This is a genomic window from Natronomonas gomsonensis (genome assembly GCF_013391635.1).
GTDB lineage: Archaea > Halobacteriota > Halobacteria > Halobacteriales > Haloarculaceae > Natronomonas > Natronomonas gomsonensis_A.
The window spans coordinates 1-53,801 of the sequence record NZ_JACAWU010000001.1 but is presented as its reverse complement, the minus strand read 5'-3'; the positions used below and the strand labels follow the sequence as shown (position 1 = coordinate 53,801).

Here is a 53,801-nt window from a genome sequence, read left to right as displayed (position 1 = left end):
GTGTCGTTTCGAGCGAGGTAGGCGTCGCCGTGTGATTCGAAGGTGACTTCGTCGGCATCGAGCCCCAGTTGTTCGGCGAGTTCGGCTCGCAGGGCATCGTCGTCGGCTATCGCGTCGATGTGGCGTTGCCACGCCCGCTCGAAGTCGTCCGTCAAACAGAGGTCGTCGCCCTCGCAGGGCTCGACGACGCCCGATTCGAGCAGCACCGTCTCGGGGTCGAAATCCTCGGCCGAAATCGGCTCGCGGTCGGCCGCCGGCGCCTTGTCGAACTTCGCCAGCAGCCACTCCGGGAAGTACCGCTTGGTCAGTTCGGGCGTTCCCGGGACGAGATATCCGCGGAGCCAGATGCTCCCGACGGCGACGACGGCGAAGACGAGGGCTGCGGGCGGCACCAGCACCGCAAGCGCCGCCGTCACCGCCGCAGCGATGAGGAGGTTCGTCGCCGTACACGGTACACAGCGATTCTCGCCGGTGTACTCCGGACGACGGACCCGTTCGAGTACTCCCTGAGACATGGGCGGAGATTCGTCCCGGGCGGCAAAAGGGTGCCGCACGGAATCGACGATTCTATATCGCGAATAGCAGTTTATTATTCGATTCCGGGCGTCACTCCTCGTCAGGGACGCCTTCCCCGCTGCGGCCCGCTCCGTCGGCAAACCGGTCGGCTCCGGCCTCGGCCACGTCGAGCGCACGCGACCCGTGCCAGCCTTCGGCCGCCAGCCCCTGTTCCAGCGTCGACCCGAGGCCGTCGTAGACGGCTTCCCGGTCCGTCCGGAGCGTCTCTTGTGGGAAGTCGGCGACGGTCTCGCCCAACCGGACCGCGGCGTCAAGTGCTTCTCCCTCGCCGACGAGCCGGTTGACCAGTCCCCACTCCGTGGCAGTCTCGGGGTCGATTTCCCGCCCGGTGAGTATCATGTCCAGGGCCCGGCCCAGTCCGACGACGTGTGGGAGCCGTTGTGTACCGCCGTCGACTAACGGGACGCCGAAGCGGCGCTCGAAACAGCCGAAAACGGCGGATGCACTCGCGATACGGAGGTCACACCAGAGAGCCATTTCCAGTCCGCCGGCGACGCAGTGGCCCTCGATGGCCGCGATGGTCGGCTTCGAGACGCGCGTCCGCGTGAACCCGAGCCACCCCTCCGGTCGGTCCTCTAAGTCCATCGCTTTGAGGTCTGCACCCGCGGAGAACGTCCCTTCGCTGCCGGTCAACACGCCGACGAGGGCGTCGTCGTCCTCCTCGAAGCGCGCCCACGCGTCGCCGAGGGATTCAGCGGTTTCGTTGTCGATGGCGTTGCGCCGTCCGGGGCGGTCGACCGTGACGACGGCGACCGGTCCCTCGCGTTCGTAATGGACTGCCATAGCCCACGAACCGACCGATGGTAGTATAAAAAGAGTGGCGCCAGCCGAACGCGATAAACTGTATATCGTAATATAGAATCACCACTCGTCGGTCCGACCCACGCATCTATACGCCTCCCGTTCGAACGAATTGCCGTGTCATCAGTTCGTCCGCTCGCAGTCGTTTTCCTCGTCTGTGCGGTCGTCCTCGCCGGCTGTTCGGCCGCGCCCGTCTCCATCGAGGACGATTCGACACCGACGCCAGAGTCCGGTAGCATCTCGACCAACGGAACTGTCGCCGTCCACAACATCAACGTCGGCCAGTCGGTGAGTACGCTCGTCGTCGGCCCGACGGGTGAGACGATGCTCATCGACACCGGCCACTACAACGACGACGGCGAGTACGTCATCGACTACCTCCAGCGACAGGACATCGACCGCATCGACTACCTCGTCACGTCCCACAACGATGCCGACCACATCGGCGGCAACGCGGCCGTCATCGAGTACTTCGAGACCGAAGCCGACGGTATCGGCGCGGTGTACGACCCCGGTATCGCCGCGAGTACCGCCACCTACGGGGAGTACCTCGACGCCATCGAGCGCCACGACGTGACGCTATACGAGACGCGAGCCGGCGATTCGATTCCGTTCGACGGCGTCGAAACCGAGGTGCTCGGGCCGCCCGAACCCTACGTCGACGGCGAGGACCGAAACGAGAACAGCATCGTCCTCCGACTCTCCTACGGTTCGACGAGTTTCCTCTACACTGGCGACGCCGAGGAGGACGCCGAGCGACGACTCGTCGAGGAGTACGGCTCGGGGCTGGGCTCGACGGTGTACAAGGCCGGCCACCACGGGAGCAGCAGTTCCAGCAGCGAGACGCTGCTCGATGCCGTCGACCCGAAGGCCGCCGTCGTTTCGAGCGCGTACGACTCCCAGTACGGCCACCCACACGACGAGGTGCTTGAGGCGTTCTCCGAGCGGTCGATTCCGACCTTCTGGACGGCGACCCACGGTAACGTCGTCTTCGTCACCAACGGCGAGGGCGTCTCCGTCCGAACACAGGCTGACGCCCCGACGGACCCGCTGTCGATTCGCGACGCGGCGCGGGTCGACCCGGGAACGACGACGGCGCTGGAAGAGCGCGCCCGAATCGGCGCTGCGCCGTCGACAACGTCGACCCCGACCGAGACGGCGCGGGCCGACGGCGGCACCGAAACCGAGGGTGAACTGGTCGTCGAGACGATTCACGCCGACGCTGACGGCGACGACCGCGAGAACCTCAACGACGAGTACGTGACCTTCCGCAACGCCGGGGACGGTCCGCTCGATTTGCGCGGCTGGACGCTCCGGGACGAAGCCGACAAAACGTACACCTTCCCCGAATTGACGCTTTCGGCCGGCGAGACAGTCACCGTCTACACCGGGAGCGGCACCGACACCGATACGGAACTGTACTGGGGGGCCGACAGCCCGGTCTGGAACAACGCTGGCGACACCGTAATCGTGACGAACGCGGCGGGCGAACGTGTCCTCACGGAGGAGTACTCATGATTCCAGACGGGCGCTACGTCGCGGTGGTCGACCGCATCGAAGACGGAATCGCGGCGGTGATTCCGGAAGCCGACGGCGTCGGCGAGGAACTCCTCGTCGACCCCGAGGCGTTACCGGAACCGGCCCGTCACGCCGACGCAGTCCTCGATATCGTGGTCGCCGACGGGGAACTCCGCGAAGCGACGTACGACGCCGAGGAAACGGAACGGCGAAAAGAGGGTGCCCAGAGCCGATTCGATAGGCTCTCGAAACGCCCACCGAAAGATGAGGAAGACGCCGAAGAGTAGTGACGCTCGGCCATCAATCGGGCGAAAACGCTATCGGTGGGCTTCGTCCAGCGGGTCCTCGAGTTCGCCCATGACGGCTTCGAGGGCGTCGGTGGCGGTCATCAGCCCCACGACTTCGCCGTCGCGTAACACCAAGGCGAGTTCCTGCCCTTCGGCCTGAAACTGGTCGAAGGCGTCGCTGATGCTCGTATCGGCGGCGAGGGTCATCGGCGGTGCGGCGATGTCCTCGAAGGTGACCTCCTCGGCCTGTAGGCGCTCGATGTTGTTCAGAATCGAGGGTGCATAGACGATGCCGCGGAAGTCGGTGGGTTCCTCGCCAAGGAGCGGGAATCGGGTGTGGGGCGTCTCCCGGATGCGTTCGAGGTTCGCCTCGACGGAATCCGTCGTCGACAGGGCGATGATGTCCGCCGGGTCGACCATGATGTCGCTAACCGGGAGTTCGTCCACCGCCAGGGCGTTGAGAACCTCCTCGCGACGCTCGTCGTTGAGGTCACCCTCGTCCAGCAGAGTGTCGATACGGTTCCGGAGGTCCGCGCGGCTCTCCAAGATGTCCTCCTCGGTCTCCAACCACGCGCCGGTCATCTCGATGCCGAACAGTTTCAGCGTCGCCTTCGCCACCCAGTCTCCGAGGGTGATTATCGGCGAAATCAACGCGTTGAACCAATACAGTGGCGTCGCGCCGTATCGGCACACCAGTCGCGAGCGCTCGACGCCGAGATACGTCGGCGTCTGTTCGCCGTGGGTGAGATGGACGAGATTGATGATACCGAAAGCGATGATGGCGCCAGCGCCGACGGAGGCCAGCGCCGTGTTCGCGAAGTACGGTTCGAACAGCGCCGCCAGCGCCGGCTCGGCGACGATACCCACCGCGATGCTGGAGGCGGTGATGCCGACCTGACAGGTCGTCAGATAGATTTCGAGATTCTGTGTCATCTCCCAGGCGCGCTCGAGTGCGGCCGTTTCGCCGATGAACTCACCTCTGGTGAACTGCCGTGCTCGCGTCAGTGCGAACTCGATGGCGACGAAGAAGCCGTTGGCGAGAATGAGCAACACGCCAGCGACTAATCGGAACGATATCTCCAGGGGGGGTCATTCAGGGGCGGCTATTCCCAGTAAATTGAAATATCCTCTGACTCTCGGCGAGTCGGTCACCCCAACTGCTCGCCGACGATGCGGTCGGCGTGTTCGATGAAGATCTCCTCGGTGCCGGCTGGAATCGTCGCCCCGGCGGCCACGTCGTGGCCCCCGCCGTCGCCGCCCGCGTTCTGACTGGCCTCTTTCATCACGACCGAGAGGTCAAGCCCCTCGCTTACGAGCGCCCCGGTTCCACGGCCGGAGACCTTCGTCTCCTCGTCGTTCTTGCGGGCGAAGGCGACGATGGGTCGGTTCCGAGAGACGCCGTCGGCGCCCATCGACATCCCAGCGATGATACCGACGATGGTCTCGCGAATCTCGTCGCCGGCGTCGAACCACTGGAGGTGGTCTTCCTGCTCGACGCCCCGCTGTTCGACCCACTCGATGCCCTCCGAGAGGTTCCGGCGGTGGTTTCGCAGGAGCTCTCGAGCACGTTCGAGGGCCTCGCCGCGGTCGCCGAGACACACCGCCAACCCTACGTCGGCGCGTTCGTACCGCGCGGTGGCGTTGAGCAGCGTCGAGAACTCACTTGCGTCCCGGAGTTCCGTCCCGACGGCCTCCTCCCGAAGGATGTAGGTCGTTCCGACGAGGCGGTCGATTTTGAAGGCGGGAACGCCGCGCTTGACGGCGTGTTGGACGAGTGCGCTGGCGACCGACTGGCGTTCGTCGTCGGTGAGGTCGACCCACCGCTTCCAGTTGCCTTCCTCGCGGCACGTCACGTCGAGGTCGGAGAGAAACGAGACGGTGCCGCGTTCGTCGTTCGTGATGCCCGGAATTCGAACGTCGGAGGCGTATTCGAGCAGTTTCGGCAGCGGACGGGTCTGTTTCCCGTAGACGGCGAGGTCCTTCGTCTCCTCGAGAACGCCCGCCTCGACGCCGTCGGCGACGATGGCGGCGTTGGCGCCGTGGAGTGCACCGCTTTTGGCCTGCATGTCCCCGACGGCGCCGACGACCGCCAGTGCCGCGAGGTCGCGATTATCACCGGCGCCGTCGCACTCGGCTGCGAGTGCGCGCGCGAGGACGTACGCCGCGCCGGCCCCGGACATCTCCGAAGCGCCATTGATACCCTCCAACAGCGGGTTGAGGTGGTACTCAGTGTCGACGTCGGCGGGCTGGTGGTGGTCGGCGATGACCGGTGTAAAATCGCCCGCGGACTCGTGTTCGGCGATGACGTCGAGTTGGCCGCTGCCGAAGTCGGTGAACAACACGGTGTCGTACTCGCGTTCGGCGATGCCGGCTATCGACTCGGCGTCGAGTTGCTTTTCGAACACCGTCTCGAAGGGAATCGACGCGCGTTCGAGCGCCGTCGACGCGACGCCGGCGCTGGTCAGTCCGTCGGCGTCGATGTGGGAGGCCAACAGCACGCGGTCGGCGGCGAGCAGGCGCTCTGCACACGCCGTGGCGGTGGTCGCTAACTCCGGGACGGGGGCGGCAGCCATCTACGGGTTCGTACTGCGCTCTCGGGTTTAAACCTCCGGACCGACCCGTGTGAGGACCGCCTCCGCCAGCGCCTCGAATTCGGCGACACTCGGGACGACATCGACGGAAATCCCCGCGTTCTCGGCCGTTTCGCGGGTCGGCTCGCCGATGGCGCCGACGACGGCGTCGTTCAGTCCCTCGATAGCCTCGTCTCGAAGTCCTCGCTCGTCTGCAGATTCAAGGAAGTGCTCCACCGTGAGCGAGGAGGTGAAACAGGCGCCGTCGAGTCGGCCCTCGGCGGCGGCGACCGCCGAGGCGCCGGCTTCCGGTGGCCGACGGAGACGGTACAACACCGTCTCGTGGACGTACGCGCCCGCGGCTTCGAGGCCGTCGGTGAGTACCGGGGACCCGTGGTCCGAGCGGGCGACCTCGATTCGGGCGCCGGGGGCGTCGGCGCGCAACTCCTCGACGAGGCCCGACGAGGAGTACTCCTCGGGAATACGGTCGACGTTGTATCCGGCCCGCTCCAGCGCTTCAGCGGTACCAGAGCCGATGGCGACGATTTCGCCGCCCGGTTCCCAGCCAGCGTCGGCGGCTAGCTCGACGCCGGTCTTGCTCGTCAGCACGGTAAGTGCTGCGTCCTCCCGCGGCGTCTCGCCGGTCGGTTCGACGGTCAACATCGGGTCCGAAAGCGGCTCTCCGCCGAGCGAACGGACGATTTCGGCCGCCTCGGCCGCTCGTTCGTCGTCTGGTCGGAAGAACGCGACCGTCTCAGACATGGCTCACTCGGCCTCCAGCAGTTCCGTCAGCTCGCATTTGATATCGTGGCATGTGGTTTATTTAGTCTCGTCTCCCGAGTCGGGTTCGTTCTCTAGAAACGCCAGTACGCGCTCTCTCGTCGCCGCGACGCCGCCGATGACGGTAATCGCCGGCGGTTCGATGCCGGCATCGTCGCGAACGTCGACGATGGTCTCCAGTGTGCCGACGGCGACTCGCTGGTCGGGCCACGTCGCCCGCTCGACCAGCGCGACCGGCGTCTCCGGGTCCATACCGGCCGCCAGCAGTTCGTCGGTGTACAGCGGGAGTTTCCCGACGCCCATCAGGACGACGAGCGTCCCGCCGGTCTCTGCCAGCGCGGTCCAGTCGATTGCGGACTCGTCTTTCGTCGGGTCTTCGTGGCCGGTGACGAACGACACCGAGGACGTGTGTTCGCGGTGGGTCACGGGGATGCCGGCGACGCCGGCCCCGGCGATGGCGCTCGTCACCCCGGGGACGTACTCGAATGGAATCTCGTTTTTGGCCAGATGTTCGGCTTCCTCGCCGCCGCGGCCGAAGACGAAGGGGTCACCGCCCTTGAGGCGGACGACGGTCTTTCCCTCCTCGGCGAGTTCGACCAATCGCTTGTTCGTGTACTCCTGTGGCGTCCACTCGCCGCCTGCGCGTTTGCCCACGTCCTCGCGTTTCTCCGCCGGAATCGAGGACAGAATCTCGGGGCCGGGGAGTTTGTCGTGAAGCACCACGTCCGCCTCGTCGATGAGCCGTCGAGCTTTCACCGTCAGGAGTTCGGGGTCGCCGGGACCGCTCCCGACGAGGTACACTTTCCCGGTCACGTCTCCCTCCGGGCGCGTTCGATGAGGTCGGACGCGCCCTCCTCGGCCAACGCCTCGGCGAACGCCCGGGCGGCCTCCGGGTGGGTCTCGACCGGCAAATCGCGCGTAGCCGATATCTCCTCGGTGCCGTCCTGTGAGAGCACCCGTACCTTCGCGTGGACGTACTCCCCTTGGATGACGGCGTGAATCCCAACCGGAGCGACACAACCGCCGCCCAGCGTTCCCAGAATCGTCCGCTCGACGGTGGTCTCGACGCGCGTCCGTGGGTGGTCGAGTTCGTGGTTAATCGTCTGCGCAATCTCGCCGTCGCGGGCGGTGACCGCTAGCGCGCCCTGTCCCGGCGCCGGAACGAACGACGCTCCGAGGCGTTCGTGGTCGACGGAATCGAGCAAGTCGCTGCGTTCGAGGCCGGCCTCCGCGAGAACGATGGCGTCGAATCGCGTCTCGACCTCCCGGCCGAGCGCCTGCCGTTCGAACTCCGTGAGGTCGTCGAACCACTCCTCTGCGGTGCGGTCGTAGGAGGTGTCCGACTCCTCGGTTTCGGCGTCCATCCGGCGTTCGTGTTCGGCCTGTAGCTCCGGTGCGAGCAATTTCTGAACTCGGGTGTCGACGTTACCGCGAAGCGGCTGTACGTCGAGGTCCGGACGTTCGGCCAACAGCTGGGCCTTTCGCCGCAAACTCGAGGTGCCGACCGTCGCGCCGCTCGGCAGGTCCTCGAGGGTCGCCCCGTCGGACGTCAACAGGAGGTCGACGGGCGAGGCCCGGTCGGGAACGCCCGCGACGACCAACTCCTCGGGGAACTCCGTCGGCATATCCTTCATCGAGTGTACGGCGGCGTCCACCTCACCGTCGATGACCTTCTCGTCGAGGCTGCGGACGAACGCCCCAGTCTTGCCGAGCCGGTGAATCAACTCGTCGCGCAGTTCGTCACCCGTCGTCGATACCTCGACCAACTCCACGTCGCGTTTGCGGTTCTGCAGGCGCTGGGCCACCGCCTGGGCCTGTCGCAACGCGAGGTCCGACCCCCGTGTCGCCAGCCGAATCGTCTCAGTCATACCCGAACCTCCGTCGCGGCGGTTGAAACGCCCTTCGGCTTCTCCGGACGCGATTTCGTGCGCTGGGTCGACATCGTGGTTCTCCGCCAATAAACTGCTATTCGATATACGAAATCGGATTCGGTTGCGAGTCGCTGGACACATCACTCACCGGTCGACAGTCGACTCGGCCCGCTCAACGAGCAGTGACCGACGGCGCAGCGGCTGTGGCGGGGCTACGACGATAAAAAGGACCGTTCAGGCCGGTTCTTCGAGGCCGGCGCGCTCGCGGATGATGTCCTCCAGTTCCTCGGGGTCGTCGATGCGCTCGATTTCCTCGCGTTCGATGAGGGCGGTCCCGTCGACGGACTCTTGGCGGGCGCGGTCGACGACGTACACCGACCGGGTCCGGGTCACTTCACCGACCGACGACATGATGCGGGCACGCTTCTCGGCGGTCCGGTTGAAGTCGGAGTGACCGGTGAGCATCTTCCGCTCGCGGGCCTCGTCTTCGCTGACGGCCTTGAACGGCGCCCGCATAGTCGGGTGGACATCGAACCCGACGCGGGTGAGGACGGTGATGAGGTGTGCGTCGTCGGGGTCGGCCTCGGGTTCGCCGGGGTCGTCCATCTCGTCGCGGACCTCCTCGGCGCCCTCGAGCACCTCGACGGGGTTCGCGAGCGGGCGGTCGAATATCTCCTCCAGTTCCGCCGCGACTTCGACGCTCGCGCTCATGCCGTCCTCGTACTTCGAGACGGTGCGCCGGGAGACGCCGAGTTCGTTGGCGAGTTTACCGAGCGACATCTCCTCCTCGGAGCGGACCTCCGAGAGCAACTCGCCGTCGATGTTGACGTACAGGCCGCCGGGTGCGGCGTAGATGAGCGGCGGCACCTCCTCGATGAACAGATCCATCGCGGTGTCCGGCGAGAACACGGGCACGCCGTGGCGGAAGTAGATGACGCCGGGTTTGAGCTCCTCGTTTCGGGTTCGCAACCCGATGACCAGCGGCGTCGCATCGAGGTACTCGCCGAGGCGGCGCATCTCCGCGCCGGTGTAGCCATCGAAGGCGTCGATGTTGGCGAGCAGTTTCAACAGCAACACGTCGTCGCCGCGCCGTGCGGCGATGTCGAAACTCTTGGGACGGATTGCACACCGGTCGCTCACCGTGAAGCCTGCGTCCTCGAGCATCGCGGTGATGTTACCAACCAGTGCGGACCGTGACATAGTGGTACATAAGCCATTCGCCAGTTAAATCGTTTTCCCCAGCGATACTGCCGCTATCTGGCGGTTGGGACAGCAAGTGACACGGCATCGGAACGCCGACCGAAACCCCGTTAGGCGGTGGTGTCCTACCCCGGGGCGTGACAGTCATCGGGTTGGACGACACCGACTCCCGCGAGCGGGGGATGTGTACGACCTACGCCGCCGACACCGTCGCTCGACGGTTGACCGACGTCGGGGCGGCCGTCGAGCGAGTCTTACTCGTTCGGTGTAACCCGGCGGTCGAACACAAAACGCGCGGGAACGCGGCGCTCGCCGTCCACACCGACGCGTCGGTCGACACCGCCTTCGAGGTGGCGGCGAGCGTCGTCGACGGCGCGGCCGAAACCGACGACGACCGAACCAACCCCGGAATCGTCGTTGCTGCGGGTGCCCCCGAAGCCGTTCCCGAGTCGGTCGCGGCCTTCGCTCGGGAGGCCGTTTGCGACCACCACGACCGCGCGGACGCAGTAAAACTCGCCGAGGAGGCGGGCTTTCGGGTTCGCCGCTGGAAGAACGGCCGCGGCGTCATCGGCGCGCTCGCGGCCGTCGGCGCCTGGCGCGCCTTCGATGAGTGGACCTACGAACACATCACCTACCGCGAGCGCCGGCGGTGGGGGACCGACCGCGATGTCGACGCCGAGTCGGTGTTCGAGGCCGCCGACGAGTACTATCCGACAGTGTGGGACACCGTCGACCGGGAAAGCGGCGAGGTCGTCTGTGTGCCCCGGACGCCGGGGCCGGTCCTGTACGGCATCCGCGGCGACGATGCGGTGGCCTGCCGTGCAGTCGCCGACCGTATCCGAAGCGAACCTATCGACCGCGAACGGACGTTCGTGACGAATCAGGGGACCGACGGCCACCTCCGGGAGGGGACCGTTTCGACTGCACGCGAGGGCCGGTCGTACCGACTCGACGCGACGGTCCGGACGGCCCCGGAGACGCGGCAAGGCGGCCACGTCTTCTTCCGGGTCGGCGACGCCGAGGCGGAACTACGCTGTGCGGCCTTCGAACCGACCAAGCGGTTCCGCGACCACATCCGGGCACTCCGCCCCGGCGACGAACTCACCGTCTGTGGGGAACTGAAAGACGGGACCCTGAAACTGGAGAAGTTCGCGGTTCGGGACCTCGACCGTACGGAACTCGTGACACCGACGTGTTCGGCGTGCGGCCGGTCGATGGAGTCGGCGGGCCGGGGACAAGGGTACCGCTGTCGGGACTGCGGGACGGCTGCCGACGGGAAGGTCGAGCGCCGACTCGACCGCGAACTATCGGTCGGGTGGTACGAGGTCCCACCGCGAGCGCGTCGGCACATCGCCAAACCCCTCGTGAGAGGTGGGTTCGACGCGCCGACGCATCCGGAATCGTAGTGTGGCTCGTGTGAACGTTCCTCACTCTTTATTAGCGCGTATCGACACGTCTCGGTATGGCGAGTCATTCAGCGGGCCGCCGTCGCACCGTCTGTGAAACGTGTAACCTCCCGTTCTACGCCGATTCAGGGGCCTGTCCGTACTGTGACACCGATGGGTCGACCGCCGATGCAGACGCCGACGCCGGCGGCTTCGTCTTCGAGGCTCCGGAGACGACCGAGCGAACACGGACGACCTGTCAGGCGTGCGGCCTCCCTCACTACGACGACCTCGAGGCGTGTCCGTACTGCGAACGCGCTGGCGGGACGGCCGTCGAGGCCGACAGTCCCGACAGCCCCGACGGACCGACCGAGTCGGCACCGAGTGCCGACGAACGAAGCGGCCTCTTCGGCCGCATCAAACGCACGCTCGGTTTCTGAGCTACCCCTTCAGCCCGCTACCCGAGAGCGGGACGACGACGTCGTCGTCCGGCCCGATGACGCCCCGATTCCGGTACACCTCTGCTGCGGCGGGTGCGACTGCACACGTCGGCTCGGTGTAGAATCCGGCACGATGGAGGCGCTTCAGTTCCGAGGCGACGGCGTCCTTCGACAGTGCAATCGCGTCGCCGTCGGTCGCCTCGATGGCGTCGAGGATGGACGCTTTCTGCACCGGCTGTCGAATCTGAATCCCGTCGGCGACGGTGTTGTCTCCAACCACAGCGTCCTCCCCGTGGAGTTCGGCGGCGATGGGGGCGTAGCCGGCGGCCTGTGCGCCGAGGAGTTTCGGCACTTGGTCGGTCCACCCGGCGTCCCGTAGCGCCCGGAAGCCGCGATAGGCACCGAGGAACATCGTGCCGTGACCGAGCGGCATCACGACGGCGTCGGGGACCGACCAATCGCGCTGGTGTGCGATTTCGTAGGCCATCGTCGCCGTGCCGGCGAAGAAAGCCGGATTCCACGCGTGGCTGGCGTACCACGCCTCGCCGTCGGTCACGGCGTCGATGCAGGCGTCGGTCACGTCCTCTCGTGTCCCCTCGACGCGCACCACGTCGGCGCCGGCGCGGCGAATCGCTTTCACCTTCGACTCCTTGACGCCCGCGGGCACGTAGATTTCGGCGTCGATGCCGGCGCGGGCGGCGTAGGTCGCGATGGCCGCACCGGCGTTGCCCGAGGAGTCCTCGACGATGCGGTCGGCGCCGATCTCCTTCGCGCGCGTGAGCGTCGCCGTCGCCCCGCGGTCCTTGAACGACCCGGTGGGGAAGACGTACTCCAGTTTGAACGTCGCGTCCCACTCCGGAGCGTCGACCATCGGGGTGTACCCCTCCCCCAACGTCACGCGGTCGGACGGGTCGGCGCCCACTGGCAGGAACGATTCGAATGTCCACAGTCCATCCCGTGGGTCGATAGCGGCGTCTTCGGGCGTTTCGGTCGGCGGCAGCGGCTGGTCGGTGAACTCAAGCGGCGTCCCACAGCGACAGCGCCAGCGGTCGGCGTAGTTCTCGCCACAGGCCGGACAACGAAGGCTCATATCGGACGGTCGGCCGCAGTCGCCGTGTCGGTTTCGGTGGGTGCGAACGGGTCGGACCGGAACAGGACCGTTCGTGGCGTTAGAACCGGTCGATGTCGGTGCCGACCGAGCAGACGTACTCGCCGGTGGCGACCTGCGGGAGGCGCCGTCGCCGCCAGAAGATGCCCTCCGAGTCGGCGGTCACTTCGGCTTTGACGGTTCCGAAGGGGTCAGTCACCTCGAACAGCGTGTCGCCGCGGGATACTTCGTCGCCGAGGTCGACGGCGAACTTCGTGAGGCCGCCGGCGGGGGAGCCGTATTGTTCGAAGCCGGTGGCTCGCGTTTGCGGCCGGGATTCGACGCTTCCCGCGAGGAAACCGTAGTGATGCAGGACGTTGAACACGCCCTTGACGCCCTTCTGGATGGACTCGTCGTCCCAGCCGACCGCGCCGCCGAGTTCGGGGTCTATCGTGGGAATGCCCTCGTCCGGTGCGGCACGGGCCAACTGTCCGTCGGGACCCTTCTGGTCTAAGATGTAGCCGCAGTCGAACACCTTCGCGAGTTCGAGACAGTCCCGGTGCAAGCGGTGGCGGGAGCCACAGCGGACGCGCGTCTCGTTCAACATCCGGGAGGTCGACCCCTGATGGAGGTCGAGGATGAGGTCGGCGTCGCTCGCGGCCTCGAAGGTCGCTGCAGCGATGCGCTCCGAGGAGGTGCCGGTGGCGTCGCCGGGGTAGGTGCGGTTGAGTTTCGTGTCGTCGATGGGGTTGCGGTGTTCGGCGACCTGGAAGCCGTAGTGGTTGACGATGCCGACGATGCGTATCTCGCCGGCGATGTCCGCCGGTTCGAGTTGTGGAACGAGTCGCTGTAGGACGCCCAGTCCGTTGAGTTCGTCGCCGTCGGAGACGGCCTGTATGTAGAGCGTCTTCCCGTCGCGAGCGCCGTTTAGGACCGCGACCGGGAGGCCGACCTCGGAGCCGTCACGCGCCTCGCCGACCGACAGCCGCCCCGTGTCCATCTCGCCGGGGGCGGCGTTCGCCGTACCGAGGGTAGTCATTATTATCACTGCTCACCCGTTCGTTCTTAGGCTTACTGATACCCGCCGGGTTTTCCGTCTATCCGAGGAGACGCTCGCGTCAGTCGGAATCTGTACGGCTTATGTGGCTCCCGCCGCTAGTTCGGGTGTGTCCGCCGACTCCGCCGACCGACCCGACCGTCCCGGCGTCGCCGCCCTCGTCGCCGAACTGGAGGTCCGCCGTCACGTCCGCACTGCCGCCGTCGCTGGCATCGGCTTTGCCGCCGTGGTGTTCCTCCTGTTCGCCTACCTGCCGGGTACCGACGAGTCGCTGCTGTACTGGGCGTCGCTGTCGTTCGTCCTCGCCTTCGCGGTCGTCTGTCTCGTCGCCGTCGTCCTCGTCGGCCGGGCGGCCTACCGCCGGACGCTGTCGGTCAACGGCATCGAACCCGGTGGTCGGTCGCCGACGACGGTCGCGGCCCTCCTCGGGTTGCTCGGGTGGGTCGTCGTCCCCGTCGTCGCGACGCTAGCCGTCGACGTTCCGAGCGCTGGGTTCCGACTCACTGTCGCACTGTTGACCGGTGGGTTCGTCGTCCTGTTCGTCGGCGGTCTCGGGATAAAACTCGTCGCGGCGCTGTCGCTGGAACACGCGTGGCGGCCGCTCGATGCGGCGGTCGGTGCGGTGGCCTACACCGCCGCCGTCGCCGCACCGGCGGTTGGCTGTCCCGCCGGTGGGCCGTGTCTCGGAACGCCCGACCGACTCGTCGCGGCGACGGTCGCTTTCGATTCGAGTCTCGTCGCGCCGGCGTACGCGGGTGCGGTCGTGGTCGGCGGCCTGCTGGTCGGGTTCGGCCTCGGGCTTCGGGGCGCCGCGCCGTCACACGGGTTCTTCGCCGGCGTCGCCGCAGCGATGAGTACGCTCGTCGTCGTCGCTGCCGCGACCGGCGACCCGGCGGCGGTGCGGTCGACGGCGCTGTACCTGCCCGTCCTGCTCGGAGCGGTCGGCGCAGTCGGCGGTGCCGTCGCCACCGTCGTGCGTGAGAAGACGCCCGAAGAAAGCGGCGGGTTTCCGGACGAATAAGTACTCACACGCCTGCCGTGAACGGTAACCCTTTTCTCCCGGGCATGGAAACCGGTAGCGTATGACCGAGGAGCTCAAGAAAGGGCTGGAGGGTGTCCTGGTCGCCGAATCGTCGTTGAGTTACATCGACGGCGACGAGGGCAAACTCGTCTACCGTGGCTACACAATCGACGACCTCGCCGAGAACGCGAGCTTCGAGGAGGTCGTCTACATGCTGTGGCACGGCGAACTGCCGAACCGCGATGAACTCTCGGAGTTCAAGGCGGCGATGGCCGAGGAGCGCCACATCGACGACGGCGTCCAGCGGCTCGTCCGCGACCTCGCCGAAGCCGACGAGGAGCCGATGGCCGCACTCCGCACTATCGTCTCGGAGTTGTCGGCGTACGACCCCGACGCCGACGCCGACCCGACCGACGAGGCCGCAAACCTCCGGAAGGGTCGCCGCATCACGGCGAAGATTCCGACCGCGCTGGCGGCGTTCGCCCGCATCCGCGACGGCAACGACCCCGTCGACCCACGGGAGGACTTAGACCACGCGGCGAACTTCCTCTACATGCTCAACGGCGAGGAACCGGACGACGTACTCGCCGACACCTTCGATATGGCGCTGGTGCTGCACGCCGACCACGGCCTGAACGCCTCGACGTTCTCGGCGACGGTGACGGCATCGACGCTCGCCGACCTCCACTCGGCGATTACCTCCGCGGTCGGCACCCTCTCGGGGAGCCTCCACGGCGGCGCCAATCAGGACGTCATGGAGATGCTCAAGGAGGTCGATGCCTCCGACAAGGACCCCCTCCAGTGGGTTCAGGACGCAATCGAGGAAGGTCGACGCGTCCCCGGCTTCGGCCACCGCGTCTACAACGTCAAGGACCCCCGCGCGAAGATTCTCTCGAAGAAGTCCAAAGCGCTCGGCGAGGCCGGCGACATGAAGTGGTACGACTACTCCGTCGCCGTCGAGGACTTCCTCACCGACGAGAAGGGCCTGGCCCCCAACGTCGACTTCTATTCGGCGTCGACGTACTACCAGATGGGTATCCCGGTCGACATCTACACGCCCATCTTCGCGATGAGCCGCGTGGGCGGCTGGATTGCCCACGTCCTCGAACAGTACGAGGACAACCGCCTCATCCGACCGCGCGCCCGCTACGTCGGCCCCGACGACCGCTCGGTGCCGTCGCTCGAGGAGCGATAGCGGCCGAACCCACCCCGTTCTCGACGCCCTTTCAGCCTCGCGCCCGCGTCTCTACTTTCGACACGAGCCTCACAGCACGCCGAGTCGAACCCCGAGAAGCAGGAACAGCCCGGCCAGCCACGATTGGAACAGCAACGTCCCGAGTGCCGACAGCGCGATGAAATGGCGGTCACTCATATCCGCGACGCCGGCCGGCACCGTCAACATCCCTCGCGTGAACAACAGTGCGTTAGAAATCGGGACTGCGAGCGGCCCCCAGCGGTCGAACCAGCCATCGAAGCGGGCGAGCGAGTCCTCGCTGATACGGAACCACGACTGTTCGAGCAGGTACTCCCGACCGGCGCGCTTGGCGACGGTGAACAGGACGAACTGGCCGATGGTCGCGCCGACGACGGCGACGCCGATGACTGTCGCGATGCCGAGGTAGTCCTCGGTACCGGCCGTCAGAAGCGCGATGCCGGCTGGGACGAGCGCCTCGCTCGGCGCGAAGTACAGCAGCATCGCCCCCTCCAACACGAGGATGAAAAACAGCGCCGCAAGCCCATAGTCCTCGAGCAGTTGGGCGGCGACTTCCGGGTCCGCGAAGACGAGGAGATACACCCCGGCGGCCGCACAGACGAGCGTCAAGCCGCCGGCGAGGTGGACTGCGTAACGTTCGAGAAAGCTTCGAACGCGGTCGACGGCGGACGATCTGCCGAGCGACATGTTCCTTCGTCGGGAGAGGCGATATATAGGCGTTGTGTCGTCGCGTGGGGAGCGACGGACATTTTATGGCACGGTGCGGAACGTCGGGTATGAACCTCACGGACCGGCCGAGACGGCTCCGGACCGACGGCATCCGTCCGCTCGTCGGCGAGACGGACGTCCGACCGTCGGATCTCATCGCCCCGGTGTTCGTCGACGCGACGACCGACGAGCGCGTCGAAATCGAGTCGATGCCCGGCCACGAGCGGGTGCCCGTCTCCGAGAGCGTCGCCCGCGTCCGGGAGATACAGGAGACAGGTGTCGGGGCGGTGATGGTGTTCGGCATCCCCGAATCGAAGGATAGCGAGGGCTCGCGAGCGTGGGCCGACGACGGCGTCGTCCAGCGGGCGGTCCGGCGAATCACCGAGGAGACGGACTGCTACGTCATCACCGACGTGTGTCTGTGTGAGTACACCGACCACGGCCACTGCGGCATTCTCGAAGACGGAGCGTCCGAGGAACCGTGTTTGACGGTCGAAAACGACGAGACCTTGGAGTTGCTCCAACGCATCGCCGTCTCGCACGCGGACGCGGGCGCGGACATGGTCGCACCTTCGGGGATGATAGACGGGATGGTCGGTGCTATTCGCGGGGCCCTCGACGCGGCGGGCCACGAGAACCTGCCGGTGATGAGCTACGCCGCGAAGTACGAGTCGGCGTTCTACGGGCCGTTCCGGGACGCCGCCGACGGCGCGCCCGCCTTCGGCGACCGAAGACACTACCAGATGGACCCGGCGAACGCCCGCGAGGCGATGCGGGAGGTCCGACTCGACGTCGAACAGGGCGCCGACGTGTTGATGGTCAAGCCAGCGCTGCCGTATCTCGACATCGTCGCCGACATCCGCCGGGAGTTCGACCACCCGGTGGCGGCGTACAACGTCTCCGGGGAGTACGCAATGTTGCACGCCGCAAGCGAGAAGGGGTGGCTCTCCTTGGAGGAGGTCGCCTACGAATCACTGCTGTCGATAAAGCGGGCCGGAGCGGACCTCATCCTGACGTACTTCGCCGAAGATATCGCCGAGCGACTCTGAGCCGGCGCCGAGTTCGTTCTCTTGCGGCTGGTGTTCTCCCGTCTTCGTCCACACCAGAACGCGTTCCGGAGGGTCGCCGCGCGCTCCCGCGAGCAGAGTGAAATACGGCCAATTGGCAAGTGTTGCGATTGACATTCGTCCAGAAAACGAGAATATTCTTCCCTGAACTCTTGACGCGAGCCGACCTTATACAGCTATTATCCTACCCCATTGCTGACGACCGTCCACTAAGGGTATGCAAAAATTTTCAATTTCAACTCCAACATTTATGTAGGGCTGTTCCATGAGGTTCTCCCGTGAGTTGGAAGACAAACATGGTGCAAATCAGAGAAAACATGGACGAACTTTCACAGAAATACGGGAGTAGTACGGAGGTCGAAGCATGATGGAACTGACTGCGTTGCAGGTCGACCCGAGCGTCGTCGCCGAGGGGGTCAACTGGCTGTGGATTCTCGTGGTGACGTTCCTCATCTTCTTCATGCACGCGGGCTTCGCGATGCTGGAGGCCGGACAGGTACGTTCGAAGAACGTCGCAAACCAGCTGACGAAGAACATGCTCACCTGGAGTGTCGGTGTCGTCGTGTTCTTCCTCATCGGTGCGGGCATCTCCGGAATCGTCGGAGTGTTGACCGGCTCCGGCGGTAGCTACGGTCCGTTGAGCCAGTTCGGTGCCGGCAACTTCGGCTGGGTGAGCTGGCTGTTCGGCGCCGTCTTCGCGATGACGATGGCGACCATCGTCTCCGGGGCCGTCGCCGGCCGCGCGAAGCTGCGTGCGTACGTCACCTACACGTTCCTCGTTGCGGCGGTCATCTACCCCGTCGTCACCGGGTTGACGTGGGGTGGCGGCTTCATCGCCTCCCTCGGCTTCCACGACTTCGCGGGCGGCATGATCGTCCACGGCGTCGGCGGTATCGCCGGCCTGACGGCCGCCTACATGCTCGGTTCGCGCATGGGGCGGTTCAACGAGGACGGCAGCGTCAACGTCATCCCCGGTCACTCGATGACTTTTGCCGTACTCGGGACGCTCATCCTCGCGTTCGGCTGGTACGGCTTCAACGTCGGCACCTCCGTCAACGTCTTCGCCGTCGAGGGCGGCGAACTCGTCCTCGGTGCCGGCTGGGAGATCGTCGGCCGCGTCGCGCTGAACACCACACTCGGCATGGCGATGGGCGCACTCGGTGCCGGCGCCGTCGCACTCGCGAAGACCGGCAAAGTCGACACGCTGTACGTCGCAAACGGCATGCTCGCGGGGCTCGTCGGCGTGACGGGTACCGCGGACGTGCTCACGCCGATGGGCGGACTCATGCTCGGCCTGCTGGCCGGCGCACAGCTCCCCATCGTCTTCGAATTCGTCGAAAAGCGCCTGCAGATCGATGACGTGTGTGCCGTCTTCCCGGTCCACGGGAGTGCCGGCGCGCTTGGTGTCATCCTCTTCCCGCTGTGGTCGACCGGCGGTACGGCTATCGCCGGCGGCGTCGTCCCTGGCGGTATCCTCTCGGTCGAAGCGTCGATGTTCGTCCCCCAGATTCTGGGAACGGCCATCATCACGGCGTGGACGGTCCTCGCGACCGCACTCGTCTGGGGTGCGTTCAAGGCCGTCGGACAAGCCCGCGTCAGCCCCGACCACGAGCGTGAGGGACTCGACATCTCCGAGCACGGGACGAACACCTACCCCGAGTTCGGTAGCGGCTCCACCGGTCCGGCCGCGACCGACGGCGGGTTCGTCGAGGAGGACGGCATCGTCCGCCCCGACGGCGGTATCGCCAACGACGGCGGCATCAGGATGGTCATGGGCTTCATCCGCCCCGACAAGCTCTCCGATGTCAAGCAGGGACTCGCCGAAATCGGCGCACCCTCGCTGACGGTTACGAACGTCTCCGGTCGCGGCTCCCAGCCCGCGAAGAAGGGCCAGTGGCGCGGCGAGGAGTACAGCGTCGACCTCCACCAGAAGGTGAAAATCGAGTGCGTCGTCGCGGACATCCCGGCCGAGGACGTGGCAGAGGCCATCCGTGACTCCGCGAAGACGGGTGAACCGGGCGACGGCAAGGTGTTCATCCTGCCGGTCGAGAACGCCTACCAGATTCGTACCGGTGAGGTCGGAACGAGCGCGGTCTGACGTGACCGAGTCGCTCGACAGGCAGGTCGTCGCCGCCCTCTTTCGGGACGGCCGCGCCGACGTGCCGTCGGTCGCGGAAGCCACCGACGCGGTCGCGACGACGGTGCAGAAACGCCTTCGGGCGCTCGAAGACGACGGCGTCATCACGGGCTACACCGCCCGCGTCGACTACGACCGCCTTGGCTACCGGACGGCCATCATCCGACTGGCGGTCGACCTCGACGCGATAGACGACGTGACGGCACGGCTCCGGGAACGTCCCGAGTTCGTCACCGTCTATCAGATGAGCGGTCCCTCCACCGTCTTCGCCGTCGGAAAGTTCGAAGACGATGCGGCGCTGGCCGCCCAACTGCACGATCTGCACGACGACCCCGACGTTCGCACCGTCGACACCAGTTCGGTCCGGTCGGTCGTCCGCGAGGGTGACCCACCCGCACTGGAGGACTGAACGCCGTCGGGCGGACTGCATTTCGGATTCACGCGACGCTGTTTTTTCGAACTGACTGTGTCGTCCGTCTTTGAGGAATTACGCTCTCGCTTACGCGACTCAGAACTGAACTGGACGGCCGTCTCACGCGTAAAAAAGCGGTTTCGGCCCGGAGGGGGCCGACCACGGAAAACCGTCGGATGCCAGCCGTTCGGTTCGTTCCTGAGCGGTACACACCGGAGACCACGAGGGTCTCGCGGTGTCTCAACGAACGGACCGGTGTCGTAATATCGTGTCGAGAGGGGCAATATCTGAAACCACTGGGAAAAATATTGCTCGAACGTGGTGTTTTCTGGGTGAATTTTAGCCGAATGCTCTACATTGCCGAATCACTTCTCCGCGATACCGCTCGACTGCGGACGGTAACGCCTTTCGGGGCGGCAGTCGAACCGACGCTCATGAACCACGAGACATCGCGGTCGCTGTACGACAGGGCGCTGTCGGTCCTGCCGGGCGGCGTCAACTCCTCGGTTCGCGCCGCGCCACAGCCGTACCCGGTGTTCGCCGACCACGGTGAGGGCGGCCACGTCGTCGATGCCGACGGCAACCGCTACATCGACTGGATTCAGGGGCTCGGACCGCTGCTGCTCGGCCACGACATGCCCGAGTCGGTCCAGGCCGCAGTCCAGTCCCGTGCCGCCGAGGCGCCGATGTACGGCATGCCGACCGAAATCGAGGTCGACCACGCCGAGTTCGTCTGCCGCCACGTCCCGAGCGTCGAGATGATTCGGTTCGTCAACAGCGGGACGGAGGCGACGGTGTCGGCGGTCCGACTCGCCCGCGGGGTCACCGGCCGCAACAAGGTCGTCGTCATGCAGGGCGGCTACCACGGCGCCCAGGAGTCGACGCTCGTCGAGGGCGACGCCGACCACCCGAAACCCTCCAGTTCCGGCGTCCCACAGTCGTTCGCCCAACACACCCTCCCGATTCCGTTCAACGACGAGGCCGCCGCCCGCGAGGTGTTCGAGGAACACGGCGACGACATCGCGGCCGTCCTCGTCGAGCCGATACAGGCGAACATGGGCATCGCCTTCCCCGAAGACGGCTACCACGAGACGCTGGAGGCGCTGTGTGAGGACTACGGCGCGCTGTTCATCTTCGACGAGGTCATCACGGGGTTCCGGGTCGGCGGCCTGCAGTGTGCCCAGGGCCGCTTCGACGTCGACCCAGACCTCACGACGTTCGGCAAAATCATCGGCGGCGGCTTCCCGGTCGGCGCCATCGGCGGCAAGACGGAGTACATCGAGCAGTTCAGCCCCACCGGCGACGTGTTCCAGGCCGGCACCTTCTCCGGACATCCCGTGACGATGGCGGCCGGACTGGAGACGCTGAAGTTCTGTGCGGAAAACGACGTTCACGACCACGTCAATTCGCTCGGCGAGCAGTTGCGCGAGGGACTGGCCGACATCGTCGAAGACCACGCCCCCGCCTACACCGTCGTCGGCACCGATTCGATTTTCAAGGTCGTCTTCTCGCGGGCCGAAAGCCACCCACAGGGCGACCCCTGTTCGAACGGGTGTCGGCAGGACCCCACCTGCAGTCGCTACGGCGAGTGCCCCAAACGCGGCACCGACGTGGCCGACGCCGAAACCGAACGCTACGCGCGACTGTTCCGCCCCGCGATGGTCGAACAGGGCGTCCTCGTCTCACAGAATCAATTCGAGGCCAACTTCGTCTCCTACGGCCACACCGAGGAAGACGTCGAGGAGACGCTCGAAGCCTACAAAGAAGCGCTGTAACGCCGCGGTTTAGGCGCCGTAGGTCTCTTCGAGGTACGCGACGATGTCGTCGGATTCGGCCATCGCGTCGACGCCGTGTTCCTCGTCGACGATGACAGGGACGCCAGTCTGACCGCTGATTTCTTCGACCTCGGTTCGCGCTCCGTGGGCGCGCGGCACCTCTACGACATCGTACTCGAGGCCGAGCTCATCCAGTTTGTCGGCGACCTTCATACAGTACGGACAGCCGGGCAGTTCGTATAGCGTAATGTTCGCCATCGACACAGTGTATGTATCCGGGGACTAAGAACGCGGCGGTGGTGTGTCCGAACGCTGTCAATCCGGATTTTCCCGTGCTCACCCGTTCTGAAGCGACCGGAGTTCGGCGAGGAGTCGCTCCCGTCGCGCGAGGAGTTCGCAGGCGGCCCATCCGAGTGCGAGCAACACGCCGAGAACCGCCGAGAGGAACGTCCACGACCCCATCCAGACGGGCCGGAACCACGGTTCGACGTGGGAGTACCGGGTCGCAATCCCGTCGAAACTGGATTTCAACGGGGTGTAGCTCCCGACGTCGGCGATGGCGTCGGCGACGTGATAGCGGTCGGCGACGCCGCCGTCGCCGCCACCGGAGACGGTGTAACTGCCGGTCGTGCCGTGGTCGGCCATCGTCGGCCCGTTGCTTCCCTGCTGGCCGCGTTCGGCGTCGTACGGCGCCCACGCCGCGTAGAACTCCCAGACGACCTCGCCTTCGGGCGTTATCTCGACGACGCGGTGGTTCAGCGTATCGGTGACCAGCGTGTTGCCGTTCGGTAGTCGGTCGGCGTCCCGCGGCCAGTTGAACCCCTCGACGCTCCAGACGAGGTCCCACTCACAGGATTCGGGTGGCGTGCCCGCGCCGAGGCGGGGGTCGGCGTCGCCGCAGTCTCGCTCGTACTCGACGACGCGGTCGTTTTCGCTGTCGGAGACGAGGATGACCGGCGTGCCGTCGTCGCGTTCGAGGTAGTCGGGGTTGTGCTGTTCGAACAGCGTGTCGTGGTCGCCGTCGGAGCCGAGTCGCATCGCGATGTCGCCGCTCGAGCGGTTGAGGAGAATCACTTGGTCGAAGTTCCGCGGGGAGGCCAACACGTAGCCGTCGTCGGGGCCGACTACGTCCACGTCGTTGACGTGCGTCCAGTCGGCGTCGAAGCCGCCGTCGGTGCCGTTGGGGTAGTGCTCGCGGAACAGCCACTCCCACTCGGTGTCGCCGGTGGTGGTGTTCTCGACGTAGAGGCGGTCGTCGCTCACGCCGTCTCGGGTGTTCCGCATGTGGGCGACGAGGATTCGGTCCTCGCTCAGGCGTGTCGTGTCGTGGGTGTCGAGGCGTCCGGGCATGTCGTGGCGCCACTCCACGGCCTCGGTTGCGGTGTCGTACTCGAAGACGACGGTGCCGCCCTCGTAGGTGGCGGTGACGAAGAGGTCGCCGTCGGCCGTCGGGTCGATGTCGTAGAACCACCGCGCGCCGACCTCGTCGCCGTCGAAGCGCCACGCGACGCTGCCGTTCTCGTCGGCGGCGACGAGGCGGGCCGGCTTCTTGGGTTTCCCGTAGCCCGCGAAGTGAAAGCCCTGTACGCTGACGTAGGTGGTCTCGGCGGCCGGCTCCTCGACGGTCCCGGCGCCGAGTTCGAGCGTCTGAGGGTTGACTGCGGCGTAGGCGGCCGGCAACAGGAGGACGAAGACGAGAACCGCGAGGACGACCCGCAGCGTCACGCGACGTGACAACGAGTCGACTCGCGAGACGTCCATGTTCCGTCCAGAGGAGTCCGCAAGGAATACCTTGCGGTTGGGCTCAGAAGGACGGGAGCAGTCCGGCACTCGCCGCGAAGAAGACGGCGAAGTAGACGACGAAGACGACCGCCAGCGTCCACTGGCCGAGCGAGACATCGTCGGCCTCGCCGACGGCGGCTTTGACGATGGGGTAGCTCATGATACCCGCTGCGAGGCCGTTGGCGATGGAGGTCGTAAGCGGCATGATGGTGATGGTGAGACCGGCGGAGATGGCCCACGCTGGGTCCTGCCAGTCGATGTCGGCGACGCCCTGCAGCATGATGATGCCCACGACGACCAGCGCGATGTAACTCGCGTACGTCGGAATCGCCGAGATGAGCGGCACCACGAGCAGCGAGAGCGCGAACAGCGCACCGACGACGAGGGCGGTGAAGCCGGTTCGGCCACCCTCTTCGACGCCGGTCGCGGATTCGATGAACGTCGTCACCGTCGAGGTGCCAATCATCGCGCCGAACGTCGTCCCGATTGCGTCGGCCATCAGCGGCTTGTCGATGTCCGGAAGGTCACCGTTCTCGTCGAGGAAGCCCGCGATTTGGGAGACGCCGATGAGCGTGCCCGCGGTGTCGAAGAAGTCGACGAAGAAGAACGTGAACACGACGAGTGCGAACACGACGGGGTCCTCGAGGATGAGGCCCAGTCCGTCGACGAAGCCGTAGACGAGCGGGGTGAAATCGTACTGGACACCGAACAGGAGCGAGCCGATGCCCTCGCTTTCGACCTGTGAAACCGTTCCGGGTTCGAGGACGCCACGGTCGACGACGCCCGCCAGCGTCAGCGCGTAGCCGGCCAGGGCCGTCCCGATGATGCCGATGACGATGGAGCCCTTGATGCCGCGGGCGTAGAGGACGAAAGTAAGCGCGAGTCCGAGCAGCGACAGCGCCGCAACCGGACTCTGGAGGACGTTTCCGAGCGTGGTGAGCGTCGCCGGGTCCGTGACGACGATTTGCATCTCCTGAAGGCCGAGGAACAGGAGGAACACGCCGATACCGGCTCCGACGGCGAACTTCACCGGTTCGGGGAACAACTGGATGATGTACTCCCGCGCGCCGACGGCCGTCAGGGCGATGAATATCAGCCCTTCGACGAACACCGCGGCGAGGGCGACCTGCCACGGGACGCCCAATGTCAACACGACGGTGAACGCGAAGAAGGCGTTCAGTCCCAGTCCCGGCGCGAGGCCGAACGGACGGTTCGCGTACAGCGCCATCACGAGAATGGCGACGACCGACGCGATGATGGTAACGACGGTGAGCATCTCGACGACCTGGAAGAAGTCGTAGGTCGCCCCCGCGATTTCGGTCGTCGGTGTCGGTTCACCTTCCTGTGGCGACCCGCCGACGATGGCCGGTGCGAGAATGCTCGGATTGACGACGATGATGTACGCCATCGCCAGGAACGTCGTCAGTCCGGCGACGCTCTCGGTTCGTACGTCGGTGTCGTGTTCCTCGAACTCGAAGTACTCCGCCAGCGTATCAGTAACAGCCATAATTCACGTTCGAGCATACCACAGGTTGGTGACTTAATAGTTACCGTCGGAAACGGCGAATTCTGTGCACGTATGTGCGTATCGATGGCGCCGTGACTCGGAACGTGTCACTCTCGTGTGACGAGTGCGCCCACCGGGGCGTCGGTGTGGGCGCGGGCGCGGTCGATGCCCTCGTCGCCGACCGCGATGAGCGCGAACACGCCGGCCACCTCGGCGCCGGCCGACGCCGCGATGTCGAGCAGCAGTTCCTGTGTCTCCCCCGACCGGATGAGGTCGTCGACGACCAGCACGGATTCGCCCGAGGCGATGGCGTTGGCGGGGAGGTAGTAGTCGATTTCGATGCCCGAGGAGAGCCGTTGTCGGGCCTCGATGAACTCCTCGACGGCGGTCTCGCGGGACTTCTTGGCGTAGGCACATCGGGACCCGAAGTAGCGGGCCATCGCCGCCGCGAGGGTGATGCCGTCGGTGGCCGCCGTCAGGACGGCATCGGGCGGCTCGATGCCGAGCGTCTCGGCGGCGACGGGCGGGACGAGCGACAGCAGCGACTGGTCGAAGACGACCCGGGAGTTGTCGACGTACCCTTCATCGTCGACGACGATGCGGGCGTCGAGTTCCTCGGCGAGCAACTCGGAGCCGACTCCACCGACCACCTCGCGGGCGCGGGCCTCACTCGGGAGGACGTGCCCGTTGACGTACCGGTTCAGGTCGCCGGCGGGCAGTCCGGTTTCGGCGGCCAACTCCTCGTAGGTGCGCGTCTCCTTCAACGTCCGCAACACGTCGACGGCGCGCAGCTGGAGGGCGGCCTTCTCCGAACGGTTCATGACTTCAACGCGTCACCGCATATGTATGAACACTTCGGTGTGCTACCGAGAGTAAATAGACACGGGAGTGGATACTCTACGCGCGGTCGGCGTCGGCCAACAGCTCCGAGGCCGTCAACAGCGACTCCAGTTCGATGTCGTGTTCGGCGAGGTTCTCGTGGGCGCCCTCCTCGCGGTCGACGACGACGAGCACGCGGTCGACGACCGCCCCAGCGTCTCGGAGCGCCTCCACGGCGTCGATTGCGCTTTGGCCTGTCGTGGCGATGTCCTCCAACACAACGACTTCCTCGCCGTCCTCGAACTCGCCTTCGATTTGGTTGCCCGTGCCGTACTCCTTGGCCTTCTTCCGGACGATGACGTAGGGGTTGCCCGTCTCGACGGCCGTCGCGGCGACCAGCGGGACGGCGCCCAACGCGACGCCGGCGAGTTTCGAGTCACCGACCCGTTCGGCGAACGCCTCGGCGATGAGTTCCAGACAGTGTGGGTCGGTCTCGAAGACGTACTTGTCGACGTAGTACTCGGAGGTACCGCCGTGGGAGAGTTCGAACTCCCCGAACTTCACCGCCTCCGCGGCCCGGAGCGCGTCGATGAGTTCCTGATTGACCATACACGCTCCTCGCCCGTCCGGGTAAAAAGCGGCGCGGAATCACGGGGGCACCTGCATACCGACAATTGGTCTCGTCTCGATAAAACACGAACAATGATAACAAATAACACGAAGTGGCCCATACCGTCTAGCACGGAGTGGTGGCAATGGTTACGAAACACACCCCTGAATCGCTGTGTGAGTGCTCGGCGGGCAGCGTGTGTGTCGGGCGAATCCAGCACTACACGTGTGCGATTTCCGGGTTAGTGGCGGCCGTCGTCGTGGTGTCGCTAGTCGCGCCACTGTTGTTCGCCGTCACCCAACCGCTTCATTTCCTGTCGTCAACGGTGGTCGTGTTCGTCCTCCTTCTGTCGTGGTTGCTCCTCGCCATTGCGCTGGAACTCCTCTGGGTGTGGCGAGTGGATGGATTCCGCGACGCCGGATGAGACTACAGGAACTCCCTGACCTCGGAGTACCACATGTCGTGGTGGTCGAGGGCGTCGATACGGCGGGCGATTTTCGTGGCGATAGCGTGCCAACAGAGTTCCGTCGGTTCCTCGGGGTCGAGATTGTAGCGAGAGTCCTCACACTCGCAGGTGCCGTCTTCGACGACGTGTTCCTCGGAGTGGCCGACGACGACGGTGAAATCGCGGTACTCCTTGACCCGCTCTTCACCGACGGCCTCGATGGCCCGGACCCCGCGGTCGCCGTGGGTGGCGATAATACGGTCGACGGCGTCGCTGGTGAGTTCGCCGTCGGCTTCCAGTTGCGCCTCCCACTCCTCGACCGGGTTCACTCTCGGCTATTCTCGGGGACGTGGGAAAATCGCTTCGCTCCGAACTTTTTGCTGTTCGGGTGCGCCTGCGGCGCACCACTCACAGCAAAAACTTCGATGAAAAAGGCGGCGACTCGCTTCGCTCGTCGCCGTGAACCGCGCGCCTCAGGCGCGCGGACAGTACCGCGACCGCGGTCGGTTTTGTGCATATAGTGTTTTCCAGAAAACATTTACCGGTGTACGATATTTTCGAATCATGTTAACTGTCCACAATATGGGTGTTCTCATCGGAGCGACGAAGCGTCGGGCCGGCGTTTGGGCAGGCGTGTGTGTCGCCATCTATGCGGTCACGGTACTCCGCTTACTCACGACGGATCCGTTCGGGTCCTTCTTCCTCATCACGTACGTCGGCCCGCTCGTGGCGTTCCTCGTGGCGACAGTACAAGCATATCGAAACGGCAGTGTCGCCCTCAGTTGGCTCATTGCAGGCGCTCCGTTGCTGGCGTCGATGACTGTCCGTCTCGTTTGGTTTCACCACCCCGGAATCGGCTTGCTGGAGGTATCCGGAACTCTAATCGTCGCGCTGTTCTTCGGAACGACGGCACACCTGCTCGGTACGGAGGCGGCGACGGTTCGTCGAACAGCACCCAGAACGCCCGGTCGAACCGAGAAGCGCGGGTTACTCGCCATCCTCCTCGTTACCGGTGGGCTGTTCGCCGTTTACTACGTTCGCCCGCTCTTCTAATCGGCACTCGGCTACACTGTCAGAAAGAGGATTCCGGCCGCCCCGACCACCGACAGCACCGCGCCGACCCAGATGTTCCGCCCGGTCGCCTTCCGCAGTCCCGCGGCGACTTCCTCGTAGGGGCCACGGGCGACGAACGCCCCCTCGCGTTCGCACGTGAGGAGCGGCCGGCCGTACTCCTCGCCCACTGTCGTCTCGCCCGCGACGACGACGCTCTCGCCGGGTTCGACGACGTTCTCCTTGAACCGGAGCTCTCGCTCGGCCCGGCCATCGGTGGTCAGCGGGAGGTTCGGAAACGGCGCTCCCTCGCCGCGAAGGTGGTCCGGTACGGGTTCGCCCTCCTCGACGACGAGTTCGTGTTCCGCCGGTCCGCCGGTCGTGGTGCCTTCGGGGAGGGTTTCGGTGTCGGTCGGACTCCCGGCGGCGAGGCTGAGCCACGCGCCCTCGGGGTCGACGTTGGCGGTCCCGTCGTCGGTCTCGACCGTGAAGGGCGTCCGCTCGATGGTGAAATCGGTCGTGAAATAGCTCCCGTAGGACCGCAACGGCTGTTGTTTGTACTGGGCGACGGAGGCGGTGTAGCAGACGGCGTCCCGTCCGGTGATTGGCGTCGTCAGCGTCTCGCCGTCGGCAGCAGCCGCGCCGCCGACGGCACAGGGACCGCTCGTCGGGAGGCCGTCGCCGCTGCCCGCTTCGAGGAGGTTCGCCCGGGGACGGTTGGCGATAGCCGTCGCGCCGACGAGCAGGCCGCCGGCGAAGATGCCGGTGGCGATAGCCCACCCGAAGCCAACGCTGTCGGGGCCGTTGGTCACGACCGGGGCCAGCGACAGCGAGGCCACGACGACCGCGGGGAGCGTTTCCCGTCGCGAGACGCCGGACTCGTAGGCTCGGAAGGTGAGGGTTGCGGCCAGCGCACCGTCGGGGAGCCACCGAGACATGACCCACCAGACAGCGCCGCCGACGAGGACGGCCGCGACGGCGTAGGCGAACACGTCGACGGGTTCGACCATGCTGTCGACTCTCCATCCCCCGACGACAAAAATCGACTGCTCGATTCGTTCGGCGATACGCAAACGTGTCCCTTTTCGGGGGTCACCCCACAACGGAGTGTATGGAAGTCCGCGAGGGCGGCGTGAGAATCGAGGTGCCCGAGGAGCGCCACGGTGCCAGCGAGGGCGCCGGGTCGGGGGTGTTCTACAACCCGGTTCAGGAGTTGAACCGCGACATCACCGTCGGCGTGTTGCGGACGGTGGCCGACGACTGCGACTCCTATCTCGACGCGATGACCGCAAGCGGCGTCCGCGCGGTTCGGGCCGCCGACGCCGGCTACGACGTGACCGCCTGCGATGTCGACGACGACGCCGTCGAGTTGGCTCGCCGGAACCTCGACGTAAACGACCTCGCGGGCGAAGTCCACCATCGGAACGTCAACGCCCACATGCACGAGTCCCGCCACGACGTGGTCGATTTGGACCCCTTCGGGACGCCCGTTCCGTTCCTCGATGCGGCGTTTCAGAGCGCCGGGCGGTACCTCTGTGTGACCGCGACCGACACCGCGCCGCTGTGTGGCGCTCACTTCGAAAGCGGCGTCCGGAGTTACGGTGCGGTCCCGCGGAACACGGAGTTCCACCCCGAGATGGGCCTGCGCGTGTTGCTATCGGCGCTGGTCCGGACCGCCGCACGCTACGACATCGCCGCCCGTCCCGTGTTGAGCCACGTCTCCAGTCACTACGTCCGAACCTACGTCGAACTGGACCACGGCGCCCGCGCCGCCGACGACTGCATCGACCAGTTGGGCTACGTCGACCACTGTCAGAAATGTCTGTGGCGCGACAGCGAGGCGACGCTCATCGCCGACCCGACGAAAACGTGTCCGAACTGCGGGCAGTCGACGTGGACGGCCGGCGCCATCTGGCTCGGGCCGGCCCACGACGCCGCGTTCGTCGAATCGGTCCGGGAGTCGATTCCCGACTCCTTCGGCGAGGCGTCGAAAGCCGACCGCCTCCTCGAGACCGTCGCCGGCGAACTCCACGAACCGACCCACTACGACCAGCACAAACTGTACAAGCGATGGGGCGAACCGAACATCGCGATGGACGAGTTCCTCGAAAAACTCCGGGCGGCGGGGTACGAGGCCTCTCGGACGCACTTCGGTGGAACGACGTTCAAAACCGACGCCGACGTGGTGGCGATTCGCGAAGCGGTGTCGTGACCCGTGTCGTCAGCCACACGCGACGGTGCGATTTAGCCCGACCGTCACGCCCGCTCCCTGCGCTTCGACGGTAATCCGGCCGTCACAGGAGACTGTCCTGAACGTGTACGTCCGCTCGTCACCGGCCTCGACGGCGTCGGGCTCGGCGAAGTCGACTGTCGTTCCGTTGGCGGTGACTTCGACGGTCGTCAGGTCGGTGCCGGCGGGGAACTGATTTGCCACCGTCACTTCGAGGTTCGTCGTGCCGTTCTCCGTTCCCGAGGGTGCCTGTTCGACCCCCAGGTAGGCGTTGGAGTCTTCTGCGACGCTCACGTCGACGCCGCGCTCTGCCGTTGCCGAACTAAACCCGCCGGTAGTCGTCACGACGACGACGCTGGCAAGGAGAGCGGCCGCGAGGAGGAGACGCCGGCGCCGGGTCATCTCTCTTCGACCTCCGGGGGTTCGGCACGCGCACCCAATCGCATCCGGTAGTAGTTGTCGTAGAAGTGCCCCGCCGACGACACCGCCAGCGTCGTCACGAAAAAGACGCCGTACAGCAGCGGTGGAAGCGAATCGAAGGGGTAGACGCCGAACCAGAGGCTGGCCAAACAAACCGCACTCAGCGCGGAGAGACCGATGTAGTACAGTCCCCACGGGATATCTCCGTCGGTGAGCGAATCGACGTAGAAGTTGGCGTTCGAGGCTGCCTCGCTGAGGGCGACATTGCCGCGTCGGGAGTCGTACTCGACGAACCCACAGCTCTCCATCTTCGGGAGGTGGAACTGTCGAAGCGCGTTCTTCACGCGCTTGCGCTCTCGGTGGGTGAGTTCCTCTATCGGCTTGTTGTTCTCCCAGCCGGCGACTCGGTCCGCGAGTTCGGAAACCGTGGTGTGGTCCCCGTTCTGTTTGAGGTAGTGAAGTACGAACCGGCGGCGTCGGTTGCTGAGCACCTCGAGTATCACGTCCCGTGAAAACTCGTGGTCGCGAAACGACGGTGGCTCCGGCACGTTCCTCGATAGCTCTCTCATGACGAATCCCCTCCCTGTGCCCTGAACTGAACGGTCGTCGACGCCATCGTGTAGTTCAGTCACTGTAGCCGGCCTTCAGTATACAGAACCATCTCGAAAACAAGTGGTCTATGCGGGTACTGTCACGTTCGTACAATACCGTATGAGCGGCGTTAACTGGGATGATTTCTCCCGGTAACGGCTTCGATTATGCTGTGGTTACTCCCCACGACCCTCTGACGACGACCCCGTCTCGTTCGAACGGTTCGTCGAGCGTCGCGTTACATCGAACCTTCGTAATTAATCAGGCGTTCGAATTTTGCCATAGAATCCCTGTCGAGTCGGAAAACACCGCTTTCGGGATTCGATGGCTGTCTATTCCAAAGTGGGTCCTGCCCGACCGGTTGAGTACGCGCCGCGGCGGACGATGGCGGGGAGTGACGCGGGGTCGGAGGGCGCGTGAGAAAGTGAGAACCAATGCAACGACGCAAATTCATGGTCGGACTTGGATCGATCGCCGCTGGTGGTGCGGCAGTAATGAGTACCGGTGCCGTTTCGCAGTTCAATTCGGGCGACCGTCATATCGGCGTGGAAACGGTCGGTGACGCCGAAGCGTACATCGCTCTGCAGCGCCCCGACAATGGTCTCAGTGATGGTGGGGACACTCGGAACGGGAATTTCGTCGAATACAATAGCGACAAACTCACGCTGGACTTCACCAGCGACAACCCGACGAGTGCCCGGAGTGGTGACCCAGAGGAAGGGAACTCACTCGGCGGTACGGGTGTGAATCCCGATTCGACGTACTATTTCGACGGCACGTTCGAAATCCGCAATCTCTCGAACAACAGCGGGAGCGGCGTCGGTGAAATCGATGTGTGGATAAACGAGAACATCGACGGAATCACCTTCTATACGGGCAGCTCGCCCGGCAATCGGACGCCGTTTAACGCGAACAACCGCGAATCGCTGAGTCCGGGACAGGCCGTCGCGGTCGGCGTCAAAATCGTCCAAGAGGACCTGAGTAGCGACGACGTCGACGAGACCTTCGAGGTCGTTGCCGAGGAACAGGGTAACGGACTGTAACGACCCAGAAACCCCATTTCTGCTGGTTGAGCCGTTGCGGCTCCGTGAACAGCCGTTTTCAGAGGGAATCCCCCGTCGTCGACGAATAGTTTCCCACCGATTATATGTAGCACTCGCCCATAGCCGGGTTCGTGAAGGGGTATCTCGCTCGGGTCACGACGGTGACCCGAGGCGTCGTCAACGGCGCCCAATCGGACCGAATCACGTTCATCGCCGGGAGCCTCGCCTATTACGCGTTCATTTCGCTTCTGCCCCTGCTGTTGCTCGCGTTGGTCGCGGCGTCGACGTTCGGTGACGCCGGGACCGTCGAGGCGCTCGTCGCTCGGGCCACCGAAACACTCGGCGACCAGGCAGGTGTCGTCGTCCGCGATGCGCTGACCGGTGCGGCCGGACGGGGCGGGGCGACCCTCCTCGGCGTCGCGGTGTTGCTGTGGTCCGGGCTGAAACTGTTTCGGGGTCTCGACATCGCCTTCTCGGAGGTGTACGGCCACCCCGGTCCGGAGTCGATTATCGACCAATTCCGCAACGCCACCGTCACGCTCGGGGCGGTCGGCGTCGCCGTCGCGGCGACGGTCGCCGTCGGCGCGCTCATCGCATTCTCCGGCGTCAGTGGCGTTCTCGAAGGGTTCGGTGGCGCCGCCGCCGTCGCGGCGCTCGGCACGCTCACCCTCGTCGCCGGACTCACCGCCGCCTTCCTGCCGCTGTATTACCTCCTGCCGGGGACCGACGTTTCCGTCCGGGAGGCGCTTCCGGGCGCCGTCTTCGCCGCCGTCGGCTGGACGCTCCTCCAGACCGGCTTTCGGGTCTACGCCGAAATCGCGGGCAGTTACGAGGCCTACGGCGTGTTGGGTGGCGTCCTGTTGCTCCTCACGTTCCTCTATTTCGGGGGGCTCGTGTTGCTTCTCGGCGTCGTTCTCAACGCCGTGTTGGCCGGCCGCGCCAACGAGGAGACGGGACTCGCCGAACCGGACGAACCGACGCCGGAACCGACCGCTGTACTCGAAGGAATCATGACACGGGACCGACTCGACGACGAGGTATCGGACGCTGAACTCCGCGAGGAACTCGAACGGCTCTACGACGAACTCGACCGCTTCGAGGAGCGCGTCGACGACCGGACCGTCCACCGCGAGGAAATCGAGAGCGACCTCAAGCGGTACGTCCGCAAGCAGGTCCGCCGCGGGAAGGCCCGCGGGTGGGGCCCGTACCTCGTGTTGCTGTACGGGACGGCGATGACGCTCGGAGCCTTCGTCGCGCTGTCTGGTGGATGGGCTATCCTCGCCATGCTCATCATCTGGCTGTCGACGCTCGGACTGTACGTCCTGATGCTTCTGGTCGGCACGACGGCGACCGTCGCGGGGCTGCCGGGCCGACTGAAGGACCGACTGGGCGACCGATGACTCGCGGGCTCGGCGAACTCGCCGCAGTCGCGGAGTTGCCGTCGTGGCTCGTCGCGCTCGCGGCGCTGGTCACGCAGTTCGGCGACGTGTGGTTCGTCTTCTGTCTGCTCGGTCTGTTGTACTGGTTCGGCAACGCGCTTCCGGGGCCGCTGTCGCTTTCCCGACGGCACGCGATGTTCGCCGTCGCGCTCGCACTCGTCGCCCGTGCCGTGACGACGACGTTCAAGGAGCTGTTCGCGTTGCCGCGACCCCCCGGTGCCGACGAGGCGGTCGGCGTCGAACTCGTTCCGGCCGTCGTGGAACCGCTGTACGTCTCGGCGGCGACCGCCGACGGCTTCGGGTTCCCGAGCGGCCACGCCACCGCAGCCATCCTCGTCTATGGAGGGTTGGCGCTGCTTGTCGACTCACGCCGCGGCTACGTCGCCGCCGGCGCGCTCGTCGCCGCGATTCCGGTGTCGCGGGTGGTGTTGGGCGTCCATTACCTCGTCGACATCGCGGCGGGGCTCGCCTTCGGCGGCGCGTTCCTCGCGGGCGTCTATCTCGTGTGTGGCCGCGGCGACAACCCCGGGCGGGCGCTGATGGTCGCCGTCGGCGTCTCGCTTCTCGGTGCGGGGGTCGTCTACAACTTCGATACGATGGCGGCCCTCGGCGGCGCCCTCGGCGCGCGAATCGCGTGGGGGAGCCTCGGCGACGCGGTGGTCCACGAGACGACGACCCAACTCGGTGGTGCGGTCGCCGTCGCCGTCGGACTGCTGTTCGGCGCGGCGTTCGGGGCGATGTACGTCGTAGAGCCCATGCCGGCAGTCGGCTTCCTCGGGATGGCCGTCGTGTTGGCTGGCGTCATCGCGGCGCCGCTGGTCGGCGAAGCGGTCGCTCGGCGGGTTTGAGAACCGAGAAAGGAATCGACCTACTCGAAGTCGAGGTCGAACTGCTCGTTTTCGGTGACGGTGTTGAGCACGACCGAGGTGTTGGACTCCTTGATATCGGGGTCGATGAGGAGTTCCTTGATCTGCTCGTTCATGTGGTCGGTGTCGGTGAACTTCCCGATGGCGATGATGTCGTGGTCGCCGGTGACCTCGTACACCGACACCATGTGTTTGTGGTCCGCGAGCCGGTCGGTGATCTCGGGGAGGGCACTCCCCTCGACTTTCATCTGGATGACCGCGGTCACGTCGTAGCCCAACTCGCCGTAGTCGACGATGGGGGCGTACCCCTGGATTATCCCCTCGTCTTCGAGGTCGGAGATGTGATTCGAGACGGTCGTCACCGAGACGTCGAGGTCCTCACCGAGGGAGCGAAGCGAGGCGCGGCCGTCGTCCAAGAGTGCGTTCACCAACTTGCGGTCGAGATTTTCGTACGTCATTACATCCCAGTACCGACTGGACACTTTAGAAGTTTACGATTATACAGTTCTATGAGCAATGAGGTGAGGTTTGCGCAGAGCAGCAAGGTTTTAGTATAGGCACTCATCCGCACAGACGACGAGAAATGACGAACGACAACGTAGCAACCGACGGTGGTCTCACCCCGGAAGCACAGAGCGTCCTCGACGAAATCGAAGAGAAGAACGTCGACTTCCTTCGCCTGCAGTTCACCGACATCCTCGGCACGGTGAAGAACGTCTCCGTTCCCGCCGAACAGGCCGAGAAGGCATTCACGGAAGGTATCTACTTCGACGGCTCCTCTATCGAAGGGTTCGTCCGCATCCAGGAATCGGACATGCGGCTCATCCCCGACGCGAGCACGTTCGCCGTGCTGCCGTGGCGGAACACCGACGAACACGCCTCCGCCCGGATGATTTGTGACGTGTACAACACCTCGACGGGCGAACCCTTCGAGGGTGACCCGCGGTACATCCTGAAGCAGGCCCTGCAGCGCGCCCACGACATGGGCTACAAGGTCAACGCCGCGCCCGAACCGGAGTTCTTCCTGTTCGAGGAGGACGAAGACGGCCGCGCGACGACGAAGACGAACGACGCCGGTGGCTACTTCGACCTCGCGCCGAAGGACCTCGCCTCCGACGTTCGCCGCGACATCATATACGGGCTGGAGGACATGGGCTTCGATATCGAAGCCAGCCACCACGAGGTCGCACAGGGTCAACACGAAATCAACTTCGAGTACGACGACGCCCTGACGACGGCCGACAATGTCGGCACCTTCCGGACGGTCGTCCGCGCCATCGCGGCCCAACACGACCTCCATGCGACGTTCATGCCGAAACCCATCGCCCGAATCAACGGCTCGGGGATGCACACCCACATCTCGCTGTTCACCGAGGACGGCGAGAACGCCTTCCACGACGGCGACGACGAGTTCGACCTCAGCGAGGAGGCCAAGCAGTTCACCGCGGGCATCCTCGAACACGCCCCGGCGATTACCGCCATCACCAACCCGACGGTGAACAGCTACAAGCGTCTGGTCCCCGGCTACGAGGCCCCTGTCTACGTCGCGTGGTCCGACCGCAACCGCTCGGCGCTCATCCGTAAGCCGGCCGCCCGCGTGCCGGCCGCCTCCCGCATCGAGGCTCGCTTCCCCGACCCGTCGTGTAACCCGTATCTCGCCTTCGCCGCGCTCATCCACGCCGGTCTCGACGGCATCGAGGAGGGCCTCGACTGCCCCGACCCGGTCCGGGAGAACATCTACGACTTCGACGAGGACAAACGCGAGGAGTACGGCATCGAGACGCTCCCGACGAACCTCGGCGAGGCCGTCGAGGCGCTCAAGGAAGACGAAGCGATTTACAACGCGCTCGGCGACCACGTCGGTCCGAAGTTCGTCGAAGCCAAAGAGGCCGAGTTCAAGGAGTACCTCGTCGAAGTCTCCGAGTGGGAACTCGACCAGTACCTCGAGACCTTCTAAACGAACGTTTTCGGCCTCCGGTCGCGCTCCGCGCGCCTGCGGCACTCTCTTTCGGCTCTGTTGAAATCCTCAGCGAGAGACGCATCTGGAGTAGAGATGTCGTTGCGCTCAGACCGAGTTTCTCGAACACCCGACACGCATCCGGTTGGTACCGGAGGGGTTTTGTAGCGGTAGCAGAGAGAAGAACACAGACGGCACGGTCAGACAGCCACCTTTCAATTCACGTGGTTTCCACGTGTAGTTGCCGCTGGCTGACCTACCCCGTCACTCTACTACCGAGGAGCGACCGCTACTCCATACCTAGAAGTACCGAACCGAGAGCGTCAGGTTCGCAGTCCTACGTAACGACCCTTTCACTGCGAATAGGGGCTAACAAACAGATTTCAACAGCGCCGTTCTTTCCTCCGTTCAGTACTGCCGGTTTGGCGGGTTTCGTTACCGTTCGATACAGTAGTCGACGAAGTTCCGGAGGATGCGGAGGCCTGTCTCGCCGGACTTCTCGGGGTGGAACTGCGTTCCGAAGACGTTGCCGGCCTCGTTTGCGACGATGGCCGGGAAGTCGATATCGTAGTCGGTCGTCGCGACGACGGCGTCGTCGCTGTCGGGGGATGCGTAGTAGGAGTGGACGAAGTAGGCGTAGTCGCCGTCGACGCCCTCCGCGATGGGATGCTCGCGCTGGACGGACAGTTCGTTCCAGCCCATGTGCGGGACCTTCTGGCCCTCGTCGAAGCGGACGTTGCGGCCCGGAATCAAATCGAGGCCCTCCACGTCGCCCTGTCCGACGTGTTCGGCCTCCTCGCTGGAGGTCAGCAGCATCTGCATCCCGAGACAGATGCCGAACAGCGGTTTGCCGTCGGCGGCGGCCTCGACGAGTGGCTCACGGAACGGGCCGGCGTTGTCCATGCCCTCGCTGAACGCGCCGACGCCCGGCAGGACGATGCCGTCGGCGGTATCGAAGTCGGCTGGGTCGTCGGTCAGCGTCACCTCGGCGCCAGCGCGTTCGAGCCCCCGGGTCGCACTCCGGAGGTTCCCGAGCCCGTAGTCGACGAGGACGACCTCGGCGCTCCGTTGGGTGGTGCTCATACTCGTCCGTGGGCGGGCGGGGGCAAAGTGGGTTTCCATCCCCGCGGTTACCGCAGCAGCGAGTCGGCGAACCGACGGGGGAACCCGAATATCAGTTCCTTCAGGCTCATCACTTCGGTGTCAGAACGCAGGCGCGCGCGGATGCGCTGGCTGAACAACTCGACGGAGATGATGAGCAGGAAGATACACAGCAGCGTCGCCATGGTGTTGGTGAACTGGAAGAGGCCGATTTGGGTCTCGACGACCTGTCCCAGTCCGCCGCCACCGTAGACGCCCAGCGACACCGCGATGCGGACGTTGATTTCGAAGATGTACAGGGTCCACGCGATGTAGGGGGTCGTCACCTGGCTCAGCATGCCGAAGGTGACCGTCTGGATGCGGTTGGCGCCGGTGGTCTCCATCGCCTCGATGGGTCCTTCCTCGATTTCCTCGAGTTCGTCGGTGAACAGTCGGCCGAGGTTCCCGACGGTGTCGGTACCGATGGCGAGGACTGCCGATACCGGGTTGAGACCCGCAAGCGGAATGAAGATGAGAATCCACACGAGCGCGGGAATGGCGCGGATGGCCGACATCGTCCCGCGGAAGACGAAGTTCAGCGGGAACGGAAGCACGCGCTCGGAGCCGAGAACGCCGAACAGCAGCGCCAGCGGGAAGCCGATAATCGTCCCGGCAAAGCCCATCGCGAGCGTGATGCCTGCGACGCCGAACACCGAGAAGACGCCGAGTTCCCCACCGAAGAAGAACCCGACGGGGTCGGAAAGCATCATCGCCGCGTCCTCGCCGCTGAACAGCAGGTTGCGCTCGACGATGAACGCCCAGTACTGGCCGATGTCGAGATACGGAATCGAGAACGAAATCGGGCCGGAGTACGATAGCGTCCAACCGACGTACGGAACCGTCACCGAGAATCCAATCCATTCGGTGAGGGGGATGACGATGCCGAAGTAGGCGAGTGGGAAGAAGTCCCGAAGCGATTCGAGGAAGAACCCGGTCGTGTACTCGGTGGTCAGGATGCCGGCGGCGCTGAGCGCCTGGACGAACAGGAACCCGATGAACGCGATGAGCAGGAGTCCACCGATAGCGCGGGTCTTTCGGGCCGCACGAATGCGGTCGAGTTGCTCTGTGAACCGGTTTTCACCGTGTTCCTCGACGGTCGATTCCTCGCTCATGCCTCGGTCGACCCCTCATCTGTAGTCGGTTCGTCGACTGTACTGTCCGGCGAACCGCCGCCAGTTTCGGTCTCGGTCTCGGCAAGCATCCCTTCGGTGTCGATGTCGCCGTAAATCTCGTCGACGATGTCCATGGTCATCTCCTCGCGGTAGCCGTCGAACACCTTCTGTCCGTCCCGGAGGCCGATGAACCGCTGACCGAACTTCCGTGCGAGGTTCACCTGGTGGAGGCTGATGACGGCCGTGAGGCCGCGTTCCTCGGCGGCAGTCCGGAGATAGCCCATCACCTGCTGGGCGCTGCCGGGGTCGAGACTCGCGACGGGTTCGTCGGCCAGAAGCACCGACGGCTCCTGTACCAACGCGCGGGCGATGCCGACGCGCTGCTGTTGGCCGCCGCTCATCCGCCGAGCCTTCTGTTGGGACTCGTTCAAGAGACCGACGGTGTCGAGTGCGCGCAGCGCCCGCAGTTTCTCCTCGCGGTCCTGTAGTTGGAACAGACTCGTCAAAAAGCGGTTCCGACCCAGCGAACCGGTCAGGGCGTTGGAGTAGGCGGTCATCTGGCCGATGATGTTGTGTTGCTGGAAAATCATCGCCACGTCGCGTCGGAGGCTGGTGACCTCCTCGTCGCCGACGACGATTTCCCCTCCGGTCGGGTCCGTCAGGCCGTTCAGACACCGCAACAGCGTCGACTTTCCCGACCCCGAGACGCCCAACACGACGACGAACTCGCCTTCGGGAATCTCGAAGGAAACGTCGTCTAAGGCGACGGTGTCGCCGTACTCCTTCGTGAGGCTATCGACCGTGATTCGTGTCATTGAACGTGTGATTCGACGACGTTACGAGATGTCCTCGAACTCGAGGCCGAGTTCGTCGAGTACGTCGGCAATCGGCTCGAAGTCCTCGCTCGTGCCGGGTTCGACGCCGGTGAACCACAGCGGTTCGCCGTCGTAGTCCTCGCCGTGGGAGAGGTCCTCCTCGGTCGCATCGAGGATGGCCTGCTCGATGTCTTCTCGAACCGGGTCGTCCCAGTTCGACCGCGACATCAGCGGCGCCCGCGGCAGCGGGTCGGAGACGGCCAGCAGTTTCAGTTCGGCCTCGTCGGTCGCCGACCCGGCGCTTTCGTACTCCGCGGAGATGTCGACGAAGTCCTGCGACATCTCGTCGAACTGCTCTTGGGGCACGTGCGGTGCCGTCGAGAACGCACCCGTCGTCGCCGCCGCAATCGAAGGGTTGTTGATGAGTTGATCACGCGCCGTCGAGTGGTCGGAGTACCGGGCGGTGAAATCCTCGGCGTCGCCGTCCGGGGCCGTCCCCACGTCCAGTCCGGCGTTTTTCAGCAACACCATCGGGACGAGCGTGCCGCTGACCGACAGCGTCGCGCCCATGGCGACTTCCTGACCTTCGAGTTCGGCGAGTTCGTCGACGCCGTTATCGTCGGGCGTCGTCGTGATGAGCGAGAAGTACTGGGCGGCGCCGAAGGCGACGCGGATGCCGATGACGTCCGCCACGTCCTCGCCGGCGACCGCCGCCGACGGCGAGGTGTCGGCGATTTCGCCGCCGTCGCGGCGAATCTCCTGCAGCGTCGCCGCGTAACTCGCGGTTTCGACCGGGTCGATGGTCACGTCGACCTCGGATTCGAGGTACTCGAACATCGGCTGGTACTGCTCGGAGATGTCCACGTCAGCCTCCGCCGGGTTCAGAATGAACCGGACCTCGGTGGGGCCATCGCTTTCGCCTCGCGTTCCGCCGTTACCGTTGCCGTTTCCATTGCCGTTGCCGTTTCCGCCGCCGTTGCCGCCGATACAGCCAGCCAGTCCGAAAATACCCGCTGCACCGGTCGTTTTGAGCACTGAACGTCGATTGATGGCGGACCCCTTCGACATACCAATCAACTGTGACGACTCTCGTTTAACTGTATTCAGGCGCTAAGTCCCCTTCCTCAAGGAGCAACGCAGAGAGCGAAGCGACCGAGTAGCGCAGTAGGGAGGGGATACAGCGCCGTCATCATCTTTCATACGCCTGTTTGTTGCTGGCCCACAGGCCCACGTCAACCACAAACTACTTTTATGCAAATTACGTAAGTTATGGTGTGACGACCCGAAAGACCATCTCCATCCGAGACGACCAAGAGGAGTGGATTCAGGATAACCACCTGAATCTTTCCTCGTTCGTTCAAGAGAAACTGGACGAACTTATCGAAGAACGAGAGTCATAGATGCACTACAACTACAAGTATCGACTCGACCCACCAGAATCCCTCACTGAGACGCTTCTGCATCACGTCGATACTTGTAGGCAACTCTACAACCACGTCCTCTACAAACTCAACGAGGCAGACGAGATTCCCACTCGTTACGAGGTACAGGACACGCTCACTGACCTCAAAGAGTGGTGGGACACCCTCGGAGACGTTCACTCGAAAGTGTTGCAGATGGTCGTCAAGCGCGTCTACGACAATCTCTCCACGCTCAAAGCACAGAAGGAGAACGGACGCGCCGTAGGGATGCTCAAGTGGAAACCGCCTCGGGAGTATCGGTCGCTCACCTACAACCAGTCCGGCTTCGAACTCAAGAATACGAGTGGTCGGCCTACGTTGTGGTTGAGCAAGATCGGCGATATTCCGATCCACCTCCACCGAGACATTCCCGAGAACGCGACCATCAAACAGGTCACGGTCAAGCAAGAACCCACGGGCGAGTGGTATGCCACGTTCGGCATCGACGTGGACGAGGATACACCAGAGAAACCGGAGAATCCCGAGAAGGTCGTCGGAATCGACGTGGGGATTCTCAAGTACGCACACGACACCGACGGGTACGCCATCAAAAGCCCCGACTTCAGCGAGGAGCGCGAACGGCTCGAACGCGCCCAACGCGACCTCTCGCTGAAGGAACACGGGTCTGCGAATTGGGAGAAACAACGGCAGGTCGTGGCCGAGCGTCACGCCAACCTCAAGCGAAAGCGCCGAGACTTCCTTCACAAGCTCTCGAACTACTACGCGAGAGGATACGACCTCGTAGCGGTTGAGGACTTGGACGCGAAGGGATTGGTCGAACTGCCGGGCAACTCTCGTAACCGGGCGGGAGCGGCGTGGGGAACGTTCCTACGAATGCTCCAATACAAGTGCAAGCGCGAAGGGACACACTTCATCGCGGTTGACCCGAAAGAGACGACGAAGGAATGCGCGGCCTGTGGTGTCAAGACAGACAAGCCGCTGTGGGTGCGCGAACACTCCTGTCCCTCGTGTGGGTTCGAGGCGGACAGGGACGCGAACGCGGCGTGGAATCTTCTTTCTCGCGGTCTCGAAGATGTAGGAGTGGTTCACTCCGAATCAACGCCTGTGGAGACTGCGCTCCCTGTGGATACACCCGTATCTGCAAAGCGCGTCGTGGAAACAGGAAGCCCCACACTCAAGGAGCGAACCGCGTCAGCGGTGAGCGAGTAGGGTGGGGTAGTTCACTCCTTTCTAATAGTTACCGTCTCCAGTAGGTGTTTATGGGTTTGTCAATTTCTGCCTCAGTAAACCGGGTATTTAAAAATCTCCGAGCCGGGATTGGCCGTCGCTCCCCTCGTCGTCGACGAGGGCGAGTGCTTCGTCGAGGGCGTCGTCGAACGTCTCCCGTTGGCTGGGGTCGTACAGCGTCGCCGCGGGGTGAACACAGACGAGCAGCCGTCGCGTCGACCCGGCGATGCGGGCGTCGTGGAGCGTGCCGGCCTCCTTCGTCACCGCGACCGACCGCTCCAGCAGATGCTCGGAGGGTACTTTCCCGAGCGTCACGACGACTGCAGGGTCGACGATATCGATTTCTCCTTCGAGGTACTCCCGGCAGTTCTCTCGTTCCTCGACGGTCGGGTCGCGGTTCTCCGGCGGCCGACAGCGGACGCAGTTCGTGATACGAACGTCTCGACGTGCCAGCCCACGGTCCCGGAGCGCCTCGGTCAGCACGTCGCCGGAGCGGCCGACGAACGGTTCGCCCTCGGCGTCCTCCTGTGCCCCCGGTGCCTCGCCGACGAACAGCAACTCGGCGTCCGTCGCCCCGACGCCGTTGACGATGCGGCTCCGGGAGGCACACAACTCCTCACACCGGGTGCAGTCGTGTACGTCGATATCGTCCATGGCGGTCGGTCGCTCTCGGGCGAGTTAATCCCGCCGGAACCCGCCGCCGGCCCCACCGCGGATGGCGTCGACGCGCCGCGCCGCCCGTTTCGCCACGCGGAGCGGTTCGGGTCGGCGTTCGTGAGTGTAGGCCGCGACGATTTCGTCGGCATCGTCGGTATCGAGGCCGACGCTCCGGACGAAGAGGTCCCGGCCATCGACCGTAACACGCCGCCGCTCCGGCAGCGCCCGATAGCTGTCGAGGCGGCGTTCGCGCTCGGGGCCCTCGAAGGCGTCCTCGATGGCCTCGGAGAGCCCCTCGCTGTCCTCGAAGGAGACGGCGACGACGGGTCGGTCGGCCGCCTCGTGAATCGCATCGAGGTCGAGGGTGTTGTACCACGCGAGGGCGACGCCCGCGACGAACACGTACCGCACGTCCGGGCGGTCGAGACGCCGCCAGCAGTCGATAATGGCGGCGGTGGCGTCGCTGCCGCCGACGGTACACGACCCGAAAACGAAGTCGTCGACGACTCGGTTAGCACGGACCACCGCACCACCGAGTGTGCTACTCGCGCCGTCGTCGGTGCCGCGGTACGATTCCGCGATGCCGAGCGCGCGGCGGCCGGGTTTCACCTCACTGCCCTTTGATTTCCTCGAACGTCTCCAGGAGGTCCTCGCTGGAGGCGTCGTCGTACTCGAATTCGACCTCGCCGTCGTGAGTGGGCAGCGTCGACTGGCCGTCTTCCTCGATGTCGGTGTCGATTTGCTGGGACTCCTGTTCGGATTCGTCGTAGCTTCCGAACCCCATGGTCATCCGTGGGTATGTGTTTCATGATTGTAAATGATGCGCCGCTCGGGGTCGCTTTCGGTGCCGCCAGCATCAATACGCCACAGCGTGTGGCGTCGGTATGGACGTAACCAACGTAACCGCGGACGCGGAGACGTTCACCTGCAACGCGTATCTCGTCGAGGGGGACCGAACGGTACTCGTCGACGCGGGTGCGATGGACGGGGTCGTCGACGTCATTCGAGAACACACCGACGGCCTCGACGCCGTCGTGTTGACCCACCAGCACGGCGACCACGTCGCCCAACTCGATGCCGTGCTAGACGCCTTCGACGCGCCGTTGTACGCCTACGCCGACCACCCGCGCCGGGCCAGCGACCTCGACGACGGCGAGCAGGTGTTCATCGGCGACGAGGCCTTCGACGTGGTGTACACGCCGGGACACGCCGACGACCACGTCTCTTTCGTCTCGGAGACGACGCTGTTCAGCGGCGACGTGGTCGTCCACGACGACGGCGCCTTCGACTACGGCAGTTTCGGCCGCACCGACATGGCCGGCCAATCGAGAGAACGGCTCATCGAGAGCATCGAGACGTTACTCGACCGGATGGGCGATGGCGTCGAGCACATGTACGCGGGCCACGGCGAGGTGTTCCACGGCGACGTTCGGGACGTGGTGGAGACGGCACTCGGCCGAGCGGAGAAGCGGGAACCGAAGTACCCCGAAGAGTAGCGACGACGAGCCGACGGCTGTCGGACGCGATTGACGAGAGAAACGAGTGCCGGTTTAGGCCGCGCGGCGTTCCTTCGCCTTGGGGCGGAGGTTCTTGTAACCGCACTTCCGACATCGTTTCGCTCGCTTGGAGTTTCGGGCGTTACAGCGCATGCAAATCATCTTCTCGAGGGTGCGCTTTTCCGCCTCTTCGAAGCTAGCCATACCAGTTCCGAGGCGGTCGCTGCCGTTTAACCTTTCCCTTCGTCGGTGCCATCGATTCGACCCTCCTCCTCGTGGGTTTAGGTGGCTCCCAATCGAAGCCGGGGTATGTACGACCGACTCGCGGACCTGCCGCTCGTCGTCGACGGCTACGAACTCGACGCTGCCCAGCGCGACGTTTCGAGTGGATTCACACGCGTTTCCACGACGATTTCGCTGTCCGGCGACGGAGAGACCGGCCGCGGCGAGGACGTGGGCTACGACGCCGACGACCAGCGACTGTTTCAGGATACCTACGAAGACGGCGGCCTCGACCTTTCGGGGGAGTACACGCTCGATTCCTTTTCGGCGCACCTCGATTCACTCTCGCTGTTCCCCGAACCGCCGACCAACGAGGCGGATGCCCACTACCGGCGGTGGGGCTTCGAGAGCGCGGCGCTGGATTTGGCGCTGCGGCAGGCCGACACCGACCTCGGAAGCGTCTTGAACCGGCGTTACGACCCGGTCCGGTTCGTCGTCAGCACGCGCCTGGAGTCGCCCGAACGCCTCGACGACATCCGGGCGGTCGCTCCCGACGCCGAGTTCAAACTCGACCCCACCGATGAGTGGGACGAAGCGTTCTGTGCCGCAGTCGCCGAACGCGGCGGCGTCCGGACGCTGGATTTGAAGGGCCACTACGAGGGAACGACCGTCGATGGCTCCGTCGACCCCGACCTCTATCGCCGCATCGTCGAAACGTTTCCCGAAGCGGTCATCGAGGACCCCGCAGTGACCGAGGAAACGCGACCAATCCTCGAATCTGTCAGCGACCGACTGTCGTGGGACGCGCCGATAACGAGCGTCGACGACATCGAGGCGCTGCCGTTCGAACCGAACTGGCTCAACATCAAGCCCTCACGGTTCGGCACCGTCGAATCACTGCTTGCCGCCATCGACTACTGCGAGACAAACGGAATCTCGATGTACGGCGGCGGGCAGTTCGAACTCGGCGTCGGTCGGGGACACATCCAACTGCTCGCCTCGCTGTTCTACCCCGAGACGCCGAACGACGTGGCGCCGGGAGCGTACAACGCGACTGACCTCGAGGAGAACCTGCCAACGAGTCCGCTCGACCCGCCCGCGGACCCCGTCGGATTCAGGTGGTGACTCACTCCTCGCCGCGGTCGAGGTACTCCGATTGGACGGCGACGACTTCGGCCGAATCCGCACAGTCGGCGTAGCGCCGGAGGGGTTCGTCGTTCAACTCCAGGAACGTGTGGCCCCACCGGAACTTCCCGAGCAGTTCCTCGGCGTGGTCGCGCTCGCCGAGGATACACAGCGCCGCGGCGAACGCCTCGACGGTGTTCAACTGAAACGGCGTCCCGTAGTTGACCGGGTTGGCGGCGACGAGAAAGGGAAGCGCCCGATGTGGCCCGTCGAGTTTGAACGCCTCGGCTTCGGCGGTTTCCCACGAACAGTCGAGGGCGACGAGGGCATCGCTTTCGTCGGCATCGGCCGGCGACAGCGCCTGCTCGGCGTGGGGGTCGAGTACGATACCGGGCGGGGTCGCCCGCGCCGAGCGATGGAGGGAAACGAGGTCGAAGCGCGCGAGCTTTCGAGCCGAGCACTTCTCGGGGTCGTCGTCGCCCTCGTATCTGACGTGGAGGTCCACACCGACTCCAGCGGGTCGGCGAAGAAAAGTCGCTCGGCGTCAGGCTCGCTCGCGGTCCAGTGCCTCGGCGCCACGAGCGTCGCCGCCGACGGAGCGGCGACTCGGCGACCCACCCGACTTCACGATGTCGAGGGCGGTCATCACGTCGGTCCGGGAGAGCAGGCCGACGAGACGACCGGACTCCTCGGCGGTTTCACCCTCGATGACGAGCAGGCGGCCGACGCCGTTCTGCTGCATCGTCTCGAAGGCGGTCATCACCGGCACGTCCGGTTCGACGGCGTGGATGTCGTGGCTCATGATGTCTTCGACGCGGTAGGCGTCGCGTTCGACTGCGTCGACTTCGCGGGCGTCGTCGAGGGTGACGACGCCGGCGACGCGGTCACCCTCCATGACCGGGTAGCCGGTGTGGCGGTCTCGGAACATCCGTTCGACCAACTCGGCGACGGTCGTCTTCGGGGTGACCACGTCGAGTCGGTCCCGGGGGGTCATCACGTCGCTGACGGTGACGCCATCGAAGGCGGCGTTCATCACCGTCCGCGTCGATTCCGAGGCGGCGGCGATGTAGATGAAGAACGCCAGCACGATGAGAAACGGATTGAAGTTGATGAGCAGGCCGAACAGTCCCAGGAGGATGGCGAACAGTTGGCCGACGCGGGCGGCCTGCTGGGTCGCCTGTGCGTGTGGTCGGTTCCGGGCCAACAGTGCCCGGAGGATGCGGCCGCCGTCCATCGGAAAGCCCGGGAGCATGTTGAACACCGCCAGCACGATGTTCATGATGGCGAGATACGCGAGCGTGAACTGGGTGGCTTCCAGCAGGAAGCCGCCGTCGGGGACCGTCCGGAAGGCGAAGTAGGCGGCGACGCCGGCCAGCACCGAAACGATGGGGCCGGCGATGGCGATGTTGAACTCCTGTTTCCAGTCCTCGGGAATCTCCTGCATCTGTGCGATGCCGCCGAGCAGCCACAGCGTAATCGAGTCGATGTGGACGCCGTAGCGACGCGCCACCAGCGAGTGGCCGAACTCGTGGAGGACGACACAGAAGAACAGCCCCAGCGCCGCGGCCAGCCCGATACCGAAGCGGGTCCCGGTCGATGCCGCGAGCACGCTGGCGTCGAAGGCGACGGTGAACTGCGCGTTGAGGAGTTCGATGAGACTCTCCAACTGGATGCCGATGAGGTAGGCGAACACCGGCAGAATCAGCAGGAACGTCAGGTCCAATTTGATGGGTATCCCGAAGGCGCTGCCGACGCGAAAGTTCTTCATGGGTGTTTGTGGGTCCGCGACCCTATTAAAAGACTGACCGATGGGTTCGTACTCCCCTGGTTCGTAGCCCCGAACATGTCCGAACCGGAGTCAACAGCAGACCGACCGCTCGTCCGCCGTGCGGACGACATCGAGTACGAACCCGTCTCGGCCGCCGAGGGCCTCTCGAAGGGCGTCCTCGTCGGCCCCGAACACGGCGCGCCGAACCTCGCGTTGCGACGGTTCGTCCTCGAAGCGGGCGCCGAGGTGCCGAAACATACCAACGACATCGAACACGAACAGTACGTCCTCGAAGGCGAGTACGTCGTGGGGCTCGGAGACGTGGAGTATACCGTCTCCGCCGGCGACTCGCTACACATCCCCGCCGGGACGGTCCACTGGTACCGCAACGAAAGCGACGACCCGGGAGCGTTCATCTGTGCGGTGCCGAACGGCGACGACGCAATCGAACTCTTGGAGTAAGCGCGTCGACGCACCGAGACGGTGAGGCTCTCCTCACGCCAGTTTCTCGACGACCTCCTCGTCCCACTCGGCTTCGGTGAACGCCGGCAGCGTCTCGACGCTCGTGTTGCCCTCGCCGCGGAAGGTGATGGCGGCGCGTGCGGCCGCACCGTCGTCCGGGTACTCGGCGATTGCGACCACGTCGTACCGGCCGAACGTGTAGTAGAACGCCAGTAGCTCCCCGCCGTGGTCGGCGACCAGCTCGCGGGCGGCCTGCCGTCTGTCCGGACTCCGCTCCATCGTTTCGAGGTTCTCTTTGCCGAGTTCCATCAGGTGGACGTAGGTTGGCATCTGTTTTTCCCTCCTTGCCCGCCCTCCCGACCGACCGGGAGCACAGTATGCTAGGATATCGCACGATTGTTATTATAACATTGGTCGCCGATTCGCCGATTGGCATCCGTTTGCATCCGTCCCGGACGACTGAAATACCCCGATACACTACACTCTCTCGTGTCACAGCAGGTCGCCGAGGTCGACACGCTGTTCCTCCACGAGGCGCGTGACGATTTCACCGTCGTAATCCGCCGCGATGGCGAGCGACTGCTACAGGGCCGTCTCGACCTCAAGGAGACGAGCGCCGGCCCCCGTCCCGGCCGCTTCCGCGTGAAGGACGGCGACGACGAGATACCGCGCCGCCCCGAGCAGTTCGTCGAGATGGCCCGCCGCGCCGGCCGCATCCGCATCTCCCAGCAGACCTCTCGGGAGGGCCGCCGGGACATCGAGTCCATGCTGGAGGGGTATCAACTCGACGCGAAGCAGGTCCGGACCTGCCGTATCTGTGCGGGCAAGGGCCGGTACTCGCCGTTGACCTCCGAGACGGCTATCAAATACGATAACGAACACATCTGTCTCGACTGTGCGAAACGCGAACTCGAACGGGAGGCGAACTACCGTGGCCTCCGCTCGGGCGCCCGGGACCGCCTCGAGGACCTCCTGTTGGAGGTCGGCGACCTCGAACGCGTCGCGAACCTGCTTTCGGGACAACTCGACCCCGAACTGACGAAGTTCGACGAAATCTCGGCGACGACCGACGACATCGACCTCGTTCCGACCAGCGACATCGACGTACACCCGGAGTTGAAATCTCGGCTCGAGGAGTTCGACACCCTGCTGCCCGTCCAGAGTCTCGCCGTCGACAACGACCTCCTGGAGGGACGCGACCAGCTCGTCGTGAGCGCGACGGCGACCGGCAAGACGCTAGTCGGCGAACTCGCCGGCATCGACCGCGCGCTGAAAGGGAAGGGGAAGATGCTGTTTCTCGTTCCCCTCGTGGCGCTGGCGAACCAGAAACACGAGGACTTCGAGGACGACTACGGCGATTTACTCGACGTGACGTTGCGGGTCGGCGCCTCCCGCATCCGGGATTCGGGCAACCGCTTCGACCCCGGGGCGGACGTCATCGTCGGCACCTACGAGGGCATCGACCACGCGTTGCGGACCGGCAAGGACCTCGGCGACATCGGCACCGTCGTCATCGACGAGGTCCACACGCTGGGCGAGGAGGAACGCGGCCACCGCCTCGACGGCCTCATCTCCCGACTCAAGCACTACTCGGAGAGCAACGACTGCAACACCCAGTACGTCTACCTCTCCGCGACGGTCGGCAATCCCGGCGACCTCGCCGGGAAACTCGACGCCCAACTCATCGAGTTCGAGGAACGACCGGTTCCCATCGAGCGCCACGTCACCTTCGCCGACGGCGGCGAGAAGTTGGACATCGAGAACAAACTCGTCCGGCGGGCCTTCGACTCGAAATCCTCGAAGGGGTATCGCGGACAGACGATTATCTTCACGAACTCCCGGCGGCGCTGTCACGAGATATCCCGGCAACTCGAGTACGATTCGGCGCCGTATCACGCCGGCCTCGATTACGGCCGCCGCAAGCAGGTCGAACGGCAGTTCGGCGAGCAGGACCTCGCGGCGGTCGTCACCACGGCGGCCCTCGCCGCCGGTGTCGACTTCCCGGCCTCACAGGTCATCTTCGACTCGCTGGCGATGGGCATCGAGTGGCTCTCCGTCCAGGAATTCGAGCAGATGCTGGGGCGTGCGGGCCGCCCGGACTACCACGACAAAGGGACCGTCTACACGCTCGTCGAACCCGACTGCTCGTATCACAGTTCCATGGAGATGACCGAAGACGAGGTGGCGTTCAAACTGCTGAAAGGGGAGATGGAGCCGGTCGTCACCCGCTACGACGAGGCCGCCGCAATCGAGGAGACGCTCGCCAACATCACCGTCGCCGGCAAGCGAGCGAAGGCGCTCAACGACCGCATGGTCGGGGAGGTGCCGACGAAACACGCCGTCGGCAAACTCATCGAATACGAGTTCATCGACGGCTTCCGGCCGACGCCGCTGGGTCGGGCGGTCACCGAACACTTCCTCGCGCCCGACGAGGCCTTCGCCATGCTCGATTCGATTCGGAAGGGCGCAGACCCCTACGAACTCGTCGCGGAAATCGAACTCCGCGACGAGCACTGATTACTCGGCGGGCGCGATGCGCCACGTCGTCGCGTTGGTGTAGGACCACTGCTCGATGTCGAGGGTCTCCGTCGAGTCCTGCAGTCGGCCGAGCAACACGCCGATTTGGGACGCCGAGAGGTCGAGGTCCTCGGCGAGGAACTTACTCTTGACGTATATCTCGCCGTCGGCCGCGCGGCGTTCGAGGTACTCGAGGAGGCGACTGGAGGGGTGGGTCTGTTGGCGCATCGTCATGGCTGTGAGCGGTGCTGGTGGCCGACGACTATCGAGACGGCGTTGAGCGCGACCAACGCGACCAGTTCGGTTTCGGAGACGACACCGGCGTCGTACAGCAGGACCGCGACCACGTACACCAGCGGGAAGACGGCGGCGGCCCAGAACGCCATCCCCTCGACGATAGTGAGGAGCGTTCCGGTGGCCGCCCGGAGGGGTTCGAACAGTCGGCGAGGCACCGTGGCGTGTCGCATACGAGAGCGAACGGACGGGGATATCAAAGGGGTACCCTAAGCTCAAACAGCCGTTTGTGCTACTCCATCACGTCCACTGCGGGTTGCTGACCTACACCACGAGCGGTGCCATCGTCCCGACGAAGGCGATGTCGAGATACGCCAACGCGATGACGAGTATCGCGCCGGGGACGCCGCCGACGGCACAGATGAGTACTGCCACCGCCGTTATCTCTATCGGCACCCCGAGGAAACTGGCTACGAACAGGATTATCACGCCGACGACGGCGTTGACGATGAACGGTTTGACGGCCTTGATGACTCGATAGGCGCCGAACAGCAGCGCCAACACGAGCACGAACAGGCCGATCTCGACTGGTGTCACCATATCGACGCGATTCTCCGTGCGAAGATATAGCCCTTGGGGCCCGGAACGAAACGTTTTCACGCTCGGGGGGCCTCGGTAGGAATGCGGGACCGTGGGGTAGCTTGGTATCCTTCAGCGTTTGGGACGCTGTAACCCCGATTCAAATTCGGGCGGTCCCACTTTCTGTCGAGGCGTTTCGGCCCAGTAGCTACTCCGACGGCGCCGTCGCCGTGAGCAGGAACGTTTCCGGTCGAACGGCCTCGTGCGTGACGGTGAACCCCGTCTCCCGGAGGGCATCGACCGCTTCCTCGGCGGTGAACCGCTCGTCGACCGGCGGTCCATAGCTCCCGTCGCCCGAGGCGGCCCAGTCGACGATGGCGAGAGTTCCCTCGCTTTTCAGCACGCGAGCGATTTCGGCGAGCGCCTCGTCGCTGGCGAATTCGTGGTACGTCATCGTCGAGAACGCCCCGTCGAGGCTCCCGGTGGCGAGCGGGAGGTCGCCCACGCCGCTCGTCACGAGTTCGACGTTGTCCGGGACGCCTTTCTCCCGGTAGTAGTCGTGCATCGCCTCCTGAACGTCGACTGCGTGCACGGTGTCCACGTGCGGGGCGACGTCGTCGGTGAAGAACCCCGTGCCGCTCCCGAAGTCGGCGACGTGGTCGTCGTCGCTCGGTGAGAGCGCCCAGAGCAACTCCTCGGCGGAGAGGAACCGATACCGCTTGCCCGCCTCTTCGAGTTTGTCGGCGCGGTCGGCGTCGAAGGTGTGGAACCCCATTATAGGTTCTCGAAGGCGTCGTCGACGAGTTCACCGGTCTCGGCCACGATGTCCGCCATCTCCTCGTCGTCGGGCGCCATGCCGACGAGCCGGCCGATGCGCATAATCGAGACGTGATAGACGTGCTGGGTGCCGGGACTTTCCTCCCAGATGACGACGTTGCAGGGCATCAGCGCGCCGAGTTTGTTGTCGGTCGCGTCGAGCGCCTTCTCGGCAACCGCCGGATTGCAGGCGCCGAGCACGTAGTAGGGGTCTCGGCCGGCGTCGACCTTCTCGTTGAGCATCTCCGAGGGCGAGAACTCGACTGGGATGCCGAACCCGGCGTTGGTGAACACCTCGCGGACGTGTTCGATGGCTTCCTCGTGGTCCATCTCCAGGGTCGCTTCGGCTTCACCGATGTCGTCGGGGCTGATCTGTGACGGATCGATTGGGAGCGTCATTCCTGTGGAGTATTGGGCTCTCGGGACAAACCCCTTTCGGGTTCTTCGGATGGATGGCGGCGGGAACGAACTCGCCCTTGTGAGTCGCTACCGAAGTCGGACAATCGAAACACCGATGACGCTTGATAGTGACAATTGCACGTGAATGGATAGCAAGAGCAAGATTACGCGCAGGCGGGCGATTGCCGCCGGCGGTGCGACGGTCCTGTTCGGCGGTGGAGTCGCGTACCTCGCATCCGGCTCTGAATCCGACGAACCCGAATACGTTCCGGAGACGTTCCACACCAGCGAGGAGACGACCGGATTCGGTGTCGAACTCGCCGGCCGACCGCTCGTGGGTGACCCTGAAGCGACGGTCGACGTGTACTACTGGACGGACTACCTGTGTCCGTTCTGCAAGAAGTTCGAAACCGAAACCCTCCCCAAGGTCGGCTCGGAGTACATCGACACCGGGGACGTGCGACTCGTCGTCTTGCCGTATCCGAACATCGGGGAGTACTCGATGCCGGCGGTCGTCTGGAGTCGCTGCGTGTGGCGGGCGGTCGAACGAACCGACCCCGAAGCCTTCTGGCGGTGGCACGAGGCAGCGTTCGACGCCCAATCGGAATCGGGACACGACTGGGCCGACGAGGCGACGTTCAGGAGCATCACCGAACGGACCGACGGCGTTTCCGTCTCGGCCGTCGACAGCTGTCGGGAGTCCCGCGGCGACGCCATCCGTGACGCCATCGAGACGAACGTCGGCGTCGCCCAATCGGTCGAAATCAGGGGGACACCCGGGTTCGTCCTCTACAATCGCGACGCCGACGCGGCGGGTAAACTCGTCGGTGCACACCCCTACGACACCTTCTCGAATGCGCTCGACCGGGTGTTGGACGCGTGAGTACCACGCGGGATGCGGCTCCGGCGTGGCTCCGAGGACTCCCCGACGCACTCGGCTATCCGCTCACGTCCGATGGCCGACTCGTGACTGCCGGCGTCGTGACCGTCCTCGCGTATTCGATTCTGGTGCTGAGTACGTTCCCCCAGTTCTCCATTCAGCTCCTGACGAGGAATCCGGCCGACCTCCTCTACGGGATTACCGCCCTCACCCGGGAAACGTATCTGAGCGTCGGGTGGCTCGGACTCCTCTTGGTCGTGACCTACG

The 53,801-nt window shown here is 64.9% G+C and carries 61 protein-coding genes, 1 tRNA gene and 1 pseudogene (1 of these 63 running past the window's edge); 26 read left to right on the top strand and 37 right to left on the bottom strand.

Annotated features, from left to right (window positions below):
* Positions 1–515, bottom strand: partial view of a hypothetical protein gene (locus HWX69_RS00310; protein ID WP_178915090.1) — the 5' portion only. It extends 289 nt beyond the left edge of the window; the window shows 515 of its 804 coding nt (coding positions 1–515); the start codon lies at positions 513–515; its stop codon lies beyond the left edge, outside the window.
* A 91-nt stretch (positions 516–606) separates the two neighbouring features.
* Positions 607–1,359 (bottom strand): crotonase/enoyl-CoA hydratase family protein, encoded by a 753-nt coding sequence (locus HWX69_RS00305; RefSeq protein ID WP_178915089.1) that lies wholly within the window; start codon positions 1,357–1,359, stop codon positions 607–609.
* Between the two features lie 135 nt (positions 1,360–1,494).
* Here HWX69_RS00305 and HWX69_RS00300 point away from each other — a divergent pair, with 135 nt between their 5' ends.
* On the top strand, positions 1,495–2,895 hold the full coding sequence (locus HWX69_RS00300) for a lamin tail domain-containing protein (protein ID WP_178915088.1): 1,401 nt from the start codon (positions 1,495–1,497) through the stop codon (positions 2,893–2,895).
* Positions 2,892–3,182 (top strand): DUF3006 domain-containing protein, encoded by a 291-nt coding sequence (locus HWX69_RS00295; RefSeq protein WP_178915087.1) that lies wholly within the window; start codon positions 2,892–2,894, stop codon positions 3,180–3,182. Before HWX69_RS00300 ends, HWX69_RS00295 begins: the two co-directional genes overlap by 4 nt.
* Positions 3,183–3,212: 30 nt before the next feature.
* Here HWX69_RS00295 and HWX69_RS00290 read toward each other — a convergent pair whose 3' ends face one another.
* From HWX69_RS00290 to HWX69_RS00265, 6 genes are all read right to left on the bottom strand, one after another.
* Positions 3,213–4,235: a hemolysin family protein gene (locus tag HWX69_RS00290; protein ID WP_348642963.1), complete on the bottom strand. Its 1,023-nt coding sequence runs from the start codon at positions 4,233–4,235 to the stop codon at positions 3,213–3,215.
* Positions 4,236–4,330: 95 nt separating this feature from the next.
* The gene (locus HWX69_RS00285; RefSeq protein WP_178915086.1) at positions 4,331–5,755 is read right to left on the bottom strand and encodes a single-stranded-DNA-specific exonuclease RecJ; all 1,425 of its coding nucleotides are present in this window, start codon (positions 5,753–5,755) and stop codon (positions 4,331–4,333) included.
* Positions 5,756–5,782: 27 nt separating this feature from the next.
* Entirely contained in the window at positions 5,783–6,514 is a 732-nt protein-coding gene (locus HWX69_RS00280) for a uroporphyrinogen-III synthase (RefSeq protein ID WP_178915085.1), read from the bottom strand.
* A 57-nt stretch (positions 6,515–6,571) separates the two neighbouring features.
* Positions 6,572–7,345 carry a uroporphyrinogen-III C-methyltransferase gene (cobA, locus tag HWX69_RS00275; RefSeq protein WP_178915084.1) on the bottom strand — a complete coding sequence of 258 codons (774 nt, stop codon included), beginning with the start codon at positions 7,343–7,345 and terminating at the stop codon, positions 6,572–6,574.
* Entirely contained in the window at positions 7,342–8,400 is a 1,059-nt protein-coding gene (hemC, locus tag HWX69_RS00270) for a hydroxymethylbilane synthase (protein WP_178915083.1), read from the bottom strand. The genes cobA and hemC overlap by 4 nt, the downstream gene beginning before the upstream one ends.
* A gap of 237 nt (positions 8,401–8,637) precedes the next feature.
* Positions 8,638–9,603, bottom strand: a complete 966-nt coding sequence (locus HWX69_RS00265; RefSeq protein ID WP_178915082.1) for a transcriptional regulator — start codon at positions 9,601–9,603, stop codon at positions 8,638–8,640.
* Between the two features lie 137 nt (positions 9,604–9,740).
* Between HWX69_RS00265 and HWX69_RS00260 the strand changes: the two genes are divergently transcribed.
* Positions 9,741–11,009 carry a TiaS agmantine-binding domain-containing protein gene (locus tag HWX69_RS00260; RefSeq protein WP_178915081.1) on the top strand — a complete coding sequence of 423 codons (1,269 nt, stop codon included), beginning with the start codon at positions 9,741–9,743 and terminating at the stop codon, positions 11,007–11,009.
* A gap of 56 nt (positions 11,010–11,065) precedes the next feature.
* Complete coding sequence (locus HWX69_RS00255) at positions 11,066–11,428, top strand: hypothetical protein (protein ID WP_178915080.1); 363 nt, start codon at positions 11,066–11,068, stop codon at positions 11,426–11,428.
* Between the two features lies 1 nt (position 11,429).
* Here HWX69_RS00255 and HWX69_RS00250 read toward each other — a convergent pair whose 3' ends face one another.
* Both HWX69_RS00250 and HWX69_RS00245 read right to left on the bottom strand, forming a co-directional pair.
* Positions 11,430–12,518: a pyridoxal-phosphate dependent enzyme gene (locus HWX69_RS00250; RefSeq protein WP_178915079.1), complete on the bottom strand. Its 1,089-nt coding sequence runs from the start codon at positions 12,516–12,518 to the stop codon at positions 11,430–11,432.
* Positions 12,519–12,597: 79 nt separating this feature from the next.
* Entirely contained in the window at positions 12,598–13,554 is a 957-nt protein-coding gene (locus tag HWX69_RS00245; RefSeq protein WP_178915078.1) for a succinylglutamate desuccinylase/aspartoacylase family protein, read from the bottom strand.
* Between the two features lie 127 nt (positions 13,555–13,681).
* Between HWX69_RS00245 and HWX69_RS00240 the strand changes: the two genes are divergently transcribed.
* Complete coding sequence (locus tag HWX69_RS00240) at positions 13,682–14,593, top strand: DUF7536 family protein (RefSeq protein ID WP_178915077.1); 912 nt, start codon at positions 13,682–13,684, stop codon at positions 14,591–14,593.
* Positions 14,594–14,654: 61 nt separating this feature from the next.
* Positions 14,655–15,788, top strand: coding sequence for a citrate synthase (citZ, locus tag HWX69_RS00235; protein ID WP_178915076.1), 1,134 nt, complete (start codon positions 14,655–14,657; stop codon positions 15,786–15,788).
* A gap of 69 nt (positions 15,789–15,857) precedes the next feature.
* Here the strand turns inward: citZ and HWX69_RS00230 are convergent, their stop codons facing one another.
* Positions 15,858–16,493 carry a DedA family protein gene (locus HWX69_RS00230; protein WP_178915075.1) on the bottom strand — a complete coding sequence of 212 codons (636 nt, stop codon included), beginning with the start codon at positions 16,491–16,493 and terminating at the stop codon, positions 15,858–15,860.
* An 89-nt stretch (positions 16,494–16,582) separates the two neighbouring features.
* On the opposite strand from HWX69_RS00230, the gene hemB reads away from it, so the two are divergent.
* From hemB to hemL, 4 genes are all read left to right on the top strand, one after another.
* Positions 16,583–17,563: a porphobilinogen synthase gene (gene hemB, locus HWX69_RS00225; RefSeq protein WP_178915074.1), complete on the top strand. Its 981-nt coding sequence runs from the start codon at positions 16,583–16,585 to the stop codon at positions 17,561–17,563.
* A 382-nt stretch (positions 17,564–17,945) separates the two neighbouring features.
* Positions 17,946–19,679 carry an ammonium transporter gene (locus HWX69_RS18230; protein ID WP_178915073.1) on the top strand — a complete coding sequence of 578 codons (1,734 nt, stop codon included), beginning with the start codon at positions 17,946–17,948 and terminating at the stop codon, positions 19,677–19,679.
* Position 19,680: 1 nt separating this feature from the next.
* The gene (locus tag HWX69_RS18345) at positions 19,681–20,127 is read left to right on the top strand and encodes an Lrp/AsnC ligand binding domain-containing protein (RefSeq protein WP_178915072.1); all 447 of its coding nucleotides are present in this window, start codon (positions 19,681–19,683) and stop codon (positions 20,125–20,127) included.
* 437 nt (positions 20,128–20,564) lie between these two features.
* Entirely contained in the window at positions 20,565–21,905 is a 1,341-nt protein-coding gene (hemL, locus tag HWX69_RS00210) for a glutamate-1-semialdehyde 2,1-aminomutase (protein WP_178915071.1), read from the top strand.
* A 9-nt stretch (positions 21,906–21,914) separates the two neighbouring features.
* Here hemL and HWX69_RS00205 read toward each other — a convergent pair whose 3' ends face one another.
* From HWX69_RS00205 to pyrE, 5 genes are all read right to left on the bottom strand, one after another.
* The gene (locus HWX69_RS00205; RefSeq protein WP_178915070.1) at positions 21,915–22,163 is read right to left on the bottom strand and encodes a glutaredoxin family protein; all 249 of its coding nucleotides are present in this window, start codon (positions 22,161–22,163) and stop codon (positions 21,915–21,917) included.
* 78 nt (positions 22,164–22,241) lie between these two features.
* Positions 22,242–23,666, bottom strand: a complete 1,425-nt coding sequence (locus tag HWX69_RS00200; protein ID WP_178915069.1) for an aryl-sulfate sulfotransferase — start codon at positions 23,664–23,666, stop codon at positions 22,242–22,244.
* A 43-nt stretch (positions 23,667–23,709) separates the two neighbouring features.
* Positions 23,710–25,194, bottom strand: a complete 1,485-nt coding sequence (locus HWX69_RS00195) for an NCS2 family permease (protein ID WP_178915068.1) — start codon at positions 25,192–25,194, stop codon at positions 23,710–23,712.
* A 107-nt stretch (positions 25,195–25,301) separates the two neighbouring features.
* The gene (locus HWX69_RS00190) at positions 25,302–26,015 is read right to left on the bottom strand and encodes a phosphoribosyltransferase family protein (protein WP_178915067.1); all 714 of its coding nucleotides are present in this window, start codon (positions 26,013–26,015) and stop codon (positions 25,302–25,304) included.
* A 76-nt stretch (positions 26,016–26,091) separates the two neighbouring features.
* On the bottom strand, positions 26,092–26,622 hold the full coding sequence (pyrE, locus tag HWX69_RS00185) for an orotate phosphoribosyltransferase (RefSeq protein WP_178915066.1): 531 nt from the start codon (positions 26,620–26,622) through the stop codon (positions 26,092–26,094).
* 146 nt (positions 26,623–26,768) lie between these two features.
* Between pyrE and HWX69_RS00180 the strand changes: the two genes are divergently transcribed.
* Positions 26,769–27,047 (top strand): hypothetical protein, encoded by a 279-nt coding sequence (locus HWX69_RS00180; RefSeq protein ID WP_178915065.1) that lies wholly within the window; start codon positions 26,769–26,771, stop codon positions 27,045–27,047.
* 2 nt (positions 27,048–27,049) lie between these two features.
* Here HWX69_RS00180 and HWX69_RS00175 read toward each other — a convergent pair whose 3' ends face one another.
* On the bottom strand, positions 27,050–27,397 hold the full coding sequence (locus tag HWX69_RS00175; protein WP_178915064.1) for a hypothetical protein: 348 nt from the start codon (positions 27,395–27,397) through the stop codon (positions 27,050–27,052).
* Positions 27,398–27,650: 253 nt separating this feature from the next.
* Between HWX69_RS00175 and HWX69_RS00170 the strand changes: the two genes are divergently transcribed.
* Positions 27,651–28,121 (top strand): hypothetical protein, encoded by a 471-nt coding sequence (locus HWX69_RS00170; RefSeq protein ID WP_178915063.1) that lies wholly within the window; start codon positions 27,651–27,653, stop codon positions 28,119–28,121.
* An 11-nt stretch (positions 28,122–28,132) separates the two neighbouring features.
* On the opposite strand, the gene HWX69_RS00165 is transcribed toward HWX69_RS00170, so the two are convergent.
* Positions 28,133–29,128: a hypothetical protein gene (locus tag HWX69_RS00165; RefSeq protein WP_178915062.1), complete on the bottom strand. Its 996-nt coding sequence runs from the start codon at positions 29,126–29,128 to the stop codon at positions 28,133–28,135.
* 101 nt (positions 29,129–29,229) lie between these two features.
* On the opposite strand from HWX69_RS00165, the gene HWX69_RS00160 reads away from it, so the two are divergent.
* Positions 29,230–30,330 (top strand): tRNA (guanine(26)-N(2))-dimethyltransferase, encoded by a 1,101-nt coding sequence (locus HWX69_RS00160; protein WP_178915061.1) that lies wholly within the window; start codon positions 29,230–29,232, stop codon positions 30,328–30,330.
* 9 nt (positions 30,331–30,339) lie between these two features.
* Here the strand turns inward: HWX69_RS00160 and HWX69_RS00155 are convergent, their stop codons facing one another.
* Together HWX69_RS00155 and HWX69_RS00150 are read right to left on the bottom strand one after the other, a co-directional pair.
* Positions 30,340–30,750, bottom strand: a complete 411-nt coding sequence (locus HWX69_RS00155; protein ID WP_178915060.1) for a hypothetical protein — start codon at positions 30,748–30,750, stop codon at positions 30,340–30,342.
* Entirely contained in the window at positions 30,747–31,337 is a 591-nt protein-coding gene (locus HWX69_RS00150; protein WP_178915059.1) for a DUF7344 domain-containing protein, read from the bottom strand. The genes HWX69_RS00155 and HWX69_RS00150 overlap by 4 nt, the downstream gene beginning before the upstream one ends.
* A gap of 516 nt (positions 31,338–31,853) precedes the next feature.
* Between HWX69_RS00150 and HWX69_RS00145 the strand changes: the two genes are divergently transcribed.
* From HWX69_RS00145 to HWX69_RS00135, 3 genes are all read left to right on the top strand, one after another.
* Positions 31,854–32,402, top strand: a complete 549-nt coding sequence (locus tag HWX69_RS00145; protein WP_178915058.1) for a DUF1102 domain-containing protein — start codon at positions 31,854–31,856, stop codon at positions 32,400–32,402.
* Positions 32,403–32,533: 131 nt separating this feature from the next.
* On the top strand, positions 32,534–33,802 hold the full coding sequence (locus HWX69_RS00140) for a YhjD/YihY/BrkB family envelope integrity protein (RefSeq protein WP_178915057.1): 1,269 nt from the start codon (positions 32,534–32,536) through the stop codon (positions 33,800–33,802).
* On the top strand, positions 33,799–34,689 hold the full coding sequence (locus HWX69_RS00135) for a phosphatase PAP2 family protein (protein ID WP_178915056.1): 891 nt from the start codon (positions 33,799–33,801) through the stop codon (positions 34,687–34,689). Before HWX69_RS00140 ends, HWX69_RS00135 begins: the two co-directional genes overlap by 4 nt.
* 20 nt (positions 34,690–34,709) lie before the next feature.
* Here the strand turns inward: HWX69_RS00135 and lrp are convergent, their stop codons facing one another.
* Entirely contained in the window at positions 34,710–35,165 is a 456-nt protein-coding gene (gene lrp / locus HWX69_RS00130) for an HTH-type transcriptional regulator Lrp (protein ID WP_178915055.1), read from the bottom strand.
* A 125-nt stretch (positions 35,166–35,290) separates the two neighbouring features.
* On the opposite strand from lrp, the gene glnA reads away from it, so the two are divergent.
* Positions 35,291–36,664 carry a type I glutamate--ammonia ligase gene (gene glnA / locus HWX69_RS00125; protein WP_178915054.1) on the top strand — a complete coding sequence of 458 codons (1,374 nt, stop codon included), beginning with the start codon at positions 35,291–35,293 and terminating at the stop codon, positions 36,662–36,664.
* A gap of 435 nt (positions 36,665–37,099) precedes the next feature.
* On the opposite strand, the gene hisH is transcribed toward glnA, so the two are convergent.
* The 4 genes from hisH to HWX69_RS00105 are packed head-to-tail and all read right to left on the bottom strand — an operon-like array spanning position 37,100 to position 40,799.
* Positions 37,100–37,747 carry an imidazole glycerol phosphate synthase subunit HisH gene (gene hisH / locus HWX69_RS00120; protein ID WP_178915053.1) on the bottom strand — a complete coding sequence of 216 codons (648 nt, stop codon included), beginning with the start codon at positions 37,745–37,747 and terminating at the stop codon, positions 37,100–37,102.
* Positions 37,748–37,794: 47 nt separating this feature from the next.
* Positions 37,795–38,916, bottom strand: a complete 1,122-nt coding sequence (locus tag HWX69_RS00115; RefSeq protein WP_218644642.1) for an ABC transporter permease subunit — start codon at positions 38,914–38,916, stop codon at positions 37,795–37,797.
* Entirely contained in the window at positions 38,913–39,731 is an 819-nt protein-coding gene (gene phnC, locus HWX69_RS00110) for a phosphonate ABC transporter ATP-binding protein (protein WP_178915052.1), read from the bottom strand. The genes HWX69_RS00115 and phnC overlap by 4 nt, the downstream gene beginning before the upstream one ends.
* Positions 39,732–39,752: 21 nt before the next feature.
* Positions 39,753–40,799, bottom strand: coding sequence for a PhnD/SsuA/transferrin family substrate-binding protein (locus tag HWX69_RS00105; protein ID WP_178915051.1), 1,047 nt, complete (start codon positions 40,797–40,799; stop codon positions 39,753–39,755).
* A gap of 206 nt (positions 40,800–41,005) precedes the next feature.
* Between HWX69_RS00105 and HWX69_RS18220 the strand changes: the two genes are divergently transcribed.
* Positions 41,006–41,131, top strand: a complete 126-nt coding sequence (locus HWX69_RS18220) for a hypothetical protein (RefSeq protein ID WP_281361526.1) — start codon at positions 41,006–41,008, stop codon at positions 41,129–41,131.
* Positions 41,132–42,361: an RNA-guided endonuclease InsQ/TnpB family protein gene (locus HWX69_RS00100; protein ID WP_178915050.1), complete on the top strand. Its 1,230-nt coding sequence runs from the start codon at positions 41,132–41,134 to the stop codon at positions 42,359–42,361.
* A gap of 87 nt (positions 42,362–42,448) precedes the next feature.
* On the opposite strand, the gene HWX69_RS00095 is transcribed toward HWX69_RS00100, so the two are convergent.
* The 3 genes from HWX69_RS00095 to HWX69_RS00085 are packed head-to-tail and all read right to left on the bottom strand — an operon-like array spanning position 42,449 to position 43,820.
* A complete protein-coding gene (locus HWX69_RS00095; protein ID WP_178915049.1) occupies positions 42,449–43,033 on the bottom strand; it encodes a uracil-DNA glycosylase in 585 nt (194 codons plus the stop codon).
* Positions 43,034–43,057: 24 nt separating this feature from the next.
* Positions 43,058–43,645 carry an endonuclease dU gene (locus HWX69_RS00090; RefSeq protein ID WP_178915048.1) on the bottom strand — a complete coding sequence of 196 codons (588 nt, stop codon included), beginning with the start codon at positions 43,643–43,645 and terminating at the stop codon, positions 43,058–43,060.
* 1 nt (position 43,646) lies between these two features.
* Positions 43,647–43,820 (bottom strand): DUF5786 family protein, encoded by a 174-nt coding sequence (locus tag HWX69_RS00085; RefSeq protein WP_178916569.1) that lies wholly within the window; start codon positions 43,818–43,820, stop codon positions 43,647–43,649.
* A gap of 100 nt (positions 43,821–43,920) precedes the next feature.
* Here HWX69_RS00085 and HWX69_RS00080 point away from each other — a divergent pair, with 100 nt between their 5' ends.
* A complete protein-coding gene (locus HWX69_RS00080) occupies positions 43,921–44,532 on the top strand; it encodes an MBL fold metallo-hydrolase (RefSeq protein ID WP_178915047.1) in 612 nt (203 codons plus the stop codon).
* Positions 44,533–44,586: 54 nt separating this feature from the next.
* On the opposite strand, the gene HWX69_RS00075 is transcribed toward HWX69_RS00080, so the two are convergent.
* Complete coding sequence (locus HWX69_RS00075; RefSeq protein WP_178915046.1) at positions 44,587–44,736, bottom strand: 50S ribosomal protein L40e; 150 nt, start codon at positions 44,734–44,736, stop codon at positions 44,587–44,589.
* Between the two features lie 105 nt (positions 44,737–44,841).
* On the opposite strand from HWX69_RS00075, the gene HWX69_RS00070 reads away from it, so the two are divergent.
* Complete coding sequence (locus HWX69_RS00070) at positions 44,842–45,879, top strand: enolase-like domain-containing protein (RefSeq protein ID WP_178915045.1); 1,038 nt, start codon at positions 44,842–44,844, stop codon at positions 45,877–45,879.
* Between the two features lies 1 nt (position 45,880).
* Here HWX69_RS00070 and HWX69_RS00065 read toward each other — a convergent pair whose 3' ends face one another.
* Together HWX69_RS00065 and HWX69_RS00060 are read right to left on the bottom strand one after the other, a co-directional pair.
* On the bottom strand, positions 45,881–46,384 hold the full coding sequence (locus HWX69_RS00065) for a DUF367 family protein (RefSeq protein WP_178915044.1): 504 nt from the start codon (positions 46,382–46,384) through the stop codon (positions 45,881–45,883).
* A 39-nt stretch (positions 46,385–46,423) separates the two neighbouring features.
* Positions 46,424–47,647: a site-2 protease family protein gene (locus HWX69_RS00060; protein ID WP_178915043.1), complete on the bottom strand. Its 1,224-nt coding sequence runs from the start codon at positions 47,645–47,647 to the stop codon at positions 46,424–46,426.
* Positions 47,648–47,722: 75 nt separating this feature from the next.
* Here HWX69_RS00060 and HWX69_RS00055 point away from each other — a divergent pair, with 75 nt between their 5' ends.
* Complete coding sequence (locus HWX69_RS00055) at positions 47,723–48,109, top strand: cupin domain-containing protein (RefSeq protein WP_178915042.1); 387 nt, start codon at positions 47,723–47,725, stop codon at positions 48,107–48,109.
* A gap of 33 nt (positions 48,110–48,142) precedes the next feature.
* On the opposite strand, the gene HWX69_RS00050 is transcribed toward HWX69_RS00055, so the two are convergent.
* Positions 48,143–48,439 (bottom strand): GYD domain-containing protein, encoded by a 297-nt coding sequence (locus tag HWX69_RS00050; RefSeq protein ID WP_178915041.1) that lies wholly within the window; start codon positions 48,437–48,439, stop codon positions 48,143–48,145.
* Between the two features lie 159 nt (positions 48,440–48,598).
* Here HWX69_RS00050 and HWX69_RS00045 point away from each other — a divergent pair, with 159 nt between their 5' ends.
* Positions 48,599–50,626 carry a DEAD/DEAH box helicase gene (locus tag HWX69_RS00045; RefSeq protein ID WP_178915040.1) on the top strand — a complete coding sequence of 676 codons (2,028 nt, stop codon included), beginning with the start codon at positions 48,599–48,601 and terminating at the stop codon, positions 50,624–50,626.
* Here HWX69_RS00045 and HWX69_RS00040 read toward each other — a convergent pair whose 3' ends face one another.
* The 3 genes from HWX69_RS00040 to HWX69_RS00030 all read right to left on the bottom strand — a co-directional run bounded on the left by HWX69_RS00040 (position 50,627) and on the right by HWX69_RS00030 (position 51,460).
* On the bottom strand, positions 50,627–50,860 hold the full coding sequence (locus tag HWX69_RS00040) for a DUF7123 family protein (RefSeq protein WP_178915039.1): 234 nt from the start codon (positions 50,858–50,860) through the stop codon (positions 50,627–50,629).
* Entirely contained in the window at positions 50,857–51,093 is a 237-nt protein-coding gene (locus tag HWX69_RS00035) for a hypothetical protein (protein ID WP_178915038.1), read from the bottom strand. The genes HWX69_RS00040 and HWX69_RS00035 overlap by 4 nt, the downstream gene beginning before the upstream one ends.
* A 91-nt stretch (positions 51,094–51,184) precedes the next feature.
* Positions 51,185–51,460, bottom strand: coding sequence for a pro-sigmaK processing inhibitor BofA family protein (locus HWX69_RS00030; RefSeq protein ID WP_178915037.1), 276 nt, complete (start codon positions 51,458–51,460; stop codon positions 51,185–51,187).
* A gap of 85 nt (positions 51,461–51,545) precedes the next feature.
* On the opposite strand from HWX69_RS00030, the gene HWX69_RS00025 reads away from it, so the two are divergent.
* Positions 51,546–51,618: transfer RNA gene (locus HWX69_RS00025), tRNA-Pro, on the top strand.
* Positions 51,619–51,647: 29 nt separating this feature from the next.
* Here the strand turns inward: HWX69_RS00025 and HWX69_RS00020 are convergent.
* Both HWX69_RS00020 and HWX69_RS00015 read right to left on the bottom strand, forming a co-directional pair.
* Positions 51,648–52,214, bottom strand: coding sequence for a class I SAM-dependent methyltransferase (locus HWX69_RS00020; protein WP_178915036.1), 567 nt, complete (start codon positions 52,212–52,214; stop codon positions 51,648–51,650).
* A complete protein-coding gene (locus HWX69_RS00015; RefSeq protein WP_178915035.1) occupies positions 52,214–52,654 on the bottom strand; it encodes a DUF302 domain-containing protein in 441 nt (146 codons plus the stop codon). Before HWX69_RS00015 ends, HWX69_RS00020 begins: the two co-directional genes overlap by 1 nt.
* A 145-nt stretch (positions 52,655–52,799) precedes the next feature.
* Between HWX69_RS00015 and HWX69_RS00010 the strand changes: the two genes are divergently transcribed.
* Positions 52,800–53,537, top strand: coding sequence for a DsbA family protein (locus HWX69_RS00010; RefSeq protein ID WP_178915034.1), 738 nt, complete (start codon positions 52,800–52,802; stop codon positions 53,535–53,537).
* Positions 53,534–53,801, top strand: a pseudogene (locus tag HWX69_RS00005) (hypothetical protein); the annotation flags it as partial. The gene HWX69_RS00010 and the pseudogene HWX69_RS00005, both read left to right, overlap by 4 nt.

Excerpts from the sequence above, each read along its gene's own strand:
- HWX69_RS00055 (WP_178915042.1), top strand. The coding sequence starts at position 47,723 with ATGTCCGAACCGGAGTCAACAGCAGACCGACCGCTCGTCCGCCGTGCG.
- HWX69_RS18230 (WP_178915073.1), top strand. The coding sequence starts at position 17,946 with ATGATGGAACTGACTGCGTTGCAGGTCGACCCGAGCGTCGTCGCCGAG.
- citZ (WP_178915076.1), top strand. The coding sequence starts at position 14,655 with ATGACCGAGGAGCTCAAGAAAGGGCTGGAGGGTGTCCTGGTCGCCGAA.
- HWX69_RS00160 (WP_178915061.1), top strand. The coding sequence starts at position 29,230 with ATGGAAGTCCGCGAGGGCGGCGTGAGAATCGAGGTGCCCGAGGAGCGC.
- HWX69_RS00060 (WP_178915043.1), bottom strand. The coding sequence starts at position 47,647 with ATGAAGAACTTTCGCGTCGGCAGCGCCTTCGGGATACCCATCAAATTG.
- hemC (WP_178915083.1), bottom strand. The coding sequence starts at position 8,400 with ATGACTGAGACGATTCGGCTGGCGACACGGGGGTCGGACCTCGCGTTG.
- HWX69_RS00200 (WP_178915069.1), bottom strand. The coding sequence starts at position 23,666 with ATGGACGTCTCGCGAGTCGACTCGTTGTCACGTCGCGTGACGCTGCGG.
- HWX69_RS00295 (WP_178915087.1), top strand. The coding sequence starts at position 2,892 with ATGATTCCAGACGGGCGCTACGTCGCGGTGGTCGACCGCATCGAAGAC.
- HWX69_RS00245 (WP_178915078.1), bottom strand. The coding sequence starts at position 13,554 with ATGACTACCCTCGGTACGGCGAACGCCGCCCCCGGCGAGATGGACACG.
- glnA (WP_178915054.1), top strand. The coding sequence starts at position 35,291 with ATGACGAACGACAACGTAGCAACCGACGGTGGTCTCACCCCGGAAGCA.
- HWX69_RS00145 (WP_178915058.1), top strand. The coding sequence starts at position 31,854 with ATGAGTACCGGTGCCGTTTCGCAGTTCAATTCGGGCGACCGTCATATC.
- HWX69_RS00085 (WP_178916569.1), bottom strand. The coding sequence starts at position 43,820 with ATGGGGTTCGGAAGCTACGACGAATCCGAACAGGAGTCCCAGCAAATC.
- HWX69_RS00265 (WP_178915082.1), bottom strand. The coding sequence starts at position 9,603 with ATGTCACGGTCCGCACTGGTTGGTAACATCACCGCGATGCTCGAGGAC.
- HWX69_RS00255 (WP_178915080.1), top strand. The coding sequence starts at position 11,066 with ATGGCGAGTCATTCAGCGGGCCGCCGTCGCACCGTCTGTGAAACGTGT.
- HWX69_RS00100 (WP_178915050.1), top strand. The coding sequence starts at position 41,132 with ATGCACTACAACTACAAGTATCGACTCGACCCACCAGAATCCCTCACT.
- HWX69_RS00070 (WP_178915045.1), top strand. The coding sequence starts at position 44,842 with ATGTACGACCGACTCGCGGACCTGCCGCTCGTCGTCGACGGCTACGAA.
- HWX69_RS00010 (WP_178915034.1), top strand. The coding sequence starts at position 52,800 with ATGGATAGCAAGAGCAAGATTACGCGCAGGCGGGCGATTGCCGCCGGC.
- hemB (WP_178915074.1), top strand. The coding sequence starts at position 16,583 with ATGAACCTCACGGACCGGCCGAGACGGCTCCGGACCGACGGCATCCGT.
- HWX69_RS00155 (WP_178915060.1), bottom strand. The coding sequence starts at position 30,750 with ATGACCCGGCGCCGGCGTCTCCTCCTCGCGGCCGCTCTCCTTGCCAGC.
- HWX69_RS00080 (WP_178915047.1), top strand. The coding sequence starts at position 43,921 with ATGGACGTAACCAACGTAACCGCGGACGCGGAGACGTTCACCTGCAAC.
- pyrE (WP_178915066.1), bottom strand. The coding sequence starts at position 26,622 with ATGGTCAATCAGGAACTCATCGACGCGCTCCGGGCCGCGGAGGCGGTG.
- HWX69_RS00050 (WP_178915041.1), bottom strand. The coding sequence starts at position 48,439 with ATGCCAACCTACGTCCACCTGATGGAACTCGGCAAAGAGAACCTCGAA.
- HWX69_RS00015 (WP_178915035.1), bottom strand. The coding sequence starts at position 52,654 with ATGACGCTCCCAATCGATCCGTCACAGATCAGCCCCGACGACATCGGT.
- HWX69_RS00250 (WP_178915079.1), bottom strand. The coding sequence starts at position 12,518 with ATGAGCCTTCGTTGTCCGGCCTGTGGCGAGAACTACGCCGACCGCTGG.
- hemL (WP_178915071.1), top strand. The coding sequence starts at position 20,565 with ATGAACCACGAGACATCGCGGTCGCTGTACGACAGGGCGCTGTCGGTC.
- HWX69_RS00105 (WP_178915051.1), bottom strand. The coding sequence starts at position 40,799 with ATGTCGAAGGGGTCCGCCATCAATCGACGTTCAGTGCTCAAAACGACC.
- HWX69_RS00285 (WP_178915086.1), bottom strand. The coding sequence starts at position 5,755 with ATGGCTGCCGCCCCCGTCCCGGAGTTAGCGACCACCGCCACGGCGTGT.
- HWX69_RS00040 (WP_178915039.1), bottom strand. The coding sequence starts at position 50,860 with ATGACGATGCGCCAACAGACCCACCCCTCCAGTCGCCTCCTCGAGTAC.
- HWX69_RS00180 (WP_178915065.1), top strand. The coding sequence starts at position 26,769 with ATGGTTACGAAACACACCCCTGAATCGCTGTGTGAGTGCTCGGCGGGC.
- HWX69_RS00020 (WP_178915036.1), bottom strand. The coding sequence starts at position 52,214 with ATGGGGTTCCACACCTTCGACGCCGACCGCGCCGACAAACTCGAAGAG.
- phnC (WP_178915052.1), bottom strand. The coding sequence starts at position 39,731 with ATGACACGAATCACGGTCGATAGCCTCACGAAGGAGTACGGCGACACC.
- HWX69_RS00305 (WP_178915089.1), bottom strand. The coding sequence starts at position 1,359 with ATGGCAGTCCATTACGAACGCGAGGGACCGGTCGCCGTCGTCACGGTC.
- HWX69_RS00195 (WP_178915068.1), bottom strand. The coding sequence starts at position 25,194 with ATGGCTGTTACTGATACGCTGGCGGAGTACTTCGAGTTCGAGGAACAC.
- HWX69_RS00075 (WP_178915046.1), bottom strand. The coding sequence starts at position 44,736 with ATGGCTAGCTTCGAAGAGGCGGAAAAGCGCACCCTCGAGAAGATGATT.
- HWX69_RS00190 (WP_178915067.1), bottom strand. The coding sequence starts at position 26,015 with ATGAACCGTTCGGAGAAGGCCGCCCTCCAGCTGCGCGCCGTCGACGTG.
- HWX69_RS00280 (WP_178915085.1), bottom strand. The coding sequence starts at position 6,514 with ATGTCTGAGACGGTCGCGTTCTTCCGACCAGACGACGAACGAGCGGCC.
- hisH (WP_178915053.1), bottom strand. The coding sequence starts at position 37,747 with ATGAGCACCACCCAACGGAGCGCCGAGGTCGTCCTCGTCGACTACGGG.
- HWX69_RS00230 (WP_178915075.1), bottom strand. The coding sequence starts at position 16,493 with ATGTCGCTCGGCAGATCGTCCGCCGTCGACCGCGTTCGAAGCTTTCTC.
- HWX69_RS00135 (WP_178915056.1), top strand. The coding sequence starts at position 33,799 with ATGACTCGCGGGCTCGGCGAACTCGCCGCAGTCGCGGAGTTGCCGTCG.
- HWX69_RS00165 (WP_178915062.1), bottom strand. The coding sequence starts at position 29,128 with ATGGTCGAACCCGTCGACGTGTTCGCCTACGCCGTCGCGGCCGTCCTC.
- HWX69_RS00150 (WP_178915059.1), bottom strand. The coding sequence starts at position 31,337 with ATGAGAGAGCTATCGAGGAACGTGCCGGAGCCACCGTCGTTTCGCGAC.
- HWX69_RS00115 (WP_218644642.1), bottom strand. The coding sequence starts at position 38,916 with ATGAGCGAGGAATCGACCGTCGAGGAACACGGTGAAAACCGGTTCACA.
- HWX69_RS00205 (WP_178915070.1), bottom strand. The coding sequence starts at position 22,163 with ATGGCGAACATTACGCTATACGAACTGCCCGGCTGTCCGTACTGTATG.
- HWX69_RS00030 (WP_178915037.1), bottom strand. The coding sequence starts at position 51,460 with ATGGTGACACCAGTCGAGATCGGCCTGTTCGTGCTCGTGTTGGCGCTG.
- lrp (WP_178915055.1), bottom strand. The coding sequence starts at position 35,165 with ATGACGTACGAAAATCTCGACCGCAAGTTGGTGAACGCACTCTTGGAC.
- HWX69_RS00095 (WP_178915049.1), bottom strand. The coding sequence starts at position 43,033 with ATGGACGATATCGACGTACACGACTGCACCCGGTGTGAGGAGTTGTGT.
- HWX69_RS00035 (WP_178915038.1), bottom strand. The coding sequence starts at position 51,093 with ATGCGACACGCCACGGTGCCTCGCCGACTGTTCGAACCCCTCCGGGCG.
- HWX69_RS00170 (WP_178915063.1), top strand. The coding sequence starts at position 27,651 with ATGGGTGTTCTCATCGGAGCGACGAAGCGTCGGGCCGGCGTTTGGGCA.